Origin of the sequence: Bradyrhizobium prioriisuperbiae (assembly GCF_032397745.1) — a bacterium.
Taxonomy (GTDB): domain Bacteria; phylum Pseudomonadota; class Alphaproteobacteria; order Rhizobiales; family Xanthobacteraceae; genus Bradyrhizobium_A; species Bradyrhizobium_A prioriisuperbiae.
Window position 1 is genome coordinate 1376056 of the sequence record NZ_CP135921.1, and the last position, 56840, is coordinate 1432895.

A 56840-nucleotide genomic window follows, 5' to 3' on the forward strand; every position below is an offset into this window, starting at 1 on the left:
CGCTGATGATCGGCGATGCCCTGCTCGCCACAAAATATCCCTACGGCTACAGCGCCGCCTCGGTGCCGCTGAATGTCGCGCTGCCGCCAACCTCGCGTTTTCTAGGCGCCCTGCCCGAGCGCGGCGACGTGGTGGTGTTCCGCTGGCCCGGCGATCGGGCGCAGGTCTGGGTCAAGCGTGTGGTCGGATTGCCCGGCGATCGCATCCAGATGCAGAACGGCCAGCTCTTTATCAATGGCACCGCCGCGGCGTTGCGACCGGACGGCCTCGGCAAGGCCGAGACGGAAGACGGCTCCGAAGTGCCGGCGCCGCGCTACACGGAAACGCTTCCCGGCAATCACACCCATCCGATCTTCAAGCTGCGCGCGCACGGCTTCCTCGACAATACGCCTGAGGTCACGGTGCCGCCGGATCATCTGTTCGTGCTGGGCGACAACCGCGACAACTCGGCGGATAGCCGCGTGCCGGTCAATGACGGCGGCGTTGGATTGCTACCAACAGCAAATCTCGTGGGACGCGTCGAGACCGTGCTCGGATCCTGGGATATCGGCCTTAAAGATCGCCCGATCTCGACCTGGCTCTCGGGCCTGCGCACCTCGCGGTTTTTCACCAGCGTGAACTGATCCGCAGCGGGGATGGGCGATGACGTTTGACGACGTTCGTGCCTTTGCCCTCAGTTGGCCCGAAGTCGAGGACGGGACATCCTACGGCACGCCGGCGCTGAAGGTCCGCAAAAAGATGCTGGTGCGGCTGAGGGAAGACGGCGACAGCCTGGTGGTGCCCGGCATCGAGCCCGACGAGCGCGCCATGCTGATGGAGACCCGGCCGAAGATCTTCCACATCACCGATCATTATCGGGATTGGCCAAGCGTGCTGGTCCGGCTCTCTGCCTGCAGCCGCACCACGCTCGAACCGCTCATGCTGCGGCGCTGGAAAGAGCTCGCATCGAAAGCAGCGGTGAGGGCCTTCAAGATCTAGAGCTCTGCTCCGATAGAATCGGAACAGAGCTCTAGATTGTTAATTTTGACGCGTTTTCTTAACGCAAACCGGTGTCCACTTCGCTCGAAAACGCTCTAGCGCACGACACCCGATGCAAAACCTGGCTTGCGGCGCGGCGGCTTGATCTGGCTCTTCAGGAAGCAGCGCGCATCCTTGCCGACATAGCCGGGACGCGAATAGGTCCAGGCGCGGCATTTGTTGTCGCCTTCACAGGCCTGCCGGCAACCCTCGTCACCGTCGCTCGCCTTCAGCTCGAAACTGCGATAGTCGCCGCCGAACCGATCGGTCGACATCTCGACGGCGCCGGTGCGCTGTTCGACCACGCCCGCGCCACGCACACCTGACACGCAGCAATTGTTCTCGACGCGCTGCGGAACGTTGTTTTTCAGCCAGCAAACGGCCTCTGCCGCGGCATAGGTCGGATAGTTGAAGCTCCATGCGCGGCACCGCTTGTCGCGCTCGCATTGCAGGGCGCAATCCGCGGGATCTCCGGACAGAATTGGCGAACTGAGGTAATCGCCGCCGGGCCGGTCGAAATTGGCCTGCGCCTGCACCGGTTGCGGAGCCGCAACGACCAGAAGTGCAAGTGCGGCAAAAATCGCAAGGCAAGCTCGAAGGCGACAGGCTCGGACCATGCCAGACGACTTTCAATGAGAAACGCAAGATCATGCAATGAGAAACGCAAGATCATGCGAAACACGAGATACGGTCTCGCGCAACGGCTGCGCAGCGCGTGTCGCACGCAGACGCAGCGAAGGGCTGCTCATTAGAACGTCAGGTTTCTGTACGGAAGATGAACGATGCAGCCACTTCGCGCTGCAACGTCAAATCGCTGATTCAAAAAGCATATTGATCGTATGCGGGTTCGACCGAACCGCCCCACGCAGCATTAAATTTCTGCAACATATCTTCGGCCGGCGTCCGCCCCGATTCGATGATGCGGTCGAGCGGCTCCAGATAGCGCGATTCGTCGCGGCCGAGATGATCGATGCGTCCGCGGCGACGTAGCCCGGCATGCGCAAGCACCAGGCACTCCTTGGCAATTTCGAACAGATAACGGTTGCCGATCTTGGCCTTGAAGCCGAGCCGCGGCACGTCATCACGCAGGGCCTGACGCTCCGCCGCGGTCCAATGCCGCGCAATCTCCCACGCCGCAGCAAGGCTCTCCTCGTCATAGAGCAGGCCGACCCAGAATGCAGACAGCGCCGGCAGGCGCTCCCACGGCGCACCATCGGCGCCGCGCATTTCCAGATAACGCTTGAGCCGGACCTCCGGGAAGATCGTCGACAGATGATTGGCCCAGTCCGACAGCGTCGGACGTTCGTTGGGAAATTTGGCATTGCGGCCGTCAAAGAAGTCGCGGAACGACGAGCCTGATACGTCGATGTAGCGATCGCCGCGCTTGATGAAATACATCGGCACGTCGAGCGCGTAGTCGACCCAGCGCTCGAAACCCATGCCGTCCTCAAACGCCCAGGGAATCATGCCGGAGCGCGCATTGTCGGTGTCACGCCAGATTTCCGAGCGGAACGAGAGCAAGCCGTTGGGCTTGCCTTCCGTGAACGGCGAATTCGCGAACAAGGCCGTGGCCACCGGCTGCAGCGCCACCGAGGTGCGCAGCTTGATCACCATGTCGGCTTCCGACGAGAAGTCGAGATTGGTCTGCACCGTGCACGTGCGATACATCATGTCGAGGCCGTAGCTGCCGACCTTCGGCATGTAATTGGTCATGATCTTGTAACGGCCCTTCGGCATCACCGGGATCTGCTCGCGCGACCATGACGGGGTCATGCCCAGCCCGAGAAAGCCGATGCCGAGCGGCGTTGCGACTTCGCGCACTTGCGCCAGATGCGCCATCACTTCCGCGGCGGTCTGGTGCACCGTTTCCACCGGCGCACCGGACAATTCGAACTGGCCGCCGGGCTCCAGCGAAATCGCACCGCCACCGGTGACATCGAACAGGCCGATAATGTTCTCGTGCTCCATGATCGGGTCCCACCCGAGCAGGTGCTTCATGCCCTGAAGCAGCGCCTCGATGCCGCGCGGCCCCGCATAGGGCACCGGCTGGTGCCCGACCAGCGTGAACGGAGTCTTTTCGTGCTCGGTGCCGATCCGAAAATCATCCTTCGGCTTCGAGCCTGCTTCCAGCCACGCAACAAGCTCGTCGCGCGAGTGCAGCGGCGTCATATCGATCTGGTCACGCGCCATATGAATTCCGAGTCAGAGGTGCGGCGCTGGGACACGCGCACGGCCGGGAGCAATGCCCGCCACCTGCGGTAGCGGCAAAAGGTGAAGAGAGCGTCATCGCGCGGACGCGACGTCTTTGCCTGCGGCGAGCGAGGGCTCATCGCAGGTGCAACCTAACCGGTCAAGCAGACCGCAAAGTTTCGCCGCATCGACATCCGACAGTTTCGAGCCGATATGCCGTTCAATGGCGGCGGAATACGAATTCCACATTTTCTTCTGCAGCTCGCGGCCGGCTTCCGTAATCTCGACGAACTGGCCGCGCTTGTCGATCTCGCACTCACGGCGCGCCGCCAGGCCCTCGTCGACCAGCCGCTCGATCAGGCGCGACGTCGAGTACTGCGGAATCAGCATCTGCTTCTCGAGTTCGACCGGACGCAACTCGCCGCGCGGCGCGCGCGACAGTTCCAGCAGCGCATCATACCACGCCAGTGGCGGAAAACCCGCCTTCTTCAGATCGTGCTCGACCGCATCCAGCACCCGGCTCTGGACGCGCATCAAGCGGATCCAGGCAGCGGTGGCTTCGCTCGAGGGTTTGCGTTTCATGACGGCCGTCTTACCTTGCTGCCGGATTATACGCCAGTAAATGCAGCTGCATCAATATTGACATTTCCATGCATTCGCATGTAATCACACAAGTTACGGAAGCAGGCCATGCTTCCGAAGTCAAAGGGAGGCCGCCATGAAACTCTACTATACGCCGGGCGCATGCTCGCTTTCTCCCCATATCGCGCTGAAGGAATCAGGACTTCCGCACGAACTCGTGAAGGTCGATCTCAAGGCCAAGAAGCTCGCGACAGGCGAGGATTTCAACACCATCAACCCGAAGAGCCAGGTGCCGGCACTGGCGCTGGACAGCGGCGAGTTGATCACCGAAGGCCCCGTGATCGTGCAGATGATCGCCGACAAGGCCGCCGACAAGAAGCTTGCCCCCGCCCAGGGCACCGCAGAACGCTACCGGCTGCAGGAATGGCTGAATTACATCAGCGCGGAGATCCACAAGACCTTCAGCCCGCTGTTCAATCCCCTGATTTCCGATGACGCCAAGAAGGTGTTTCGCGACCGCGTTACCGGAAAATTCAGTTATCTCGACGGCAAGCTGGGTGGCCAGGATTACCTGATGGGCCAGCAGTTCACCGTTGCGGACGGCTATCTCTTCACCATGCTGAAGTGGGCCGACCGTGTCGGTCTTGATCTCTCCGGCATGAAGAACCTGATGGGGTTCAAGGATCGCGTCGGTGCACGTCCCGCGGTGCAGGCCGCGCTGCAGGCCGAAGGCTGACGCGGAATGACGGAGCTGTAGCCCGGATGAGCGCTTAGCGCGATATCCGGGGACGGCAGTTCATTTGATCCCCGGGGTCGCTTCGCTCGCCCGGGCTACGATTCAAAAACAGGCCGGATCATCATCGATCCAGCCCTTTTTGTTTGATGCGGTCAGCTTCAGGCGGCCACTTTCTTCGGCGGGAAGCGGCCGTAGAAGGTCTCGCCCTTCGCCGCCATCTCGACCAAGAGCTTCGGCGGGGTGAAGCGCGAGCCGTATTTCGCCTCCAGCTTGTAGCAGAGCTCGACGAATGTCTTGGTGCCCATGAAGTCGATGTAGGACAGCGTGCCGCCGGTGAACGGCGCGAAGCCGAAACCGAGGATCGAGCCAACGTCCGCTTCGCGCGGATCGGTAATGACGTGATCCTCCACCGTGCGCGCGGCTTCCACCGCCTGCACCACCAGGAAACGCTGCTTCAGCTCCTCGACATCGAGGGTGTCTGGATCGAGGTGTTTGGGCTGCAACGCGCCGATGCCGGCAAACAGCCGCTTCTGGCCCTTGCCCTTCTCCGGATAGTCATAGAAGCCCTTGCCATTCTTGCGGCCGAAGCGGCCCTGCTTCTCGACCAGTTCGACCAGCATCTTCTTCTGCGCCTGGTCGATGGCATTGGCACCGAGATCGGCCTCGGTCGCCTTCATGATCTTGAGCACGAGGTCGAGCGCGACCTCGTCGCTGAGCGACAGCGGCCCAACCGGCATGCCCGCCATCTTGGCGGTGTTCTCGATCATTGCCGGCGGCACGCCTTCCATCAGCATCTCGAGGCCTTCCGCGGTGAACCGCAGGACGCAGCGGTTGGCGAAGAAACCACGCGAGTCGTTGACCACGATCGGCGTCTTGCTGATCTGCCGCACATAATCCAGCGCGGTGGCGAGCGCGACATCGCCGGTGTTCTTGCCGACGATGATCTCGACCAGCATCATCTTCTCGACCGGCGAGAAAAAATGAATGCCGATGAACTTGGCCTGATCCTTGAATTCCTCCGCCAGCGAGTTGATCGGCAGGGTCGAGGTGTTGGAGGCGAAGATCGCGCCTTCCTTCAGCAGTGGCTGCGCCTTGGCGTAGGTCTCGGCCTTGACCTTGCGGTCTTCGAACACCGCCTCGATCACAAGGTCACAATCCCTCAGCGCGTTGAAGTCGGCCGTCGCGGTGATGCGGGACAGCAGCACATCGCGATCGGCCTCCTTGGCACGGCCCTTGGCGACCAGCGCGTCGATTGCCGCCTTCGCATGGCCCTTGCCCTTGTCGGCGCTTTCCTGATCGCGATCGATCAGCACGACCTCGATGCCGGCCTGCGCGGACACAAAGCCAACGCTCGCCCCCATGAAGCCGGCGCCGATGACGGCGAGCTTCTTCACCTTGGTGGCGGGGACGTTCGCGGGGCGGCGCGCACCCTTGTTCAGCTCCTGCATCGACACGAACAGGCTGCGGATCATCGCCGCCGCTTCCTTGGTGCGCAGGATGTTGGCGAAGTGCCGGGATTCGACGCGCAGCGCCGCATCGATCGGCAACTGCAGGCCTTCATAAACGCACTGCATGATGGCGCGGGCGGCCGGATAATTGTCGTAGGTCTCGCGACGGAAGATCGCGTTCGCCGGCGGGAACGTCATGGTGCCGGCCTTGGAATAGACCGGACCGCTCGGCAGCTTGAAGCCCTTCTCGTCCCATGGCGCCACCGCCTTGCCACCGCCCTTGATCCAGTCCTTTGCCGCCGTGATCAGGTCGGCCGCCGGCACCACCGCGTCGACCAGCTTCATGGCCTTGGCCTTGGCGAGGTTGACCGCCTCACCCTTCAACAGCATCTGCAGCGCATCCTGGGTCGGCAGCATGCGCGACAGCCGCTGGGTGCCGCCACCGCCGGGGAACAGGCCGACCTTGATCTCGGGCAGACCGAGCCGAGTCTTGGGGTTTTCCGAGGCCACGCGATAATGACAGGCGAGCGTCAGTTCGAACGCACCGCCGAGCGCGAGACCGTTGATCGCGGCCACCCACGGCTTGCCAGAAGATTCGATGGCGCGCAGCGTTTGCGACAGCTTGCGGCTTTCATCGAACAGCATTTGATTGGCCGCGGTCTCGCCCTTCTGCTTCAGGGTCTCGACATAACTGCGGTTCATGTTCTCGAGCATGGTCAGGTCGGCGCCGGCCGACAGCGCCTCCTTGCCCGAGGTCACCACCACGCCCTTCACCGCGGCGTCCGCCGTGGTCTGCTGCACGATTGCAGCCAGTTCCTCGATGGTGGTGGTGTCCAGCACGTTCATCGAACGGCCCGGGATGTCCCAGGTCACCAGCGCGATGCCGTCGGCGTCGGTTTCAACCTTGAAATTCTTGAATGCCATTGGAAGCTCCCTCAATCCCTAAACGCGCAGGCCCTATAGCCGCGGCGAAAGCTGCAATCCCTCGACGGTCACGCCGAGGGATCAGTTGCCAGGTCGAAAATCAGACGCGTTCGATGATGGTCGCGGTGCCCATGCCGCCACCGATGCACAGCGTCACCAGCGCGGTAGACAGGTTGCGCCGCTCCAGTTCGTCGAGCACGGTGCCGAGGATCATCGCGCCGGTGGCACCGAGCGGATGGCCCAGCGCAATGGCGCCACCATTGACGTTGATCTTGGCGTTGTCGATGTCGAAGGCCTGGATGTAGCGCAGCACCACCGAAGCGAACGCTTCGTTGAGCTCGAACAGGTCGATGTCCGACAGCTTCATGCCGGAACGCTCCAGCACCTTCTTGGTCACATCGACCGGGCCAGTGAGCATCATCGCCGGCTCCGAGCCGATATTGGCGAAGGCACGGATTTTCGCGCGCGGCTTCAGGCTATGCTTGACGCCCGCCTCCTTGCTGCCGAGCAGCACGGCGCCGGCGCCATCGACGATGCCGGACGAGTTGCCGGCGTGGTGGACGTAATTGACGCCTTCGATTTCCGGATGCGACTGCACGGCCACCGCATCGAAGCCGCCCATCTGCCCCATCTGCACGAACGAGGGCTGCAACTGCGCCAGCGACTGCATGGTGGTCGACGGACGCATGTGCTCGTCCTTGTCGAGAATGGTGAGGCCGTTGATATCCTTCACCGCCACCACGGAGTTCTTGAAGCGGCCTTCCTCCCACGATTTGCCGGCACGCTGCTGGCTCTGCACCGCATAGGCATCGACATCGTCGCGCGAGAAGCCGTACTTGGTGGCAATCAGATCGGCCGCGACGCCCTGCGGCATGAAGTAGGTGGGAACCGCCATTGACGGATCCATCGGCCAGGCCGCGCCTGATGACATGATGCCGACGCGGCTCATCGATTCTGCGCCGCCCCCGATGGTCAGGTCATGCTGGCCCGACATCACTTGCGCCGCGGCGAAGTTCACCGCATCGAGACCCGAGGCGCAGAAGCGGTTGATCTGGATGCCCGGCACCGAGGTGCTAAAGCCGGCATTCATGGCGGCGAAACGCGCGATGTCGCCGCCGGCTTCGCCGACCGGATCGACCACGCCGAGCACCACGTCGTCGATGCTGTCAGCAGCGAGATTGTTGCGCTCCTTGAGCGCTTTCAGCGGCACGGTCGCCAGCGCCAGCGCGGTGACTTCATGCAGCGAACCGTCGGACTTGCCCTTGCCGCGCGGGGTGCGGACGTGATCGTAGATAAATGCTTCAGGCATGATGCCCTCCCTGGATCTCATCTTGATTTGAAAAATGCCGCACCCGGATGGGTGCGGCATTTGTGATTGCGATCAGAACGCGTCCGCGGGCAGCTCCATCACGGTCGCCGACCCGCTTTGCAGGCGGGCGAGATGCGCGGAGGTCTCGGGCAGCATCCGTTCCATGAAGAACTTTCCGGTCACGAGCTTGGTCTTGAGATAGGGAGCCGCGTCACCGCCGGCAATCTTCTCGTTCGCGACCTTGACCATGCGCGCCCACATGTAGCCCATCACCACCAGACCGAAGAGATGCATGTAGTCGGTCGAGCCGGCGCCGGCATTGTCCGGTTTGCCCATGGCATTCTGCATCAGCCACATGGTGGCCTGCTGCAGATGCCCGAGCGACGCGGTGAGCGGGGCGAGATAGGGCTTCATCGCCTCGTCGGCGCCGTTCTCCTTGGCGAAGCCGGTGACTTCGGCGAAAAACGCCATCGCGGCGCGTCCACCATCCTTGGGCAGCTTGCGGCCGACCAGATCGAGCGCCTGAATGCCATTGGCGCCCTCATAGATCATGGCGATGCGCGCATCGCGCACAAACTGCTCCATGCCCCATTCGGCGATATAGCCGTGGCCGCCGAACACCTGCTGGGCCGCGACAGAGTTCGCGAAACCGACGTCGGTCAGCACGCCCTTCAGCACCGGGGTCAGCAGGCCCATATGATCGTCGGCCTCCTGGCGGTCCTTGGCATTGTCGGAGCGATGCGCGACGTCGCTCTTGAGCGTGGTCCACACCACCAAAGCGCGTGCGGCCTCGTTGAAGGCGCGGATGGTCAGCAATGCGCGGCGAATATCGGGATGCACGATGATGGGATCGGCCGGCTTGTCCGGCGCCTTCACGCCCGACAGCGAACGGCCCTGCAGGCGGTCCTTGGCGTAGGCGGCGGCGTTCTGGTAGGCGACTTCGGACTGTGCCAGGCCCTGAACGGCGACGCCGAGCCGCGCCTCGTTCATCATCACGAACATGGCGTTGAGGCCTTTGTTTTCCTCGCCAACCAGCCAGCCGGTGGCGCCGTCATAGTTCATGACGCAGGTCGAATTGCCGTGAATGCCCATCTTGTGTTCGATCGAGCCGCAGGACACGCCGTTGCGCGCCCCGAGCGAGCCGTCGGCATTGATCAGTTGCTTCGGCACCACAAACAGCGAGATTCCCTTCACGCCGGCCGGCGCGCCCTCGATCCGCGCGATCACCAGGTGCACGATGTTTTCGGTGAGATCCTGGTCGCCGCCTGAAATGAAGATCTTGGTGCCGCTGATCTTGTAGCTGCCGTCGGCCTGCTTCACCGCCTTGGTGCGCAACAGCCCCAGATCCGTGCCGCAATGCGGCTCGGTCAGGTTCATGGTTCCGGCCCACTCGCCGGACAGCATCTTGGGGATGAAAGTCTTCTTCTGCTCTTCGGTGCCATGGACGTTCAGCGCCGCAACGGCCCCGAGCGTCAGGCCGTAATACATCGAGAACGCCATGTTGGCCGAGATCATGAACTCGTTGATGCTCTGCGCCATCGTGGCGGGCAGGCCCTGGCCGCCATACTCCACCGGGGCGGCAAGTCCGACCCAGCCGCCTTCACCGAACTGCTTGTAGGCGTCCTTGAAGCCTTTCGGGGTGGTGACCCGGCCGTCGTCATGGCGCGTGCAACCCTCAAGATCGCCGCTGCGGTTGAGCGGCTGCAGGGCCTGTTCGCTGAACTTGGCCGCCTCCGACAGGATCGCCTCGCGCACGTCGGCGGAGGCATCGCTGAAGCCCGGCAGGTTGTTGTAACGGTCGATCTGAAACACGTCGTTCAGAAGGAAAGTCACGTCTTCGACAGGGGCCTTGTAGCTCGGCATGATCGTCTCTCTCCCGTGGTCCCAACCCAGGTATATGCACCCGGTGCAAAATCTTGGGCATCTCCATAAGGGAGTTTTTGCATTGCAGCAATGCCGTTTTGGAACCTTATGCTGAAATAGGGATGAAAGGCAGCGACTGCGACATCATGGCAGCTCTGTTCCGGGCTTGCTGAGGCGGAGTGGTCAGATGGCCTGATTCGGGAGTCGGTCAGCGGCCGAGTGGGCCCGTCGGCATAATATTACCCGGAGGGATTAACTTTTCAGCCCTGCGGGCCAGACCTTTAACCCGTTGTTTACCCTAACGCGAAAAAGTCGGGACGGAAGCAAGCGCGCTGCGTCGAAATTCGTTTGTATCTTCAAAGACGACGCAGCGAGGCTGAAGGCGCCGAGAGGGCGCCGGGGACACCGGACCAGAGGCCGGACTTGGGCATGACATCGCGCGTATCGTGGAGCGTTGAAGGGATCGAGCCGTCCGTCCGCGACCGGGCCGAGGCTGCGGCGCAGCGCGCCGGTATGTCATTGAACGACTGGCTCGATGTCACCCTGGGCGAACAGGCCCCGAAATCGCGCAACGTCGCCGATGTCGCCGAAATTCACGATCGTCTCGATTCGATCACCCGCCAGATCGAACGCATGTCGCAGACCGTCCCGCCGAAGCGCGAGGGCACCGGAGTCGCGCGCCAGCTCAATGACGCCATTTCACGGCTCGACGCGCGGCTGTCGCAGATCGCACAGCCCGCTCCCACTGCGACGCCTTTGCCGCCGCGACCGACTCCCGCGCCGCAGGCCGCGGCAGCACCGCCGCCACAGCGCCCCGCACCGCAGCCGGAACCTGCCCCGGTGTATCGCGAGACGCCGACCACAATCCCCGAACTGCTCGATTTCGACATCGCCGAGATCGTCGCCCGCCAGAACGAGCTCAACAGCGAGAGCCCGCGGCGGACGATGCAGTCGGCTCCGTCGATGGCCTCGCCGGCGCCGGCCGCTGCCGCGCCGGACCTCTCGGGCTTCGAAAAGCAGCTGCAGTATCTCACCAGCCAGATCGAGAGCCTGCGGCGGCCCGACGGCGTCGACCAGGCGATCGCGGCCTTCCGCAGCGAGCTTGCGGAGATGCGCCAGATCATCACCGAGGCGTTGCCGCGGCGCGCGCTCGAATCGCTGGAAAACGAGATCCGCGCGGTGGCGCAGCGGATCGACGAAAGCCGGCAGAGCGGTGTCGACGGCAATGCGCTGCAGAGCATCGAACAGGCGCTGCGCGATATCCACACCACTTTGTTCAAGCTGACGCCGGCCGAACATCTGGCGGGCTTCGATGAAGCCATCCGCAATCTCGGCGACAAGATCGACACGCTGATGCGCACCAACCCGGATACGGGCGCGATGCAGCAGCTTGAAGGCGCGATCGGCGCGTTGCGCACCATCGTCTCCAACGTCGCCTCCAATGAGGCGCTCGCGCGCCTGAGTGACGACGTCCAGATGCTGGCGTCCAAGGTCGACCAGGTGTCGCACACGGACGGTTTTTCCGGCTCGCTGGCGGCGCTGGAGCAGCGCATCGCGCAACTGACCAGCACACTGGAAAACCGCGAGCGGCCGGGCGACGATACCGGTCACCTGGAAGCGGCGGTGCGGATGCTGTCCGACCGCATCGACCATCTGCAGGTCGGCAGCGAACCCGCGGCGGCGTTCGCCCATGTCGAACAGCGCGTCGTGCAATTGCTCGAGCGGCTCGATGCGGTCGACGCACGCACCGCGAATTTCGGCCGCGTCGAGGACGGCCTGTCGGATATCCTGCGCCATCTCGAACACCAGCGCATCAACATCGCCGCCTTCAACGAGACCCGCGGCCCGCCATCAGGGATGGACCAGGACGCCGTCGGCGCGATCCGGCGCGAACTCTCCGATATCCGTCACAACCAGACCGAAACCGATCGCGCGACCCAGGACGCCTTGGAGAGCGTGCACAACACGCTGGGCCATGTCGTCGACCGGCTGGCGATGATCGAGGGCGATCTGCGCGACACCCGCACCACCAGGCCTGCGCCGCAAGACAGGCCGCAGCCGGCGCCCGTTGCGCCGTCGCTGGCGCCCGTGATCTCGTCGACGGCGATATCGGCGCCGATGCCGGCCCCGGCGCGCCCGTTCGCACCTTCGGCCGCGCCGCCGCGCCCCAATTTGCCCAATCCGGTCGCGGCGCAAGCCGCGACACCCCGGCCTGCCCCGAACGCGCCGCCGATCGCGATCCAGGAGATTCTCGCAGCCGCGTCAGCTCCGGACAGGACATCGGTTCCACCGATCCCGACCGCCGAACGCGGCCAGGGCGCCACGCGCTTGCCGATCGATCCCGACCTGCCGCCGGATACGCCGCTCGAACCCGGGACCCGCCCGCAGGATCGCATCACTGTGACGGCAACGCCGTCACAGCGCATCGCCGCGTCGGAAGAGGTCTTGAGCGAAATTCCGCAGGCGGCGCGCGAAGCCGCCAGCACATCGAGCTTCATCGCAGCCGCCCGCCGTGCCGCACAGGCGGCGGCGAATCCGGCCAAGGACCAGACCAAGAATTCAGCCAGGGAAAAGCCCGGGCGGGTGGCCGCGCTCGACAATGCGGCCCGCACCACTGCGCAAGCCACCAAGGGCGAATCCAAGATCGCATCCCGTATCAGGTCGCTGCTGGTCGGCGCCAGCGTCGTCGTCATCATGCTCAGCGGATTCCGCCTGGCCATGACGATGTTCGACAATGGCGATGCGCCGTCAGCCGCGATCGAGAAATCCGTCGAGAAGCCGGCGGAGAAATCCAGCGAAGCGTCACCGCTGGCGCTGCCGACCACCGGCCGCAGCGCGCAGGCCGCGCCGCCCGTGCTGACACTGCCATCGGTCACGTCACCAACGCCGATCGATCGCCAGGTCGCACCCGCGCCGGCCGCGTCCGCGATGTCGCCCGTTCCGGACAGCGGAGCGGCCGTGGCCGCCCCCACCGAGACCAGATCCACCGCGCCCGACATCACCGGCTCGATCCCCGGCCCGCAATCCAACGCGGCCAAGGCCTACGCTCCGGTCTCGCTGGTGCCGATCTCCGAACCATTGCCCGACGCGATCGGCGGACAGGTGCTGCGGGCGGCGGCGCTGAAGGGCGATCCGGCGGCCGCCTATGAAGTCGGCGTGCGTTACGCCGAAGGCAAGGGCGTGCCGGTCAACTACGACGAAGCCTCCAAATGGTACGACCGCGCCGCGGACGGCGGGATCGTGCCGGCGATGTTCCGGCTCGGTACGCTGTATGAAAAGGGCCTTGGCGGCAAAAAGGATGTCGATGCGGCGCGCCGCTATTACATCCGCGCGGCGGAGGGCGGCAACGCCAAGGCGATGCACAATCTCGCGGTGCTCGATGCCGACGGCGGCAACAAGGGTCCGAACTACAAGAGCGCGTCGCTCTGGTTCCGCAAGGCCGCCGATCATGGCGTCGCCGACAGCCAGTTCAATCTCGGCATCCTGTATGCCCGCGGCATCGGCGTCGAGCAGAACCTCGCGGAATCCTACAAGTGGTTCAGCCTGGCCGCCTCCCAGGGCGATGCCGACTCCAGCCGCAAGCGCGACGATGTCGCGCGGCGTCTCGACGCGCAGTCGCTGGCCGCAGCCAAGCTCGCGCTGCAGACCTTCACCCCCGAAAAGCAGCCGGACAGCGCCATCAACGTCATCGCGCCCGCCGGAGGCTGGGATGCCGCTGCCGCGCCCGCCGCACCCGCAGCCAAGCGCGCCATCAAGCCGGCCAACCGGCAGAACGTATCGGCGGCGCGTTAACCACCCGACCAGACGCTGTCAGACGGACTGCCGCGCACTTGCGGAATCTTTAATCGCGCCTGCTATCGATTTCGGTTAAGCAAAGCCGCACCGATTGCGACGTGCTCCTAAAGACGTGCTCCTCAAGACTTGCTCCTAAAAGACTTGCTCCTAAAAGACTTGCTCCTAAAAGACTTGCTCCTAAAAGACTTGCGCCAGACCCGAGCGACCCCGCGTGCAGATTTACCTTCCAATCGCCGACATCCCGGTGAACATGTTCCTCATCCTGGCGATGGGGATGGCGGTTGGGTTCGTCTCCGGCATGTTCGGCATCGGCGGCGGCTTCCTGATGACGCCGCTGCTGATTTTCGTCGGCATCTCGCCGGCGGTGGCGGTGGCGTCGGTCTCCAGCCACATCGCAGCCTCGTCGTTCTCCGGTGCGATCTCCTACTGGCGCCGGCGCGCCATCGATCCGGCATTGGCCGCAGTGTTGTTATGCGGCGGCGTGATCGGCACCGCGCTCGGGGTGTGGCTGTTCACCGTGATGCGCTCACTCGGCCAGCTCGATCTGATGATCGCACTGTCCTATGTCGTGCTGCTGTCGGGGGTCGGCGGACTGATGCTGTGGGAAGGCCTCGGCGCGATGCGGCGGGCGCGGCGCGGCGAGACCGTGACGCTGCGGCGTTCCGGCAGCCATGGCTGGATCCATGGACTGCCGCTGAAAATGCGCTTCAAACGGTCGAAGATCTATCTGTCGGTGCTTCCGATCGTCGCCGTTGGCCTCTTGATCGGCTTTGTCGGCGCCGTGATGGGCATCGGCGGCGCCTTCCTGCTGATCCCGATCATGATCTATTTGCTGCGGGTGCCCACCGGGACGGTGATCGGCACCGCCCAGGTGCTGACGCTGGCGACCATGGCGATCGCCACGCTGCTGCATGCCCTGACCAATCATCTGGTCGATGCCCTGCTGGCCCTGATCCTGATGGTCGGCGGCGTCACCGGCGCCCAGTTCGGTGCGCGAGCCGGGCAGCGCATCCGCGGCGAACACCTGCGGGTGCTGCTCGGCCTTCTGATCCTGTCGGTCGGCGTCCGCTTCGCCATCGAACTGGTGATCCGTCCGGAAGACCTGTTCACCATCCGCGATATCGGAACCAGCCCATGAGGGCGCGCGCACCATTCGCGTGGCTCGGGGCGGCGCTGGTGCTGGGGGCCAGCCTGCTGCCGGGAGTGGTGCGCGCCGAGCGGCTGATCGTCTCGGTCTCGAACCACCGCGTCACCGTGACGCCGAACTATTCCGGCGAGGAGCTGGTGCTGTTCGGCTCGGTCGAGCGCGACGCCAGCACGCCGCCGGACCGCACCAGCTATGACCTCGTGGTGACGGTCAGCGGCCCCCGGGTCGATCTCGTGACCCGGCGCAAGGAGCGCAAGTTCGGTATCTGGGTCAATGTCGACTCCCGGCAGTTCCTCAAGGTGCCATCCTATCTTGCTGTGTTCGCCAATCGTCCGTTCGACGCGATGGCGGCGCCGGACCTGCAGCGCCGCCTGCAGCTCGGCCTCAACTACGTGCTGCTGACCCAGCGCGTCGGACCGGACTATGCCGACGTGGTGGCGAGCGATCCGTTTCGCAGCGCCTTCGTGCGGCTGCGGTCCGAACACGGGCTCTATCGCGAGGAAACCAGCGCGGTGACCTTCCTCACCCCGACGCTGTTCCGCACCAGCATCCCGCTGCCCGCCGAAGTGCCGATCGGCAGCTACGATGTCGAAATCAAGCTCTTGGCAAACGGCGCGCTGGTGACCAAGACCGACACGGCGTTCGAAATCGTCAAAGTCGGCTTCGAACAGTTCGTCGCCAATTCGGCCCGGCAGGAGCCGCTGCTTTACGGCCTGGCGACTGTGATGATGGCACTGATGACGGGATGGCTGGCCTCGGTCGTGTTCCGCCGCGACTGAACCGGCATGCTTCAGAACAGCAGCGCGCCCGCGGCCATCGCGAGCACGCACAGCGCCATCGTCGCCGTCATGTCCACCTCGCGCTTCCCTGAACAACGCCGCGATATGGCAGCTGTTCCGTAAGGACGCGCGGTCGGCGGCTTCAGTCGGCGTGCTGCAGAGACATTTCCTGGCCGTTGCGATGCTGGAGCACGACATCCGGCAATGTCGACAGGCGATGACGCCAGCCTAGGCTGCTGGAAATGGCCGCGGCGGTCGCGGCGACCTCCGGCATCAGCGCCCGCATCCGCTCTTGCGGCAGGTACTGGACCGCGGAGGCGACGCTGATCGCGGCAATGATGCTGCGCCCCGCGTCACGGATCGGCGCGGCGATGCAATGGATTCCGATCTCGTTCTCTTCGATGTCCAGCGCAACGGACTGCGCCACATAGTCGTGCATCTCGCGGCGATAGACATCCCAGGGACGCGGCGTGCCGCGATTGGAGGTATGCGCAATGCCGGTCTCGTACATGGCCAGCCATTGCGGCTCGGTCATATCGAGCATCAGGGCCTTGCCCACGCCGGTCAGCGCCATCGGCATGCGATGGCCGATGCGCGAGCGCATTTCGAGGCCGCGCTGGCCCGGAATCTTTTCGACATAGAGGACTTCGACACCCTCGGCCACGCACAGGTGCACGGTGTCCTGGGTCCGGGCGGCCAAAAGCTCCAGGTGGGGACGGGCAAGTTTGGCGAGCGGCACCTGCTCGCGCGCCGTGAAACCCAGTTCGATCAGCTTGGCGCCGAGGGTGTAGCGATCATCGGCGCTGCGCAGATAACCGGCCTTCACCAGGGCGGCGGCCAGGCGCTGGGTGGTGCTGCGGCTGAAGCCGAGGGTTCGGCTCAAGGCGGGCAGATCCGGCACGCCGGACGCCACCGCTTCCACCACGGCGAGACCACGGAACAGCGTTTGTGTGCCAGCCGTACTCTCGATCATCACGATGGTCCTCCCTGTCGGTTTCGGCGGAGGATATGACCATCTTGGATCAAGTCAATATATAAGCTTTTATCCCATATAATGGGTTAATTGATGAGAGTAGGAACCCCGGGCGCGAGAATCCGCAGGCGATCGGCGAAACCGAGTGCCTTGAACGAGACGTCGAGATCGTTGCCGGTCTGCTTGAAATGCGCCCAGCTGTCGTAATGCACCGGCACGATGAGCGCGTCGGGAAAGGCCCGCGCGGTCTCGATCGCATCGTTGGTGTCCATGGTCAGATGGAACGGCCCGCGGGTTTGCGCCGCGCCCGCAAACGGCATCACCACGCCGGCCTGGAAACGCCGGGCCACGTCGGCGACGCCATCGTACCAGACCGTGTCGCCGGTGATGTAAATCGGCTTTTGGATCGGCTTGTGCGTCCCGTCATCGAACGACAGCACGAAGCCGATGACGTCGCCTGAGAGCGGCTCGATGCCTGCGGGCCCATGCCGGGCCGGCGTTGCGGTGACCCGCAGCCGGCGGCCGTCATGCCCAGTCAATTCCGTGCTGGCCCAGGGCGCGAAGCCTTCGGCCTTGCCGCCTAATCGCTTGGCGCCGGCAACGGTGGTCAGCACGCGCGACGCTTTGGCCAGGAAATCGCGGCCGGAGTGATCGAGATTGTCGCTGTGCTGGTCGTGGCTCAGCAGCACGGCATCGACCGGTCCCACCTGATCGGCGCTCAATGCCGGCCCTGCTGTCTTGGTCAGGGTCACGTGCGGCAGCTTGTAATCGCCGGGCTGATCGAAGGTCGGATCGGTGAGAAGACGAAAGCCACCGACTTCGATCAGCGCCGTCGGGCCGCCGATCAGGGTGATGCGCAGCTGGCTCATGTGTGGGCTCCTTCCGTCGTCGGGCTCTTCAGCGTGACGGTGGATTTGGCCGGGCGTGTGACGAGATAGACGCCAAGCGCCACCGGGATGATGCCCAGAAGATCGCGGGTCGCGACATGCTCGCCGAGAATCATCCAGCCGAACAGCATGCCCAGCGGCGGCATCACGAAATGCCAGGCGCTGGCGGCGGTCGCACCGAACACGGTGAGCATGTGAAACCAGAGCAGATAACCCAGGATCGAGCCCAGCAGGACAAGGAACGCCAGCGCCGCAAACAAACGCCCGCTCGGGACGATCTCGCTGACGTCGGCGAACAGATATGCGAACGGCACCAGCGCGAGGCCGCCGGAGAGGTTCTGCACGCCGTTGCCGATCCACAGGCTGCCCTTCGGAGCCAGCACCTTGAACAGGATGGTGCCGGCAACGATCGACACCAGTGCGCCGACCGAGAACGCGATTCCGATGCTGCTGTCCGACCCGACCGAAATCCGGTGCGCGACAATCACGGCGACACCGGCCACGCCCAGCAAAAGGCCGATCACCTTGCGCCAGCTCATCTGCTCGCCGAGGAACACGGCCGCCAGCACGGAGGTGAACACCGGATTGGCGCTGACGATCAGCGCACCGAGCCCGGCGGAGATGGTGTGCAGCCCGATATAACCAAGCCCGAGATAGAGCGCGTTGTTGGCAAGGCCGAGAACGGCGAACACCATCACATCGCGTCGTGACAGGTTCCAGCTGTCGCCGCGCAAGACCGCGATCCCCAGAATAAGAGTGCCCGCGATCAGGAAGCGCACGGCCAGAAAAATCAGCGGCGGACAGTCGGTGACCCCGATCTTGCCAGCAACAAAAGAGGCGCTCCAGATCAGGCAGAACAGCATGACATAGAACGGCAGCGGGTTGATCCGGCTGCGGGGAACGGCAAGCGACACGGCGGACATGGGGGTTTCTCCTTCCCCTCCGATGTAGACTTGCGCCTTCACATTTGGAAATTAAATGATAAAATCATAATCAGTGGAAAAACGAATAGGTTGACCCATGTTCGACTTGGACCTGTTGCGCAGCTTCGTTTCCGTCGTCGAGGCTGGGGGGTTCACCCGGGCCGGCGAGCGGGTGAACCGCACCCAATCCACGGTCAGCCAGCAGATCAAGCGCCTGGAGGACGATTTCGGCCGCCCGCTGCTCAACCGGATCGGCAAGCAGGTGACGCCGAATGAAGACGGCGAACGTCTGTTGTCCTACGCCCGGCGAATCCTGGCCTTGGCTGAAGAAGCCCGCGATGTCCTGGGGCGGCCGGAAACCGAGGGCGCGGTGCGCCTCGGCATTCCCGAAGACTTCGCCGCCTACCGGCTGACCAAATTGCTGGCCGGCTTTGCCCGCTCGCGCCCGGGCCTGCGGCTCGATGTGCGCGCCGACCAGAGTGTGTACCTGCGGCGTGACCTCGAACGCGGTGACCTCGATCTCGCGCTGCTCAAACGCGACGCCGGGGAAAAGGGCGGCATCGCGGTGTGGCCGGAACGCGTGCACTGGGTCACCAGCAAGGCCGACCCGATCGACGCGCAGGTCAAATCCGTGCCGCTGATCTTCTTCCCGTCCGGCTGCCTGTATCGCACCCGCGCCATCCATGCCATCGAGACCACCGGCCGCGCCTGGCACATGGCCTACACCAGTTCATCGCTGTCCGGCATCCAGGCCGCGGTCGCCGCGGGACTTGGGCTCAGCATCCTGCCCGAGATTGCGATCCAGCCGGAGCACCGCCTGTTGACGGAGAAAGACGGCTTCGCGCCGATCGACAAGACCGAGATTGCGCTGGTGGCGGCACCCAACGCCAATCCCGCCACGCTGCGACTGGCGGAGACGCTCGCCGAGTACTGCGACGACGTGCAGGCGAAAGCCGCGTAATCGATCACGTTATTCGGGGGCGGCACCGATGAGAAGCCCCTTGTTGGAAAGGATTGGAAAAGGCCGCATCAGAACGCGCGGCGCAATCCGACGGTTCGCTCGACAACAAAGACCACGACCAGGGCGAATACCACGCTGACTGTCGCGGCGGCGGCGGCGGTCGGATCGAAATCATATTTCAGGTAATCAAACAGCGCGAGCGGCAACGTATTGCCGCCGATCGGCTTGAGCAGGAACGACATCGTGAACATGTCGAAGGATACGATGAACGTGAACAGCGCACCGGTGAACAGGCCGGGTCGCAAAAGCGGCAGCACGACGCGCCAGAAGGTCTCGAGTGCGCCGGCGCCGAGACTGCTGGATGCTTCCTCGAGCGTGAGATCGACCTGTTGCAGCGCCGCCGTGACGGCAAGGAACGAGAACGGCAAGGTCACCACGATGTGGCTGACCTGCAGGCCGAACATGCTGCTGCCAAGACCAAGGTGATAGAGGAAGAACAGCAATCCGATCGCCGTGAGGATTTCAGGCAGCAGCATCGGAAGCAGGACCAGAATGCGAAACGGTCCGCGCCAGCGCGCCGACAGGCGACGATAGAACAGCGCCGATGTCACCGCGAGAACAGATACCACGAGCGCACTGACGAGTGCCAGGCGCAGCGACAGCAGCAAGGCCGAGATGAATGTCTCGTCGGAGAAGAACCGCGCATACCATTTCAGCGAGAAGCCTTCGGGCGGGAAACGCAGCACCTGCCCGCCGCTGACGGACGCCAGCACCACGACAATGAGAGGCAACAGCAAAAAGGTGTAGAGCAGCGCCAGCAGCACGCTCCAGAGACACCGCATGGCGCGCTCCATGCCGATCAGCTCCAGCGTGCGACGCGACGCAGCAGCGGCCGCATCGCCAGGGTCAGCACGCCGATTTCGATCAACATGGCGAGACTCAGGGCCATCGCCAGCGCCGCGCCGAACGGCCAGGCAAACGCGCCGATCAATTGTTGAATGACGATCGACGGCATCAGCACGACGTTCTGGCCGCCGAGCAGCGCCGGCGTCACGAAAGCGCTGATCGCAAGCGCGAAGACCAGGGTGACGCCCGCCAGCACGCCCGGCAGGCTCAGCGGCAGAGTCACGCGGCAGAACGTCTCCCACCGCGTCGCACCGAGCGAATGCGACGCCTCCTCCAGCGCCGGGTCGATGTTGCGCAGGGCGTTGGTGATCGGCAGCACCATGAACGGCACGAACACGTGCACCAGACCCAGCACGACGACGGGGAGATTGAACAGCAACCGCAGCGGCTGCTCGATCAGGCCAAGCGCCAGCAGGATCTGGTTCAGCGGCCCGCTGAACGACAGCACGATCATCCAGCCGAAATTGCGCACCAGCACACCGACCAGCAGCGGCGACACCACGCAGGCGTAGAACAGCAGGTACCATCGGTCGCCGACGCGCGCGAGGTGCAGCGCGATCGGATAGGACAGGATCAAAGTGAGCACCGCGATCAGCGTCCCCACCGCAAGCGTATAGCCGAGCACGCCGAGATAGAACGGATCACCGAGCGCCTTGAGATAGTGGGCGAACGTCCAGGCATTGCCATAGGGCGCGCTGGTCGCTGGCGTCCGGAAGCTCATCGCAACCATCTCGCCATAGGGCAGCACCAGAAACACGAACAGCAGCACCAGCACCGGTGCGCCAAGCAGCCACGTGCTCCAAAGCGGGGTCTTTCTCATGGGGCGCCCGCGGCCTTCATCAACCAGGCCTGATCGGGATCGATCGCCAGCGTCAGCGCATCGCCCGGGGCAAGCTGCCGGCGCACCGGCACCTGAAACACCAGCCGCTGGCCATCGGCCGTCAGAACCTCGCAACGCTGGAACGCGCCGACATAGACCAGCGCGTCGAGACGCACCGGCAGGCCAGCCGCATCGGAATCCGCCAGCGTCAGGCTTTCCGGCCGCACCAGCAGGCGACAGTGCGCGCCGACGGCCAGATCGGACGGGCCGCCGGCCAGCACCTCGCCGCCCGCGACCGCAACCCGATAGCGACCGCCCTCGCCCGCGGACATCACGCGCGCCGCAAGCGTGTTGCACTCGCCGGTGAACGCCGCGACGTAGTCATCGACCGGGCGCTGATAGATCTCGCGCGGCGTGCCGACCTGCGCGATCAGGCCCTGCCGCATCACGGCGATGCGGTCCGAGATCGCCATCGCTTCCGCATGGTCGTGCGTCACATAGATGGCGGTGGCGCCTTGCGCCTGCTGCACCTTGCGGATCAGCCAGCGCAGGTCCTGGCGCAGCTGCGCGTCGAGATTGGCGAGCGGCTCGTCAAGCAGCAGCAGCCGCGGCTGGATCACGATCGCCCGCGCAAGCGCGACCCGCTGCTGCTGCCCGCCGCTCAGCTCGCGCGGCAGCCGGTCCTTCAATCCCGACAGCTGCACCATGCCCAGCGCCTCGCCGACCCGGCGCGCCATCTCGTCGCGCGGCACGCGGCGCGACCGCAAGCCATAGCCGACGTTCTCGCTGACCGTCAGATGCGGAAACAGGGCGTAGTTCTGGAACACGACGCCAAAATCGCGCCGCGCCGGCGGCATGGCCAGCACGCTGGCACCGCCGACACTGATGTCGCCTGCATCCGGCGCGATGAAGCCCGCAACGCAGCGCAACGTCGTGGTCTTGCCGCAACCGCTCGGACCGAGCAGCGTGAAGAATTCGCCGGAGGCCACCGACAGGTCGACCCCGGCAATGACCTGCTGATATCCATAGGCCTTGCAAAGGCCGGCGATCTCAAGATGGGCCATCAACCGACCGCATGGCGCGTAGCCGACACTCAGATCTCCTTCGCCCAGCGGTCGAGCATCACCTCGCGATTCCTGGCGACGAACTGCCAGTCGAACGTGAGGATTTTCGAGACGTTGTCGCCGGACACCGGGATCGCAGCCTGCAACTCGTCCGGCACCTTGACCTTGCTGTTCACCGGCGCCGTGAAGAACTCCTTCGCCAGCAGGGTCTGCACCTCGGGACTGAGCATGAAATCGATGTACTTGCAGGAGGCGTCCTTGTCGGCCGCATTGGCGGCGACATTGAAGCTCTGGTCGAACATCAGCACGCCGTCCTGTGGCACCACGATCCCGATCGGCACGCCCTTCTGCTGCAAGGCGACCGCTTCGGCGAAATCGATCGGCGCGATCGCGACCTGGCCCTGGGTGAGCAAAGGCGCCATCGCGCCGCTGAAATCCACCTGCGGGAAGGGTTTCAGCTCGGCGAGCTTCTTGAACCCGGTGTCGAGATCAAGCTCGTCCTTGCCGAAAAGCTTGCCCGCCAGCATCAGGAACATCACGGCAAGCGAGTTGTTGACCGAATAGAACCCGAGCTGGCCCTTGTATTTCGCGTCCCACAGCTCACGCCACGTCGTTGGCGGCGCCTTGACGAGATCGGTCCGGTAGGCAATGCCGATCGGGGAGACGATGCCGGTGACGGCCGCGTCATTCTTGTAGCGCGCGAGCGGATAGACATCGGCGAGATTGGTGATTTTGGCGGCCGGCATCGGCGCGAGCAGGCCCTCGTCGCGCAGCATGACCGCATAGCGCTCATTCGTCATGAGCACGTCGAAGGGCGACTTGTCCTTTCCGGCGGCGCGGAAGGTGGACACCCAACCGTTGCCCAGGCCGATGTCCAGCTTGACGGGCCGCCCCAGCATCGGCTCGAGCTTCGGCAGCAGTTGCGCGCGCCAGAATTTCTCCCAGCGTCCGCCGTAGGTGTTCACCACATAAGGCGCCCCCTGGGCATGCGCGGCGCGATCGAAGCCGGTCGCGAGGCTGCCCATGGCGGCGGTGCCGGCCAGCCCTGCGAGCATGTGCCGGCGCGTCAACTGAAACATGTCTGGTCCCTCTCAATTCAGCTGGATGTCATGCCCGGCATTTCGGAAACGCCACACGCGAGCCCCGCTGCCGCGGGTCAGCTCGCCTGCTTGCGATAGTCGTAGTTGCGGTTCAGCCGGTCGAGCAGATAGTCGCCATAGCGCACCGCCGGATGGCGTGGTGGATTGTCCGGTCCGACGCAGCTCGGCAGCGCTGATATCATCGCGTCCATATCGGGATCGAAAAAATACGGGCAGGAATAGCGGTCGCCACCGGAGAGGTTGCGCACCAGATGCGGCGTCGACTGCCAGCGACCATTGGTCCAGCGCGCCAGCATGTCGGCGACATTGACCACGAAGCTGCCCGGGATCGGCGTCGCCTGCAGCCAGGTGCCATCCGTGTTGCGCACGGCAAGACCGCCGGACATGTCCTGCAGCAGGATGGTGATGAAGCCGTAGTCGGTGTGCGGCGCGGAGCCAAAGGCCTTGTCGTCGCCGACCGGCTGCGGCGGATAATGCAGCATCCGAAGGAACGTGGTGGGATTGCGGAAATAGCCGTCGAGCGCGTCCGGCGGCATGTCGAGCGCCAGTGCGATGATCCGCAGCAGTTCGGTGCAGAACGCGCGCAGCGCCGCGTCATAGGCCTGCACGTCCTCGCGGAAACCCGGCAGATCGTCCGGCCACTGGTTCGGGCCGTTCATCGGCGAGCCGTAGCGCGCCTCGCCCTCGGACACCTCATGCATCAGCATGAACGACTCGCTGTAGTTCGGCCGGGTGACCTTGGCGACCGATGACGTCTCGATCAGCGAGGTGTTCGGCGCCATGTAGCCGCGGTGGAAGCCGTTGATCTTGATCGCCGCCTTGCGCTCCGCGGACATCGCATGAAAACGCCTGGACGCCGCGAAGACACGGTCCATCAGCGCCTGCGGCACGCCGGTATTGACGAAATAACAGAAGCCGACGCTGCGAAAGGCGCCGTCGATCGCGCTTGCCAGCGAGGCGGCGCGAGACGGGTCGCCGGGTCCACCGCCGAAATCGATGATCGGGAGCTGCGCGGCAGGGGATGGAGCGTCCGTCATGAGCATCTCGCAGTTGCCGAATGCCATTTCCGTGGTGTATTTTGTCGATTGTATCCAAGATTTGAAAGCCGGCAAGCATCCGCACTGCTCAAATTGCGGGCGCGCTTAGGGAGTAGGCCTTGCTGAGATCCGAACGACTGCCGACCGAGTTCGCGACGCCGCTGCCGCTCGGACTGGAGATCGCCCAACGGCTTGAGGCAGAGATCATCCTGCTTCGGCGCGAACCGGGCAGCCGCATCGGCGAAGAAGAGATCAGTGCCCAGTATGGCGTCAGCCGCTCGCCCGTTCGGGAGGCACTCCGCGCCCTGGAGCTGGCTGGACTGGTGCTGCGATCGCCACGCCGCGGCGGGATCGTGGCGCCGCTGTCGATGGACAATCTGGACGCGATCTACGCCTGCCGTGTCCCGCTTGAAGGCCTCGCCGCGGCCGGGGTCGCATCAGCGGCCGACACGCGCACCATCGATGCGCTGCAGGATGCCGTCGACCGCATGGACACCGCGCATCAACGTCACGATGCCGAGGCAGCGTTCTGGGCCAATGCGGCCCTCACCGACCTGCTGCACGACATGTGCGGCAATCCGGTGCTGCGGCGCCTGCTCGACAGCGTGAACAAGCAGGCGCTGCGCTATCGCTATTACGCCTACCGCAACTCCGCGGATTTCGTCGCACTGGCCGTCGCCGACAACGCCGAAATGCTGGCTGCGATTCGTCGTGGGGATGCAGAGGCCGCCCGCACGGCGACCGAGCAGCTGGTGCGCAAGAGCTGGCAAATCGTCCGGAGCCAGCTTGCCGCAACGATCACGCCATTGAAGGGCGATGAAGCCACTTGACCGAGGCTCAATAGCAGCGCGACGCCGCGATCGCATGCAGCCGGGCATCGCCGAGCACATGCGCGGTGAATTCGAGCGAGCGGAAGATCGCGGCAAAGGCGCGGTCGCGGATGCTGAGCCCACCGGCATAGGCGCCGAACGCCGGCATCACCGCCCGCTCGCCATCGCTGGCAAAGCAGCGCCGTTCCACCGCACGGCCACGGGTCGGCACCCGTGCCTTGGGATGCAGGTGCCCCGCGATTTCGCCACGGGCGCCGGTCGGCTGATGGCGGAACACGATCGATCCCAGGCTCAGCTCATCGAGCACCGTGCCGCCGAGATCGGGCGGCAGCGCGGGGTCGTGATTGCCCGAGATCCAGATCCAGTCGCGACCGGCCTGCAGCGCATCGATCGCCTGGCGATCGCCGGCCACGAGGCGCGTATGCGCGTCGCGGTCGTGGAAACTGTCGCCGAGCGCCATCACCCGCCTGGGATTGTAGCGCGCGACTACGCTGGCGAGCCGGGCCAGCGTCGCCGCGGAATCATAGGGCGGCAGCAGCACGCCACGCGCGGCGAAACTCGAGCCCTTTTCCAGATGCAGGTCGGAGACCACCAGCAGGCGCTCCTCGTCCCAGTACAGCGCGCCGGAGACATCGGCGATCAGCGGCGTGCCCGCAACGGTGACAACCGTCGGGGTTTTCCATGTTGCCGCTGAAACTGCCGTGACCGTCACGTTGACCTATTCCATCGCTTCCCGGACGAGATCCTCGGCGGCCTCCGCCAGCAGCTCGTCGGAGGCCTCGCCGTAAACAGCCTCGCGGCCGATTTCCAGCATCACCGGCACCGCCAGGGGAGAGACCTTGTCGAGTTCCCGGTGGGTAATGTGACGCTGGATCCGCAACAACATATCACTGAGTCGGCGCAGATCGAGAAGCCCCGTGGCGGCATCCGCCCGCGCCGCACGCAGCAGCACGTGATCCGCCTGGTGCTTGCGCAGCACGTCATAGACCAGGTCGGTGGAGAACAGCACCTGCCGCCGGCTCTTCTCCTCGCCGGTGAAACGGCGCGGGATCAGCCCCGAAATGATCGCGCAACTGCGGAAGGTGCGCTTCATCAGTGCGGATTCCGCCAGCCACGCCTCGAGATCGTCGCCGAGCATATCCGGATCGAACAGCGTATTGAGATCGATCCGGCCCTGCCGGATCGCCGCCGACATGTCGCCGGCGCTCCAGATCGCCAGCGCATATTCATTGGCGACGAAGCCGAGCGGATGCGAGCGGGCGCGTTCCAGCCGCCGCGTCAGCAGCATGCCCAGTGTCTGGTGCGCCAGCCGGCCTTCGAACGGGTAACAAATCAGGTAATGCTTGCCGCCGCGCGGAAACGTTTCGACCACGAGTTCACGCGGCCCCGGCACCCGCGACAGTTTCGACTGCAGCGACAGCCATTCGCGCACCTGGTCGGGCAGACCGCGCCACGCCCGCGGATCGGCAAGCAGCGATCGCACCCGCTCCGCCAGATAGGTCGACAGCGGAAACTTGCCGCCCATGTAGGACGGCACCTTGGCGTCGGCATTGTTGGCGCGGGAGACGTAGACCTCGTCCTCCATCATCGCCTCGTAACGCACGATCTCGCCGCCGAACACGAAGGTGTCGCCGGGCACGAGACCCTCGATAAAATACTCCTCGATCTCGCCGAGCATGCGCCCGCCGCGCGCGATCGCGCCGGTCGAGCCGCTGCCGCGGTGGCGCGAGCGCATCAGCCGCACCTTCAGCATCTGCTCTTCGACGATGGTGCCGACATTCAGGCGATAACTCTGCCGCACCGCCGGATTGGCCACCCGCCAGCGGCCTTCCTTGTCCTGCCGGATGCGCGCGAAGCGCTCATAACTCTTCAGCGCATACCCGCCGGTGGCAACGAAATCGATGACATCGTCGAAATCCTTGCGCGCCAATTCGGCATAGGGCGCGGCTGCGCGCACTTCGTCGTAGAGCGCATCGGCGAAGAACGGCGCGCCGCAGGCGCAGCCCAGCACATGCTGCGCCAGCACGTCGAGCGCACCGGTGCGCAGCGGCGGCGTATCCTGGGCATTCTCCGCCACCGCATCGATGGCAACACGACACTCCAGCACCTCGAAACGATTGGCCGGCACCAGCACCGCCCGCGACGGCTCGTCGAGGCGGTGATTGGCGCGGCCGATCCGCTGCATCAGCCGCGACGCGCCTTTCGGCGCGCCGACATTGATGACCAGATCGATGTCGCCCCAGTCGATGCCGAGGTCGAGCGACGAGGTGCAGACCACCCCGCGCAATCGTCCCGCCGCCATCGCATCCTCGACCTTGCGGCGCTGCGCCACATCGAGCGAGCCGTGGTGCAGGGCGATCGCAAGATTGTCGTCGTTCATGCGCCAGAGTTCCTGGAACAGCATCTCCGCCTGGCTGCGGGTGTTGACGAACATCAGCGAGGTCTTGTTGCGCTTGATCAGGTCGTAGATCTCGGCCAGCGCATGGCGCGCCGAATGCCCCGCCCACGGCAGCCGCTCGCGGGTGTCCAGCATCTCCACCACCGGCGGCGCACCGCCGTCGGCGATCACAAGATCCGCCATCCGCAGTTCGCCGAACACCTGCGGCACCAAATAGCGGCGCAGCGAGTCCGGCTCCGCAACCGTGGCCGACAATCCCGTGCTCGCGATCTCAGGCGCGAGGCGAAACAGCCGCGCGAGCCCGAGCGAGAGGAGATCGCCGCGCTTCGATGTCACCAGCGCGTGCAACTCATCGAGCACGATTCGCTTCAGCGACGAGAACAGGAATGGCGCGTCGTCGGATGACAGCAGCAGCGCCAGTTGCTCCGGCGTGGTGAGCAGGATGTCGGGCGGATATTTGCGCTGGCGCTGGCGGCGCGACACCGGGGTGTCGCCGGTGCGCGTCTCGACCCGCACGGGCAGGTTCATCTCGGCGATCGGCGCCTCGAGGTTGCGCGCGATGTCGACGGCCAGCGCCTTCAGCGGCGAGATGTACAGTGTGTGCAGCCCTTCGCTGCGGGTGATGCCACGGCCGGTGGAGACGACTTTGCTTTTGTTCGCCGTTCCGCTCAGTTCCACCAGGGTCGGCAGGAAGCCGGCCAGCGTCTTGCCGGCGCCGGTCGGCGCGATCAGCAGGGACGAGCGGCCTTCCCGGGCCTTTTCAAGCAAAGCGAGCTGATGGACGCGCGGCGCCCAGCCGCGCGCGGCGAACCAGCGCGCAAACGTCTCGGGCAATGGCAGCGGGGCGGGTTGGTGATCGAAGAGGTCCACACGGCAAGAGGTAAGCCTTCCGGCGCCCATGGTCGAGAGGGCGAGCGGCTTGGCGGAAACACCACAACAGAAAAGGGCGCACCGCGAAATCTCGCAGCACGCCCTCTCCCTTCAGAAACTCGCTGGTCAAGGCGCTGAGAGACGCCCTTTTTGCCAAGCATTCAAGCTTTATGAGCTAAAGCAGTAAGCTTAGCAGGCGACCCCAGCGAGGTGACAGCGTTTCGGATGAGACACTGGATCACCTCCTTTCGTTGGTTGACGGAGAGCTCAATATAGAAGCTCCCTGCAATTTTCCAACCCCGATCTGCCACAGCGGCTGAGCGACCCGATCAACTTTTCTCCGCAACCACCACAAAGCCGGGAACCGGAACGCCGCCGTCGGTGCGGGTGGCCACGGCCGTCAGATCACGCAGCACAAGGCCAGCGGACGTGACCGCGCCGCGCAAATACCTCTCGCTATGCGCATAACGCAACCCGGCGCCAAGACAGAATCCATCGCCCTCGTGAGCCTCCACCGTGAAGGCCAGCACACCGTTCGGCAGCAGCACACGGGCCGCCTCGCCGAGCAAACCCGTGAGATCGCCGAGATAGACCATCGCATCCGCCGCCAGGATCAGGTCGGCGCTGGCCAAAGGCTCGTTCGACAGCGCCTGCACCATGTCGGCGACCTCGAGCCGCCCATACACCTGCGCGGCGCGCGCGCGCTCGATCATGCCGGACGACAGATCGAAGCCGTCGATGACATCCACGATGGACGCAAAAGCACGGCCGGCAAGGCCGGTGCCGCAGCCGAGATCGAGCGCATGCTTGAAATAACCCGGACGCTGCACGGCATGACGCGCGGCAAGCACGGCTTTGAGCAGGATTTCCGGGCCGCGATAATTGAGATCGCCACGCAGCGCCATATCGAATTTCGGCGCGTATTGATCGAACAGCGAACGCACATAGGCCGGCGACATTTCCGCCAGCGGCTCAGCGCCAAGACGCATCAGCCGCAGCTTCGCCCCATGGCGATCGTCGGTGTCAGCGGCGATGGCCCGGCGATAGGCTGCGATCGCATCGCCGTGCTGATTGAGTTCCTGGCGCAATTCGCCAAGCGCGAACCAGGCCGAGGCGAAATTCGGCGCCAGCTCCAGCGCCTGTTCCATCACGTCCGCAGCGGCGAACAGATCGCCGCGTAACTGCAGGTCACGGGCAAAATCGAAGCGGCGGTCGGCGATCAGATCGCCTGATGACAGAAACAGACGCGCAGGCATGGCAACGGCAGGCGGAACGGACTCGAATGAATGTGGCATAACCCTATATATCCAAAATGCGCCCGCAAGACATCCTGACGCCGCAGCCGGCCGGCCTGTTCTGCAAGCCCGGCGGCTTCCACATCGACCCGGTGCGGCCGGTTGAGCGCGCGCTGATCACCCATGGCCATTCCGATCATGCCCGCCCCGGCCACCGTGCTGTGCTGGCGACCCAGGAAACCCTGGACATGATGCGGCTGCGCTATGGCGACAACTTCGCCGGTTCGACGCAGGCCATCAGCTATGGCGAGACCATCACCCTCGACGGCGTCAAGGTCACATTCCATCCCGCCGGCCATGTGCTGGGATCGGCGCAGATCGCGGTGTCCTATGGCGGCACATGTATCGTGGCCTCCGGCGACTACAAGGACGCGCCGGACCCGACCTGCACGCCGCTCGAGATCGTGCCCTGCGACGTGTTCATCACCGAGGCGACGTTCGGGCTGCCGGTGTTCCGGCACGGCCCGGCGGATGGCGAAATCGCCAAGCTTCTGGCCTCGGTCCGGCTGTTTCCGGAGCGCGCGCACCTGGTCGGCGCCTATTCGCTGGGAAAGGCGCAGCGGGTGATCGCGCTGATCCGACAGGCTGGCTACGACGCGCCGATCTATCTGCACGGCGCCATGGAAAATATCACTCGCTATTACGAAAGCCGTGGTTTTGACCTTGGTGAACTCCGCCTGGTCAAGGGACAGAAGAAGGCCGATCTCGCCGGGACCATCACACTGGCGCCGCCCTCCGCCACGCAGGACGTGTGGACGCGACGCTTCCCCGACCCGGTCACCGCGTTCGCCTCGGGCTGGATGCGCGTGCGCGCGCGTGGACGGCAGAACGGCGTCGAGCTGCCGCTGGTGATATCGGACCACGCCGACTGGGACGGCCTCTGCGCCACCATCAGCGCCACCGGCGCCGGCGAGGTGTGGGTCACCCATGGCCAGGAAGATGCGCTGGTGCACTGGTGCACGACCAAAGGCCTGACCGCGCGGCCGCTGGCCATGGTCGGTTATGGCGAGGAAGGCGCGGAGAACGCCCTGCCGGAAAGCGCGACCGTGACCGGGGCTTCCTCTCCTGAAGATTTGGCGCCATGAACCGCTTCGCCCAGCTGCTGGATCGCCTCGCCTATGAGCCCGGCCGCAACAACAAGCTGCGGCTGATCACCAATTATTTTCGCGAGGTGCCCGATCCCGATCGCGGTTATGCGCTGGCCGCCATCACCGGCGCGTTGTCGTTCAAGCATGCCAAACCCGCGCTGATCCGCGACCTGATCACGACGCGCACCGATCCCACGCTGTTTGCGTTGTCCTACGATTATGTCGGCGACCTCTCGGAAACGGTGGCGCTGATGTGGCCGGTGAACCCACGCGCGACCAACTCACCACCGCCGCCGACACTCAGCGAGGTCGTCACCACCCTCGATACCCTGCCGAAGAAGGAACTGCCGGCGCAGCTTGCCCGCTGGCTCGATGAGCTCGACGAGACCGGACGTTGGGCGCTGCTGAAACTGGTCACCGGTGCGATGCGCATCGGCGTCTCGGCACGGCTGGCCAAGACCGCGGCCGCGGCTCTCGGCGACAAGGATCCACATGAGATCGAACTGTTGTGGCCGGGGCTCGCCCCGCCTTATCTCGATTTGTTCGCCTGGCTGGAAGATCGCGCCGAGAAACCGGAGAGCCGCGATCCCGCGCCATTCCGTCCGGTGATGCTGGCGCACGCCATCGAAGACGCGGACTTCGACAAACTCGACGCCGCCGATTTCAGCGCGGAATGGAAATGGGACGGCATCCGCGTGCAGGCCGTGACGGGCGCGGGCGAAGACGGCGCGCCGGCGACCCGGCTTTACTCGCGCTCGGGCGAAGACATCAGCGGCAGCTTTCCCGACCTGCTGTCGTCGCTGCACAGGCCCGGCGCCATCGACGGCGAACTGCTGGTGCTGCGCGAGGGACGGGTGCAGACCTTCAACGTGCTGCAGCAGCGGCTCAACCGCAAAACCGTGACGCCGAAGCTGACCAAGGAATTTCCGATCCACCTGCGTGCCTACGATCTGCTCGGTGAAGATAACGAGGACCTGCGCACCCTGCCGTTTCTGGAACGGCGCGCCCGCCTCGAACGCTTCATAGCCCGGCTGAACACGCCCCGTATCGACCTCTCGCCACTGGTGCCGTTCACCACCTGGGACGAGCTTGCTGCCGCGCGTGCCGATCCGGCGAGCGCCGGCGCGGGTGAAGACGCCGAGGCTGTGGAAGGCGTGATGCTGAAGCGGCGCGATGCGCCTTACGTGCCCGGCCGCCCGAAGGGGCAATGGTGGAAGTGGAAACGCGATCCGCACATCATCGACGCGGTGCTGATGTATGCCCAGCGCGGCCATGGCAAGCGCTCGTCCTATTATTCGGACTATACGTTCGGCGTGTGGACCGCCGGCGAGAACGGCGACGAACTGGTGCCGGTCGGCAAGGCCTATTTCGGCTTCACCGACGAGGAGCTGCTTCAGATCGACCGCTACGTCCGCCGCAACACCGTCGACCGCTTCGGCCCGGTGCGCGAGGTGACGCACGAGGCCGACCAGGGCCTGGTGTTCGAGGTGGCGTTCGAAGGGCTGCAACGCTCGACCCGGCACAAATCCGGCGTCGCCATGCGTTTCCCCCGCATCAGCCGTCTGCGCTGGGACAAGCCGCCACGTGAGGCGGACCGGCTGGAGACGCTGGAGCGGATGCTGAAGGAGGAAGCAGAGATGTCGACGCCAGCTAAAAACCGCAACCAGGCAGAAGTCTAGCAGGCTGTTGAAAAGAGAACAATGTTCCCAATCTGATTCCAATTTGTTCGCCGGACGATTCTGCGGTGTTCACGCCCGAAATAGCTTTTTCAACAGCCTGCCAGGCGAGAAACCCAGGATTCGTCGTTTCAGGAAATGCCCGAATGCTCAAGTATCCTTGTCATGACCCGTCGGGCAGATTCGATATCGTCCGCCGCGACTCCTGCCAGTTCACCCCGCTCGAACGTCGTCCAACGTTGAAAAATGATCTGGCGCCTTCGAACTCCATCATCCGTCAAATGAAGCGCGCCTGCTGCATCGCGTGAAAGATAACCCCGCTCGACCAGAGCTGAGATCGCGTCCTCGGCAACACCGCGCCGGAGAAACGACTTAGCCACCAGTTGCTCGGTCGAACATCCCGGGTTATCAAACACGTCGATCAGAACTCGTGTTTGGTCTGCGTTCAGCCCCTGCTCTTCCCGGTGCCGCTCGAACCGACGCGACATCCGATGCAGGGCAAGAAACATTAGCGTCCAAAACGAAGGATCTTCCTCGGTAAGGGGATCGTTCGGCTGACGGCCAAGCTCAAGAGGCATCTGCGGATGATCAATGGCCACCGCATATCGGCCCTGAAAGAACAAGAGCGCCTCACCCGGCGATTGTCGAAAATTGTCGACGTGTCCTATCAATATGATGTGGTCACCTCCGTCATGGCGCGCATAAACACGGCATTCGATCGTCGCGATATTTCCGCTAATGATTGGCGAGCCGGTTTTACCCACCGTCCAATCGATACCGGAAAACTTGTCAGTGCCGGAGCTGGAAAACGCTTGAGAGATCTGGATCTGCTCAGAAGACAGGATATTAACAGCGAAATGTTCCGCTGCCTGAAATACGTCGAAGCTACGCGAGGTGCGCTTGATCGACCATAAGACGAGCGGCGGGTCGAGCGATAGCGAACTAAACGAGTTCACGGTGACGCCGACCCGCTCGACACCGACCTGTGCCGTGATGACCGTCACGCCGGTACCGAACTGACCGAGGCACCGCCGCAGCGCGCGTGCATCAATGGAGACGGGCTCGCTCATCTTGGCTCTCGGATGAAAGAATGACGATCGAAAGTCTCGTACATGCCTGCATTGCGCCTGTCGTTAAAACGAATCGCCGAGACATGAAAGCACGTCCGCTTTTGATGGAATCGCGACCACGCTCCAATCTTGTGTCTCGACGCGCTGTTCACGCGAACCCAGCCTCCCACTTCGCTCGAACGCGCTTAACTCGCAATTCGATCGTCATTCTTTACAGCGCCCCGGTGTTGAGGCCTTGGCAATCCAAGATGCTCTCGCAACGTTCGACCGGTGTATTCAGTGCGGAACAGCCCACGGCGTTGAAGGATCGGGACAACCTCATTCGCGAAATCGTCAAATGCACCCGGGAACCACGGCGGCATCACATTGAATCCGTCGGCGGCACCAGCGACGAACCATTCTTCCAGCCCGTCCGCGATCTGCTCCGGTGTGCCGAACAGCAATCGATGGCCCATCGCAACCGACGTGAAGTCGCACAGTTCGCGCAGGGTCATCTGGCGTTCCTTCGCCAAGGCCGCCAGCGTCACTGCGTGGCCTTGCATAATGCCCGACTGAGGTAACACCGGGACTGGACCATCCAGCGGATAGGACGACAAGTCATGGCCAAGCCGTTCCGAGAGAACCTTCAACGCAGCGGCGGGATCGGTGAATGCGCCAAGACTTGCCAACTTGGCCTTGGCATCGGCCTCGGATGATCCGACCACAGGACACACGCCTGGCATAATCTTCATCTGTCTGGGGTCGCGTCCGTTCTTGGCGGCAAGCGCACGCAGATCGTCGGCGAATGCCTTGGCACTCTTGAGGTCCTGTTGAACCGCGAAAACGATCTCACCAATGCTCGATGCAAGTTCGCGGCCGGCTTCGGAAGCGCCCGCCTGGATGATGACCGGATGCCCCTGAGGTGGACGCGACATATTGAGAGGGCCCGTAACCGAAAAGAATTCTCCCTTATGGTTCAGGCTATGCATCTTCGACACGTCGGCGAACTGCCCACCCGCCTTGTCCATCACGATCGCGCCGTCTTCCCAGCTGTCCCAAAGTCCCTTGACAACCGAGACGAACTCGTTGGCGATCGCATAGCGCCTGTCATGAGACGGATGCGCCGCGTGGCCGAAGTTGCCGGCCGCTTCCGGGAAAGCACCGGTGACGACGTTCCAAGCTGCGCGCCCGCCGCTGATGTGATCGACCGAACCGAAGGCGCGAGCCAGATTGTAGGGGTCGCTGTATGTCGTGGATGCCGTCGCTGCCAGACCGATATGCGACGTCACCATTGCGAGCGCCGAAAGCAATGTGATCGGCTCCAGGCGAACCATCATTGACGGATGCATCTTTGGCCCGGTGTTCAGCGCATCGGCAAGGAACACCAGATCGAACTTTGCGCGCTCGGCCGTCTTTGCAATCTCAATCAGAAGCGACAGGTTCTCGGAGCCGGCTCGCGCGTCCTGAAGGCGCCAGCCGGCCACATGATGCCCGGCACCGAGCACGAAAATGCCCAAATGCATTTCAGACGCCACCATTTGAATACTCCTCGGTCATATCCTGGGTCAGCCGGAAACGGTTGCTTCATGCCCGGAACAGGTGGACGTCGCTGTCCTGCCAGGATGCCCAAACCGGCACCCCTGGGTCCAACGTGCTGCCCCGCCTATCGGTCAGTTCAATTGCTACAAGGGTGTCGCCGGTCTCGAGCGCGAGGACGTAGCGGGACGAATCGCCGTGATAGGTTACGATCTTGACAGCGCCGCTCAGCGCTCCTGCGCACGCGTCCGCTGGTCGTTCGGTCGTCATCACGATCTTCTCGGGCCGAACGGCAAGCTTGACCTTGTCCCCCGCATTGAAGCCCGTACGGCCCGGACCGACGAGAATCGCTCCTCCGATCTTCACCTGACTGCCATCGCCGGAGACCTTGACCAACTGACCATCAAGGAAGTTGGTGACGCCCATGAAGTCCGCAACAAATTGCGTCCGCGGCATCTTGTAGATCTCTTCCGGTGGGCCGAACTGCTCCACGGCGCCGTTATTCATGACCGCGATCATGTCGCTCAGCATCAACGCCTCCTCCTGATCATGCGTCACGAACAGGGCGGTGATTCCAAGCTCCCTCGTCAGTGCGTGAAGCTCCACCTGCATCGCCTCCCGCAGCTTGCGATCCAGCGCACCGAACGGCTCGTCCAGGATCAGAATGCTTGGGGTAATGGCCAGCGCGCGGGCAAGCGCCACGCGTTGTTGCTGCCCCCCCGACATCTGCGCGGGGTATCGACCGGCCAGATGATCCAGCCTGACGATCTCCAGCATGCGTCGAACGCATCTGGCGACGTCTGCCGGAGGCGTCTTTTTCATCTTGAGACCGAACGCCACATTCTCGGCAACCGTCATATGCGGAAAGAGGGCCAAGCTTTGAAATACCATGCCGATATTCCGCCTGGCGGCGGTCAGCCCCGTCACGTCGCGACCATCAAACAGCACCCGTCCTGAACTGGGCGTCAACAGACCGGCAATAATTCGCAACGTGCTACTCTTTCCGCAGCCACTCGGGCCGAGCAAAGTGACGAACTGGCCCGACTGGATTGTCAGGGAGACGTCATCAACCGCGAGGAACTCGCCGTAGCGACCACTGACGTTCTTGAGGTCAACCTGAGCCATCTCAATGTCCTGCAAAGAGTCGTTTGAGGCCGAACCATCGCTCGAGAATGACGGTCGCGGCGAAGGTAAGTGCGATCAGCATGGTGGAGATTGCTGCAACGGATGGGTCGAAGCTGTATTGCAAATAGGACATGATCGAGATCGGCAGCGTCACCGTTCGCGCGTCAACCAGAAACAGCGATACGTTCACATCGTCGAACGACAGGATGAAGCCGAATACCATCCCTGCCACAACGCCCGGCCTGATCAGGGGCAGAATGATGAGAAAGAACGCCTTCCACGAACTTGCGCCCAGTGTCTCGGCGGCCTCCTGGAGCGAAGGATCGAGTTGCGACAGACTCGCCATTGTGGTGCGGACCACATAGGGCATGACAATAAGCACGTGCCCGATCAACAGGCGGATCGTAGCCTCTCTTACATCAATGGCAGCGAGCGCAACCAGCAATGAAATGCCGGTGACGAGCCCAGGCACGATAATCGGCGAGATGAAGAAGGCTTCGAGAAACGGCTTGCCGCGCCACTGGCTTCTCCATAAGCCCATGGCAGCCATCACGCCAAGTGGCGTCGCCACCAGAGTCGCACACAACGCAAGAATCCCACTTGCCGTCGCGGCATTCACGAATGCCGCATTCTGAAGCGCGGAAGCATACCATCGGAATGACCAGGTAGTGGGCGGAAAGCTCTGAACCGGCTCGTAATTGAACGAAACAATGGCGATACAAACCAACGGCGCAAGCAGGAAGCCATATAGCGTCCAAGCCAGCGCATTGAAGACATGCCTCTGAACCGCAGCTACCATCGTCGTATTATCCATGTGCGCGTCCTGCGACCGAACTCATAGAACATCAGGCCCACCAAGGTCATCGAGGTTGCGAGCAGCATCGCCACCAGAACCGAGCCGAACTGCCAGTTGAACGTGACGACAAACTGCTGATAGATCAGGGTGGTGATCATCCCGGAATCCGGCCCCCCCATCAGGGCCGGCGTCACATAGGATGACATCGACAAGCTGAACACGATGGTGATGCCGGCGACGAGGCCCGGGCTTGCCAGTGGCAAGACAATGCGCAGTGCGATGGTCAGTTGACCCGCACCAAGAGTGCTGGCGGCCTGAGGCACCGAAGGGTCGATACGCTCAAGCGACGCAAGAACGGGAATGACCATCAGGGGGAGGAAGACGTGAAGCAGCCCCACGATCACCGCACCATCGTTAAACATCAGCGGATACGGTGATCGGATCAATCCAAGCCCCATCAGCAGCGAATTGATCAGCCCATTGTCGCCGAGCACAACCATCCAGCCGAATGTACGCGTGACAATGCTGACCAGCAGGGGGGACAGAACGATGATCAACAAGATGCCGCGACGGCTTGGCTTTGTGCGCCAAATGGAACACGCCAGGACGATCCCAAGAATCGCGCATAGCGCCGTGGTCACGGTCGAGAGATAAATTGTCTTTCCGACAACACGCCAATAGAACGGCGTCGTCAGAAAACGCAGGTAGTTTGCAACGGTCAGATTGTCGCTCAGCTCGACCGTACCCGGTCGTGGCGGGTTGAAACCGAGAGCCAGCACATAGCTCAACGGCACCACAAGACAAGCACCGACGACAACACAGGCCGGCACCAGCAGCAGCGCGTACCCACCGGGGAGCCATCGGCTTCGGGGCGCACCTCCGCCAACATCGGCAGTCAGGGGCATGGCGTCAGCACTGGACATCACGTTCCCTTTGCGGCCACCGCCGGCTCCACCCAAGCCGCAACGATATCCGACGACGGCCGTACCAGGCCGAAATAGAGCCCAAGAGATTCAAGGCTGGCATCGTGCAGATCCCTGAGATGATCCTTCACGGCGACGCAGTCGCTCGCCACAACAACGTGATAGTCTGACATCGCCGCATCGCGCGCCGTGCTCTCTACGCAGCAGTTTGTCGTGACGCCTGCGAGAATGACGCTGCGAATGCCGTTGGCGCGCAGCAGGGAATCGAGGCCCGTATCGATGAAGGCGCTGAATCTGTGCTTCGTCACGATCGCCTCGCCCGACCGCGGCTCGATGCCTGCGACGAACTCGCCTCCCCAACTTCCCGGCAGGCAAATTTCGGCTGGACCTTTCGGCACACGCGCACCGTGCGAGAGATCTGCTGCCGAAGCAGTCCAAACCGCGGGTTCGCGGCCGCCGGACAAGGGAAAGCGATACGGCGAGCCGACGCTACGAAACAACTCGCCGTATTCCGCACGAACATGAACAATGAAGAGTCCCGCCTCGCGTGCGGCAGCCAACAGAATCTTGATCCGGGCGACCGCGGCATCAATCATGACCATCGGTTGGCCCGAACGCCCCGTCGCCCCCTCGGGAGCACAGAAATCATTCTGCACATCAATCAGAACCAGCGCCGCGAGGCCCGGCGCCACTCGCTGGTCCAACGAGAGCAACGGCTCGGTCGCGTGGCTGCGCCCGCAAGCGGCAAGCTTTGCCACCCCGAACTCCAAGACTTGATAACCGTGACGCGCGGCGAACAGGCTGATGTTCCCGGCGAATGCCTCAGGCATCGAACCGGCGAACATCAAGCTTCGAACTCTGCTCGAGCGAAGCAGCAAGTCAGCGACGGCAACAAAATAGACCCCATCCCTGTCGCTGCGAATTCGTACATGTCGCGGCGTCTGACCGGCCCAGTGACCGCATCCTTGGACCGTCCCGGGAAGATTCTTTCCGCACCAAGGACCGGCATCATTATCGACATGCTCGACTTCTATGATCAGACAGCCCGCCGAACGGGCCGCCTCCGCGGCGGCATCATCTGCCGCGCTCGTCGGAAGAATGACAAGCGCCAACTCAGACCTTCCGGTTTCAAAGAGGGAGTCGACAGCCATTGAACCTCTTTGTTCAGGCATAGCAGTCAAGCGTACGGGGCCACCGATCTAGTGCCCCGCATCCGAAGTTCGTGATACATCGCAGCATTCTCCGACACGAACTTCGGATGCATCAGGGGCACTAGCAATCTATGATTTGAGTGCCGCTTTTCGAGCTGAAGTTCCTGGGTCGAGTTTGCGGCAAGTGGTGCAGGAACTTCAGATCGGCGGCACTAGAACGCGACCTCCTGGTTCCAGTGGTCGGCAAGTGCACTCATTTGCGGGATGATTTTGGCCCAGCTGAACAGCTGGAGATTTTCACGCGCTGGAATGCGTTGACTCGTGCGTTCATTCATCTTCGCATTGACGTTGGTGGGACCAGCGATCACGCCATTGCAAAATGCTTCCTGCGATGTCTTGCTCAGCGCAAAGTTGATGAACTTCTTGCAGAGCTCGGCATTTTTCGACGCCTTGGCGATGTGATAGGACACAAGACCGACCATGGCGCCTTCGGCGGGATAGATGAACTTCACCGGCTTGCCCGAATCGATCAGACCGTAGGCGGGAATGTTGGTCGTCATGGCGCAGACCCAAGCCTCGCCGGATCCAAGGAGATTGGTGATATCGACGCCGCTCCTGAAGAACTGTTTGATATTGGGTTTGAGCTGCCGCAAGGCATTGAACGCGGGCATCATGTTGTCTTCGCTTCCGCCATTTAGGCGCGCCGTGACAACCAGCATTTCCCACGAGCCCCACTGCCCGATTTCAGGAATAATCAGCTTGCCCTTGTACGCGGGATTCCAAATATCCCTCCAACCCTTAGGCGCAATCGGGACCAAGTCTTCCCGATATGCAATGCCATAACCGACATAGTCGAGACCGACACCCGTCTTCTCGAACTGGTCGTACCAGACAGGATCGACGTCCTTGATGTTCGGAATATCCGCAACGGTTAGCGGCAATCCCAAACCTTCGATCGTCGCCTTTACGTTGTCTGGATAGGGCAGCAGGAGAAGGTCAATTTCGGGGGAGCGACGGTTAACGACGGAATTGGTCAACCACTCGCCAGACAAACCAAGCTTGAGCAGAACCTTGATGCCGGTTTCTTTCTCAAACGGTTCGACGATATTCTTGCGGTATTCGCGTTCCCAAACGCCGCCGAACACGGTCGAGACAAAGCCGCCGCCTTGAGCAGTGGCACGGCCGCCAAGACCGAGCGTGATGGATAGTGTGCCCGCACCGGCAACGAAATCACGCCTGCTTACATTTGGACTGGCTGGCTTGCTCCGACCCACTTCAGTTGCTCCTCTACAGAATCATCGAAATGAGTGCCGCGCCGGTTCGGCATAACGTCTTTCTCAGCACCGCTGTTTTTTTATGAGCGATTTTTTAATGGTATTCAATAGAACGACTGCCGAAATCAGCGGCACAATCGGCCAAAAAACGGGCATTTATGTCTTTATTTTACGAGATTCGGCAACGCCGACCCGCTCCCTTCCCTCCCAGAAAAACTTTAACCAGACTAAAATTTCTCGTAGAGCGATATCCGTTGGCTTGAGCGCACCTGCACTGCACGGGCGCGTCGCCCTTGGCCGCGAATCTCGAAAGCCTCCACCACGCCGGAGCGGCACGACACGTTTTGCGATAACGGCTGACTGCGGGAACCAAGCAGTCAGACGCTCGCGAGGTCCCCTCGCGAGCAGGCTGCATATGCTCATCGATGACAGGGGGCATGCCTCTGCGACTAACCATGACAGCCGTGAAGCTCACAATAGTCGTGTCTGTGCAACGTTGCTGAGCGACCCGGGCTCGCTGACCACTGTGTTCGAAGCGCCGCTCGCGCTCGACCCGGCACAAATCCGGCGTCGCCCTGCGCTTCCCTCGCATCAACCGCCTGCGCAGGGACGAGTCGCCGCGCGACGCGGACCGGCTGGAGACGCTGGAGCGGATGCTGAAGAATGAAAGCACCGTGGACGATGTCAGCCCGGAAACCGTGACCGACGTTTAAAGCGCGATGAAGTTTGCTTGAATTGGTCCATCCTTGGCGGCGACATGCGGATTGCAGGTCCTGCGGCTTCGTTAACTTCTCTCTGGCATGTGGACTGTCAGCACGGCGCCCCTTTTACCAGGGCATCGCTCGCGTTTGACCATCGAAGACATGAGGCTTGATATGAGCGAGCGCATCGAAACCCTGAAAAAAGCGCGGGCGCGCATGATCGAAGATCGGGACGCGTTTGCAAAGGTGCTTGCCGCGCCGGTCAATCGCGACAACGCCGAACGCTCGCGAAACAAATTCCTTGAACTGCAGACCCTGATCGAAGCGATCGAGCGGGCCATCAAGGGCGAGACCGCCGAATAACCGACCTCGATTCACATCCCGTGACGGTCAACGACGACCGAAAGCGATGCTCGTCGACAACGGCTGATTTTGTTCGCCGACTGTGATTGACATCACATTGCTCTCGCTTGGACCAGCGTAGAGACTCCAGCATATTGGTTTTGCATATTTAGACATCGACGCCGGTCCCTCGGGACAGACCAGCGGTTTTACGCTCAAGTCGTGAGAGGCGATCATGGACACCACATTCGCGGCGGCAGCGCCGCCGAAGGCCACGAAGCCGTTGTGCGAGTCGTTGCGGCCCAACCCTCGAAAAGACTGTTGCATCGGCGTCCCCAAGGAGATCGTGCACGATCCCGATCCGTCGATCTACGACCAGAAATTGTCGTTCCTGTCGGGCGTTGCGCCCACCTTCAACAATCCCGACATCGACACCGTTCATCTGTGGCCGCTCTCGCCGATCGAAACACTCGCGGCAACGATTCGCAATCTGTCGGCTGAAGCTTCGGCCAACCAGACCCGCGTCGACATCAGTTGGTCCGCCTTCGGCATCGGTTTGCCGCGCAACCCGATTGCCACGTCGTTTGTCGATCTTGCCCGCAACGGTTTCTCCGGGAGCGCCCAAACGCTGTCATGGCCGCTGCCCCCTGCGCTCAAGGCGGCGCGGGTGTTCGGCTTCTTTGTCAGCGTGATTCATCCCTACGACAGCAATCCGAACAACAACCAGGGTGAACAGACGCTCGATGCGTTTCAGACCAGCACGGGACGCTCCAAGACATTTGTCGTGCCGGTTCGAAATCCGACCGGCAGCACACAGACTATCCATCTGACGGCAGGCCCCGCGCCGGTCGCGCCATGGGTTACGGTCGTTCCTGCCACGCTGACGCTGGGGCCCGGCGCGCAGCAGAACGTGATGGTCTCGATCGACGTGCCCGCTTCGGTTCCTGCCTCGCCGCCCGGCACGCTGATCAGCGCCAATGTGGACGTCCTTGCCACCATCGGCGGCGCCTATCTCGGCGGAATCACCATCGCCATCCTGTTCGACGCGTGAGGTCACCATGAGCACGAAACTCTGCTTCTGGTTCGGATTGATCGCCGGCGCCTTCGTCGGCCTGCTGCTGGGGATGCTGCATGGGGTGGTCTGCTGCTCGCCGCCGCAGCCGCCAAGCTGGGCACAACTGGCGCTCGACGGCATCATCGTGGCGCTGGTGGCGGATTTCATCGCGGCCGCCTTCGCCTGCCTGCTGGCACGACTGCCGATCGTGCCGGTGTTTTTCCTGGCGTTGCTGATCGCCGTGCTGATCGGACTCCTGCTCGGTCCGCTCGCCTACCATCTGCCTCACCCGCTGCTCGCCTTCCTTGTTTGTCTCGTGCTCGGTGCGCTGATCGGCTGGCTGGTCTGCCGCATCGTTTGCAGGGACGGACGCGTTCTCAACTTTGGAGGATCACGATGAGCCCCCCTCCCTGTGGCGCGCAACAACCCGGCTCGGTCCCGAGTCCCTTCAGCTGGCCTGGCTTCGCCGCAGTCGGCACGGGTGTCACCGGCGTTGGTGCCGGATATGCCGCCGGTGTCGCATTGTATGGCGCCTCCGCCGTGGCTGGCGCCTATGTCTTCACCGCGGGCGCGGCCGGCGCAGCCGCCATTCTCGCACTGGTGATCTATTTCGCCTTCCAGGCCGACGGCTGCATCATCTCGCCGACCAAGGGCCAGGCGATTTGCCTCTCCGGCATCGTGCAGGACTCCACCGACACAAGCGACACGGCGATCGCCGTGCTGGCGCCCTATGCCATGGGACCGGCGGGCCTGTTCAACGTGGTGGTGAAGACCATCTATCTGTCTTTCGTCAACACCAATGCTTTCTGGGTCTATTGCAACGGCCTGGGCGCGCCGATGCTGCCCTGCGTGATCAAGAGCAAGACCGCCTGCGGCGCCAAGATTGGATCACTGGTGGGCGTCACGGCCGGCGCGATCGCCGGCGCCTTCCTCGGCTACTTCGCGGCCGCAGCGCTCGGCGCCGCCATCGGCTGCGCGGCCTCGGGCCCATTCTATCTGCTCTGCCTGCTGGTCGTGCTGATCGTGGCGGCCATTGTCGCAGCCGTCGTGGCCATCGTCGGTGCGATGATCGGCGGATGGATCGGCGAGGGCATCGCGGCCGCGGCCAACGACGATCCCGTGGGCGACGCCTGGAAGTCGATCGCGCCCGGTACCATCGTCACGGTGCAGGGCAACTGGATCACCGATCCGGACATCGGCAATAACGAGCTGTTCTACACCACCAGCATCAATCGCACGGGACAATTCGCGACACCGCCCGGCTTCACCGCGGCGGACGCCGACAGTACCGCCGCGGATGATTGCCCGATCGCACCCGCACCGATCAAATGACGGCACGCGGCTGAACCAACGCCGCGTGGAGCCCCGATGCCGCTGCTCATCCGCACCGAAGCCGAACTGCTGGCGCTGATGCGCCCGGAGAGCCTGCGTCATCCGTTCCGCAAACCGCCGATCCTGCTGCGCCTCCCGCAACTGGCCGACGACGACAACGTCGCCTGGAGCCGCCACCTCGACGACCTCGCCGGGCAATGCGGCTGCACCGCCGCCCTGATCGGCCTCGGCGTCTTCACGTCCGTGACCGTGCTCTATGTGGTGATCACAGCGCTGCAGGTGCCACCCGGAAACGGGACCGACATCCGGACGCTGCTGTTGAACGGCGGGCTGTTTCTGGCCGGCCTGATTCTCAGCACGCTGATCGGCAAGCTGATCGGCCTGAGCATCGCCGCGCGGCACTTTCGCCGAAGCTGCAGGATTATCCAGGGCCGGCTCAAGGTCAGGCCGTAACCGATATCCACGCAATCCTTTGCGTCAGGACGGCACGACATCACCAAATCTGCGTTGCAGATCTCGCCTGAAAAAGTGACCAACGGCAAAGCCCACCGGGAGGGCGAGGATCATCGAGGCAAGAGCACGAACGAGCTCGTCCCCGACATTTTCAAACGCGGCCCCGCCGCCGAGCAGAAAGATCACGCGAACATAGAGCCCGAAAACCAGGCCGCACAGCGCGGCCTTGCCAAGCTGCCGCCTCATGGTCCCGCGGATCACGGAGGCCAGGATGTCGCGTCCCTGACCGATGCTCTGGGCGATCGTGAGACGCTCCGAATATCCCCAGATCAGTCCGAGAACCATCAGCGGCAAAAGCACGATAAGGCCGACGCGAAAGAATGCCGCGGTCAGGCCGCCTTCGGGGCCTTGGAAGCTGCCCAGCGCACTCGACAGCAGCAGCCAGGCCACGCCCAGAATCAATCCGCCGCCGGCCCAGCGCAGCGGCAACTGTTGCAGCCATCTCGCCGTTGAAGTCTCACCTGACATCAGACCCGCTCCCCGGGGGCTCATGACGCTGCGGCTGATCGGCCCCATGGTTCGAGACACGCGTTCCGCGATCCACACCATGAGGGTTGGCTTCACCATAGCCCGTGCGCCTTTCGCAACTCCTCCACCTGCTCCGCCGTCAGCGGCCGCGTTTTCTCGCCGCGCAGCAGCAGGAACAACTTCGCGGTTTCCTCCAGCTCCTCGGTCGCGTACATCGCATTGTCGAGGCTGGTGCCGGCAACGACGGGGCCGTGGTTGGACAGCAGCACGGCGTGATGATCGCCGGCGAGTTTTTCCACCGCAAGCGCCAGGCTCTCGTCGCCCGGCGGATAATACGGCACCAGCGGCAGGCGGCCGACGCGCATGACGTAGTAGGCGGTCAGCGGCGGCAGACAGTCGTGATGGTCGATGCCGTGCAGGCAGGACACCGCGACCGAATGGGTAGAGTGCAGGTGCACCACCGCATTGGCACCGTCGCGCTGGCCGTACATCACCCGGTGCAGGAAGGCTTCCTTGGTCGGTTTGTCGCCGCTGAGCAAGTTGCCCTTGGCATCGAGCCGCGACAGCTTCGCCGGATCGAGCTCGCCGAGCGAGGCATTGGTCGGCGTCATCAGGAAGCCGCCGTCCGGCAGCCGCACCGAGATGTTGCCGGTGGAGCCGAAGGTCAGGCCACGCCGGAACAGCGAGGCGCCGCACCGGCAGATCTGTTCGCGGATGGCACTGTCACTCACGCGAGTCGATCCCACGCCTTGAGGAAGAAATCGCTGGCGCCGAAGTTACCTGATTTGAGCGCCAGCGCCATGTCGACACCGGAGCGGCTGCGCGTCCAGGGCACGCCGGGATCGATTTCCGGGCCGATGGTCAGCACACCGGCGCCGAGCGCCTGCACCACCGCACCGGAAGTCTCGCCCCCGGCGACGATCATCCGGGTGAAGCCCCGCGCCGGCAGCGCCGCCGCGATGTGGCCCAGCAGATCTTCCACGATGGTGCCGGCCTGGGCGCGGCCCAGCCGCTCCTGCACCTGGCGCACGGCGTCGGGATCATCGCTGGAGTAGATCAGGAACGGCTTGTCCTTTGGCTGCCGGTCGACCCATTGCAGGATCTGGCCGGCGGTCTGAGTGCCGCTCGCGACCTCCAGCGGATCGATGCGCAGGTTCGGCAGCCCGGCTTCAATCGCGGTTTTCACCTGGCCGCGGGTCGCTGCCGAGCAGGAGCCGGCCAGGATGGCCTGGCGGCCCTGCGGCGCGGCCATCTGCTCCGGCGCCGGAGTCAGCCGATCGATCAGTCCTGCTTTCAGATACGCCGCCGGCAATCCCATCGCCACACCGGAGCCGCCGGTGATCAGCGGCAGGTGCGCCACCGCCGCACCGATGGAGCGCAGATGTCCGTCGGCAATCGCATCGACGATGAACATCTTGGCGGCGCCGCTTTCCAGCAGCTTGCGGATGGCCTCAGGACCGGCATCGACGGTCTCGAACGGGATCAAGCCCACTTTGCGCTGGGTTTGCCGCTGCAGTACGCGCACCAGATTGGCGTCGTGCATCGGCGTCAGCGGATGATCCTTCATCGGGCTTTCGTTCAGCGGCACGCCGTTGACGAACAGATAGCCGGCATAGATGGTGCGGCCGGCTTTCGGAAACGCCGGACAGGCGATGGTGACACCGCCCCCGGTGAGATCCAGCAGCGCATCGGCCACCGGGCCAATGTTACCCTCGTCGGTGGAATCGAAGGTCGAGCAATATTTGAAGAACAGCCGCAACGCGCCGAGTGTCTGCAGCGCGCGGGCCGCCTCCACCGACTGGCTGACCGCGTCAGCCACTGCGATGGTGCGGGACTTCAGCGCCACCACCACCGCATCGACCTCGGATACGTCGAGATCGGCCGGCGGCAGGCCGGTGGACTGCACCGTGCGCAATCCTTCGCGGGTCAGCATCAGCGCGAGGTCGGTCGCGCCGGTCAAGTCGTCGGCCACACATCCGAGCAGCATGGGTCAGCTCCTTGAACGAAACCAGCCGAGCCCATCGAGCGTCTTGCCGGCCGGGCGATATTCGCAACCGACAAAGCCGTTGTAGCCGAGACGGTCGAGTTCGGCGAAGACGCGCGCGTCGTCGAGTTCGCCGGTGCCGGGCTCGTTGCGCAGGGGGACCGACGCGGTCTGGATATGGCCAATGATCGGCATCATCGCTTCCAGCCCCTTGATGACGTCGCCATGAATGATCTGGCGGTGATAGATGTCGAACTGCAGTTTCACGTTCGGCCGCGCCAGCTTGCGGATCAGATTGGCGGCGACGTCGAAATTATTGAGGAAGTAGCCGGGCACGTCGCGCGGGTTGATCGGTTCCAGCACGATGTCGATGCCGGTGTCCTGCACGCGGTCGGACGCGAACAGGACGGCGCTTTCGAATGCGGCCTGGGCCGCGGGATCATCCGCTCGCGCGATGCCCGCCATCACATGCAGGCGGCCGACGCCGGTGGCCTTCACATAGATCAACGCCTTGTCGATGGAGGCTTCGAGCTCCGCACGCCGTTGCGGCAACGCCGCGAAGCCACGCTCGCCTTTCTCCCAATCGCCGGGCGGGCCGTTGAACAGCGCCGGGGTCAACTTGTGGCTGGCAAGCTTGTCGGCAATCACATCCGGCGGAAACTCGTAGGGAAACAGGAATTCGACCGCGTCGAAGCCGGCGTCGGCGGCAGCAGCAAACCGGTCGAGAAACGACCACTCGTTGAACATCATGGTGAGATTGGCGGCGAAACGCGGCATCGGGATTTCGGTCCTTCTTGTTACTTAAGTTGTTCTCAGGATTGCTCTCAAGTTTTTTTGGCGACCGGCAGCTCCAGGCCGGTGACCTGGGCATAGAGCCGCGCCACCGAAGCGTCATCGTCCTTGCCCATGCCGGAGGCCGCCGTCATCAGGAACATCTGCAGGGCGGCTGATGCCACCGGGGTCGGGAATTTCGCCGAGCGCGACATGTCGTTGATGATGCCGAGATCCTTGGTGAAGATCTCGACCGCGCTGCGCGGCGTATAGTCGCCGTCGAGCACATGCGGCACGCGATTTTCGAACATCCAGGAATTGCCGGCTGACGCGGTGATCACCTCATAGACCTTGCGCATGTCGAGCCCAAGCCGTTTCGCGAACACGATCGCCTCGGAGGCGGCGGCGATGTGCACACCGGCAAGCAGCTGGTTGACCATCTTGAACGAAGCGCCGATGCCGGGCTCGTCGCCGAGGCGGTAGATATTCGCCGCCATCGCCTGCAGCGCGGGCTCGGCTTTTGCCATCGCCGCCGGCGTTCCCGAGGCCAGCACCGTCAATGCGCCTTCGGCAGCGCGCTGCGCGCCGCCGCTGATCGGGGAATCGACGTAATCCAGTCCGTGTGTTGTAGCGGAGGCCGCGAACGCCCTGGCACGCTCCGGCGCCATGGTGGCGCAGGACATGATGACCGCCCCCTTGCGCATGGTCCTGGCGATGCCGTCCGGGCCGAACAGCACCGCCTCGGTCTGGTCGGCATTGACGACCACGACCACCACAATGTCGGCGTCTTTCGCCGCGTCACCCGCCGACGCTGCGGCCTGTCCACCGGACTCGCGCGCGAAACGCTCGGCGACCTCCGGGCGAACGTCGAAGCCCGCGACGGCAAATCCCTTGCGGCGCAGCGACAGCGCCATGCCGTAACCCATCGAGCCGAGCCCGAGCACTGCAATTTTCTTTTCCTGGTCAGACGCTTCCATTGGATCCCAGCTTGTTCTTGGCGTGACGGCATTGCCGCTTGAATGTGGACGCCGCAGTGTAAACCGGCCATGGCATGCAAGGCCAGACAGCAGGCAGTAGACCTGACGGCCTTCATGACGATAAATTCAGGAATCACAGTGAGCAGGTGACTTGACGCAGGTTCCTGCCCCACCCACTTGCCTCAACATGTGGGCTATCCTGTCCCGCATTCATGAGCCGGCCAACATGGGGCCGGCAGGAGACGAGACGATGTCGATGGACGACCGCAAGCCGATCGAGGCGAAGCCGCCCGTTGCAGACGGATTCTCGCGCTTTCTCGGCGGCTCGCCGGTGGCAGTCGCGCTCCGCCTGGTCCTGCTCTCGGTCCTGGTCGGCGTGGTGCTGGCCGCGATCGGCTTCGACCCCTGGAACATCTTGCGCAGCATTCGCCTGCTGTTCGAGCGGATCTGGGATCTCGGCTTCGATGCCGTGAACTGGCTGTGGCGCTATTTCCTGCTCGGCGCCGTGATCGTGATTCCGATCTGGCTGCTGTCGCGGATCTTCGGCTCGCGTCCGGCACGCTGATTTGACTCTACCGCGTTCGCGTTCCGTCACCACCGGGCGGGTGTTCGCCATCGCCGGTCCGGCGATGCTTGCGAACCTGACCACGCCGTTCCTCGGCGTTGTCGCGACCACGGCCATCGGGCGGCTGGGTGAGCCCACTCTGCTCGGCGGCGTCGCCATGGCGTCGGTGGTGTTCGACTGCATGTTCTGGCTGTTCGGCTTCCTGCGGATGGGCACGGTGGCCCTCACCGCACAGGCGCAGGGCGCCGGCGACCACCTGGAGATGCGCGCCGTTCTGGTGCGGGCGGTGCTGGTCGCCGCGCTTGTCGGCCTTCTCCTGCTGGTCGTGCAGCGGCCACTGTCGACGGCGATCTTCAACCTGCTCGGCGGCAGCGAGGCGGTGACCGGCGCGGCACAATCCTATTTCGCGATCCGGCTGTGGTCGGCGCCGTTCGTGCTCGCCAATTATGTGCTGCTGGGCTGGCTGGTGGGACAGGCCCGCACCGGCATCGCGCTTGCGCTGCAGATCATCATCAACGTGGCCAACATGGCGACCACCGCCTGGCTGGTGCTGGGCCTGCAGAGCGGGATTGCTGGTGCTGCGATCGCCGCCGTTGTCGCCGAGGGCCTGGGCTTCGCCGCCGGCGCGGTGGTGGCGTGGCGGATGCTGGGAGGCCGCCTCGACATCACCACCCACGCCCTGTTCGACCGCGCCAAGCTCATGCGCATGCTGGCGATCAACCGCGACATCATGATCCGCACCGCGGCCATGATCGCCGCATTCTTCTTTTTCACCGCGCAAGGCGCCCGAGCCGGCGATAACGCGCTCGCCGCCAACGCCGTGCTGAACAACTTCCTGCTGATCGGCTCGTTCTTTCTCGATGGCCTGGCCAACGCCGCCGAGCAGCTCTGCGGCCGCAGCATTGGCGCCCGTGACAAGACCGGTTTCATGCAGGCGGTGCGGCTGGTGGTGATCTGGGGATTCGCCTTCGGCGCCGCCACGACACTCTTGTTCGCTGTCGCCGGCGCGCCGCTGATCGATGTCATCACCACGAGCCCCGAGGTGCGCGAAACCGCTCGCGCCTTCCTGTGGCTGGCGGCGCTCGGACCGGTCTGCGGCGTGATGGCGTACTGCTTTGACGGCATCTATATCGGCGCCACCTGGTCGCGCGACATGCGCAACCTGATGATCGCCTCGCTGGCCATCTATTTCACAAGCTGGTGGCTGCTGCAGCCGTTCGGCAATACCGGACTGTGGGGCGCGTTCCTGATCTTCCTGCTGGCGCGCGGGTTGCTGCAAATGGCGCGTTACCGTGGGCTGGTGCGGGCAACGTTCGGGTAGGCGAAGCGCGTAGAGCTTACATATTCTGGAAGCTCAGATCACACCGGCCAGTCTTCCGCGGTGATGGTCGCCGCATCGGCGCCGACGATCTCATCGATCGACTCGCGGCCGGTCCGGCGCAGCACCGACACGAGATCGGTCTTGATATCGTCGACCAGGCCAAGCCCTTTGTAGACCAGCGACGAATAGAGCTGGATCAGGCTGGCACCGGCGCGGATCTTCATCAGCGCGGCGCCGCCGGAATCGATGCCGCCGACGCCGATCAAGGGAAACGCGCCTTCGACCCGCACATAGGTTTCCGCCACCATGCGGGTGGACAGCTTGAACAGCGGCCGGCCCGACAATCCACCCTGCTCCGTCGCGCGCGTGGCATTGCGCAGCGAGGGCGGGCGCGCCAGCGTGGTGTTGGACACGATCATGCCGTCGACGCGGCGCGAGCGCGCGATCTGCACCACATCGTCGAGCTCGTTGAGCGACAGATCCGGTGCGATCTTGAGCAGCACCGGCGCTTCGCCGGCGCGCGTGCGCACCCGCTCGCGCGCGTCAATCACCTTGCTCAGGAGATCGTCGAGCTGGGCCGCCTGCTGCAGGTTGCGCAAGCCGGGCGTGTTCGGCGACGACACATTAACGGTGAAATAACTCGCCACCGGCGCGAACTGCTCGATCAGCGCCACATAGTCGGCGGTGCGGTCGGCGGAATCCTTGTTGGCGCCGACATTGACGCCGACAATGCCGCCGCGGCTGGCCCGCGCCGCCATCCGCCGCAACACGACGTCACCGCCGTCATTGTTGAAGCCCAGGCGGTTGATGATGCCGCCATCGGCCTCAAGACGGAACAGCCTGGGACGCGGATTGCCGGTCTGCGGTTTCGGCGTGATCGAGCCGATCTCGACAAAACCGAACCCGAGCCGCAGCAATTCGTCGGGCACTTCCGCATTCTTGTCGAACCCGGCTGCCATGCCGATCGGATTCGGAAAGTTCAGTCCGAAGGCGCGAACCGCAAGCATCGGGCTGTCGATGCGCGCCCGCGGCGGCGGCAGCAGACGCAATCCCTGGATCGCGAGGCGATGCGCATCCTCCGGATCGAACCAGCGCAGCAGCGGCAGCGACAGGGCTTCGAACGCGCGAATCACGGCTTCAGCTCCGGAACATCGTGACCGCCATCGGAGCGCGCGCGCAGGTCGAGCACCGCCGTGGTCGCACCGAGATCGAGCTCGCCATAGAGGTGGGGAAACAACGCGCCGCCGCGCGAAGGTTCCCACCGCAGCGCATCCCCCAACTGGTCGGTATCGACGGCGATCAGGAACAGCCCGGTCTGGCCGAAAAAGTGCTTGCGGGCGGTCTCGGCCACCTGCTCAGCCGTCGAAAAATGGATGAAACCGTCGCGCAGGTCGTCGGCGCTGCCGAGATAGACACCGGCTCGCTCGGCTTCGCGCCAGGCGGAGGCTGGACAGATTTTATAGATCGTCGGCACGGGCTGGATTTTCTGCTGACTTATTGAGTTATTTCAGGATTTTGAACACAGCGGAGACCGTAGCGACGGCACCTGATACGTTCAAGAGCAGGTTTCGATAGCCGTTGGCAAGGGCCCCCGCACAATTGCGGGAAACGTCCGTTCAAGGTAATAATTCCTATTCAGGCCCGCCGACATGCTGGCCGCAACCTTCGGCCCCGCCATGCTGACGCATGAGCAGATCTGGACGGCGATCGACCGGCTCGCGACGCGCGCGGGGCTGTCGCCATCGGGCCTTGCCCGACGCTCCGGCCTCGACCCCACCACCTTCAACAAATCCAAGCGGGTGACCAGCGACGGACGGGCGCGCTGGCCCTCGACCGAATCGCTGGCCAAGGCGCTGGTCGCGACCGGCAGCAGCCTCGACGGTTTCGTGCAGCTGATCACCGACGGCACGCGCGCCGCACAGACGGTTCCCCTGCTGGGCTTCACCGAAGCCGGCGCACGCGGCCACCTCGACGAGGACGGCCGCCCAGCCGGCAAGGCCTGGCGCGAGATCGCGCTGCCCTCACCGGCCGCGGACGCGCACGCCTTCGCGCTGGAGATCTCCGGCGACGCGCTGAAACCGGTCTATCGCGACGGCGACGTCATCGTGGTGTCGCCCGCAGCACCGATCCGCCGCGGCGATCGTGTGGTGGTGAAAACCAGGCAGGGCGAGCTGACAGCAGCGACGTTGCGCCGCCGCACCACGAAGACCATCGAGTTGCAGCCGTTCGGTCCGGGCAAGGATCGCACGTTCGCCGCGGGCGATGTGGCGTGGATCGCGCGCATCGTCTGGGTGAGTCAGTAGATTTGGCAGGTAGCCCGGATGAGCGAAGCGACATCCGGGAGCCGCCTCGCGATGTTGCCCCGGATCTCGCTTCGCTCATCCGGGCTACGATTCACGATGCGCGTCGACTACCCCGCCGAGCGGGCCAGAGCGCCGTCGATCATGTTGATCGCATTCTGCACGCCGTAGACAGCAACGAACGAGCCGAAGCGCGGGCCCTTCTCCTGTCCCAGCAGCACCTGGTAGAGCATGTTGAACCAGTCCAGCGACACGCCGGGGCGGCCGTCCTTGCCCTTTTTCACGAGATCGAGGAACGGTTCGCGGCGGCCGATTTCGTAGACCACGTTCTGGATGTCTTCAGCAGTCGCATCCTTCGACAATTGCGACAGCGCATCGCGCAGGTCACTGAGCGCGGCGCGTTCGCCATCCGTCGGCTCGCGGAACTGTTTGGTCGGCGCCACGAAGTCGCGATAATAATTGATCGCATAGCCAACCATGGCGTCGAGCTTCGGATGGGTCTGCGGTGTCACGCCGGGGCGATAGCGGCCGATGAAGCCCCACAGCGTCTCGGCATTTTCCGCGTTCGACGACGACACCAGCGTCAGCAGCAGCTGGAAGGTCACCGGCATGTCCGCGACAGGCGGATTGCCGGAATGGATGTGCCACACCGGATTGGCGAGACGCTGCTTGGCATCCTGCCGGGCGTAGCCGTCCGAGAATTGCTGATAGTCGTCGACGTTGCGCGGGATGACGTCAAAATGCAGCCGCTTGGCCGCCTTCGGCTCACGGTACATGAACAGCGACAGCGATTCCGGCGAGGCGTAACGCAGCCACTCGTCGATGGTCAGGCCATTGCCCTTTGATTTGGAAATCTTCTGGCCCTTGTCGTCCAGGAACAGCTCGTAGTTGAAGCCCTCCGGTGGCGTGCCATCCAGCGCGCTGCAGATCTTGCCCGACAGCTTGACCGAATCGATCAGGTCCTTGCCCGCCATTTCGTAATCGACGCCGAGCGCGACCCAGCGCATCGCCCAATCGGGCTTCCACTGCAGCTTGCAATGGCCGCCAGTGACCGGCAACGTGACGCGCTCCTTCGTCTCCGGATCATCATAGGACACCGTGCCAGCCTTGACGTCGTGCGCCACGATCGGCACTTGCAGCACCACGCCGGTGCGCGGGCAGATCGGCAGGAACGGCGAATAGCTCGCCGCACGCTCCTCGCGCAGCGACGGCAGCATGATCGCCATGATGGCGTCGAACCGCTCCAGCATCTTCAGGAGCGTCGCGTCGAAGCGGCCGGACTTGTAATAATCGGTCGAACTCGCGAACTCGTAGTCGAAGCCGAATGTATCGAGAAAGGCACGCAGCCGCGCATTGTTATGCTCGCCGAAGCTCGGATGAGTACCGAACGGATCCGGCACCCGGGTCAGCGGCTTGCCGAGATGCGGGGTGATGATCTCCTTGTTCGGAATGTTGTCGGGCACCTTGCGCAGCCCGTCCATGTCGTCGGAGAACGCCAGCAGCTTGGTCTTGATCTTGTCCTCGGTGAGCACGCGAAAGGCATGGCGCACCATGGTGGTGCGCGCCACTTCGCCGAAGGTGCCGATGTGCGGCAGGCCCGACGGACCGTAACCGGTCTCGAACAGCACTTCGTCTTTCGGCTTTCTCTTCAACCGGGCGACAATCGCCTTTGCCTGCTCGAACGGCCATGCATTGGATTGTTCGGCCAGCTCCCGCAAATCGCTCGGGGTGCCGGGTATTTCGTTCGACATCATACCTTCTCCACAGCGCGCATTCCGCAAAAGTGGGCACCACTTTTGCGATCAGAATACGCGCAACCTTATATTTAGAGCATTTTCGGGCGGCGAACCGGTTTCCACTTCGCCGTAAAATGCTCTACTTTGCCGACAATCGTCCGATCAGGACGGCCAGCGCACCGAGACCAACACAAATCACCATGATCCCGCCCGCGTTCAGCAACGCGCGCGAATATCCCAGGGCACCGACATCGATGAAGGGATAGGGATAAAAGCCCGACATTTTCCCGCGGATGACCACAAAGGCCAAGTAAAACAGCGGATAGATCAGCCAGAGCAGCGGATCATACCATCGCAGCCCGGCTTTGCGCACCAGAAAAAGCCAGAACAGCAGATAGCCTGATGGCATGAGATAACGAAGCAGAAGATCGGCCCAAAATTGCACGCCTGACAGCGCCAGCAGCGCAGGCAATGCCGGGAGGTAAATCGCCAGGACCGCGGCGGCATAGACAGCGATCGCCGAACGCACGAACGGATGCACCAGCCACTCGTCGCGGCCCGCCTTGAATGCGAATGCCGTCAGCACCAGCGCGGCGAGGAAATTGACCTGGACGGCGAAGAACGAAACATAGCGGACCAGCACTTCAGGCGAAACGAGTTCCGGCGACACCACCGTCACCAGGATCAGATAGCGCAGCATCAGCGCGACCCAGCCGACCACCGCCAGCGCTGCGATCGCCAGCCTCTTGGTTTTTGCCGATCGGATCGTGTCGATCATGACGAACTTCGGTGGTGCGACAGATTAAAATGGACTCACGGAAAAGTAGCGCAGCCACAGGTCAGTATAGCGGCCTTTTTCCCAGATCCGGAACATGGCCCAGTTCAGCGCCTGGCGCATCACATCGTTGCCTTTGCGCACAGCAATACCAATTCCCTCGCCAAAATAGCGGCTCTCGACAAACGGCCCGCCGCTGAATGCGCAGCATTCGGCCGAGTCGGTGCCGTTGATCCAGAACGCCAGCGAAATCGCATCGCCGAAAATAAAATCGACTTCGCCGCGCCGAAGCGCCGACCGCAACGCGTCGTCGTTGGGAAAGCCGATGATCTGCGCATCGGTGAACTGGGATTTCAGGTAGGCCTCGTGCGAGGAGCCTGATATCGCGCCGACCTTTTTGCCCTCGAGATATTCCGGGCGAATTTCCGGCATCACCGCGTCCCGCCGCGACGCAAAGCGTGCTGGTGCGCGATAATAGGGATCGCTGAAATCCACCTTGGCGCGCAGCTGCGGCGTGACGGCAAGCGAGGCGATGATGGCGTCGCCGCGGTTGGTGGTGAGCGAATCCACCAGCGTCTCGAAACGGCGCATCTGGATGGTGCAGGTGACCTTGATCTCCTCGCAGATCAGACGGGCGTAATCGACATTGAAGCCGGCCGGATTGCCGTCGGGACCGGTGAAATTGAACGGCGGATAGTCGGTTTCCGTAAGAAACCTGATCACCGTGAGGCGGGACATATCAGGCCGATCCGGACGGCGGCGCGGATCCCAGAAGCCGGGTACCGCCTGGGGGGCGACCTGGGCCGCCTGGGGCCCCCCTTGAGTCCCTCCCTGAATCCCTTGGGCCGGCGTGGCCGGCTTGCCCGCAGGCGTCGCAGAATTGGCCGCAGGAGCCGCCTGGGCGTGCGCGGACACGGCACCGGCCAAAGCCGCGGGCAGGCTGACCGCGGCGACAAGCAGGATCGCGCGGAGCCCGGAAAACAGGACGTCAGGGAGCAGAATTGGCTGTGGTCGCATGGCTTTGCTGGGCTTTCACGTGAGGTCTTATAGACCATCGGACGCGAAAAAAGCGAACTTCGGCGCGGAGCGGCCAGACGGGCCCCTGCGAAAGGCCGATCAGAGATAACGTTTCAGATCGGCGGCGGCTTCTTCAGGCTTGCGCTTGATGTTGAAGGGGGAAACGAAGCGGCCGTTGCGGTCCATCAGATAGATCAGCGCGGTGTGATCCATGGTGTAGTCGCCATCCTTGAGCGGAACTTTCTTGGCGTACACCCGATAGGCCGAGATCGTCTTCGCGATGGCTTCCGGATTGCCTGTCAAACCCTTCAGGTGCGGATCGAAGCTGGACAAATAGTCCTTCATCGCTGTCGGCGTATCGCGCTCCGGATCGACCGAGACGAAGTAGGCGTTCACCTTGTCGGCGTCGGGGCCCATCGCCCGCAGCACCTCCGACATCTCGAACAGCGAGGTCGGGCACACGTCCGGACAGTGGGTGAAGCCGAAGAAGATCAGGGTCGGACGGCCCTGGA

General features: G+C 63.6%; 53 protein-coding genes (2 of these 53 only partly in view). 18 read left to right on the forward strand and 35 right to left on the reverse strand.

The window, feature by feature from the left end; translation table 11 throughout:
* Positions 1 to 623, forward strand: partial view of a signal peptidase I gene (gene lepB / locus RS897_RS06440; RefSeq protein ID WP_315835753.1) — the 3' portion only. 127 nt of this gene lie to the left of the window's left edge; only the last 623 of its 750 coding nucleotides appear in the window; its start codon lies off the left edge, out of view; the stop codon is at positions 621 to 623.
* Positions 624 to 642: 19 nt separating this feature from the next.
* A complete protein-coding gene (locus RS897_RS06445) occupies positions 643 to 978 on the forward strand; it encodes an MmcQ/YjbR family DNA-binding protein (RefSeq protein WP_315835754.1) in 336 nt (111 codons plus the stop codon).
* A gap of 95 nt (positions 979 to 1073) precedes the next feature.
* Here the strand turns inward: RS897_RS06445 and RS897_RS06450 are convergent, their stop codons facing one another.
* The 3 genes from RS897_RS06450 to RS897_RS06460 all read right to left on the reverse strand — a co-directional run bounded on the left by RS897_RS06450 (position 1074) and on the right by RS897_RS06460 (position 3789).
* Positions 1074 to 1634 (reverse strand): PAN domain-containing protein, encoded by a 561-nt coding sequence (locus RS897_RS06450; protein ID WP_315835755.1) that lies wholly within the window; start codon positions 1632 to 1634, stop codon positions 1074 to 1076.
* A 202-nt stretch (positions 1635 to 1836) separates the two neighbouring features.
* The gene (locus RS897_RS06455) at positions 1837 to 3207 is read right to left on the reverse strand and encodes a glutamate--cysteine ligase (RefSeq protein ID WP_315835756.1); all 1371 of its coding nucleotides are present in this window, start codon (positions 3205 to 3207) and stop codon (positions 1837 to 1839) included.
* A gap of 93 nt (positions 3208 to 3300) precedes the next feature.
* Positions 3301 to 3789 (reverse strand): MarR family winged helix-turn-helix transcriptional regulator, encoded by a 489-nt coding sequence (locus tag RS897_RS06460; protein ID WP_315835757.1) that lies wholly within the window; start codon positions 3787 to 3789, stop codon positions 3301 to 3303.
* Positions 3790 to 3925: 136 nt separating this feature from the next.
* Between RS897_RS06460 and gstA the strand changes: the two genes are divergently transcribed.
* Entirely contained in the window at positions 3926 to 4525 is a 600-nt protein-coding gene (gene gstA, locus RS897_RS06465) for a glutathione transferase GstA (protein WP_315835758.1), read from the forward strand.
* 158 nt (positions 4526 to 4683) lie between these two features.
* Here the strand turns inward: gstA and RS897_RS06470 are convergent, their stop codons facing one another.
* From RS897_RS06470 to RS897_RS06480, 3 genes are all read right to left on the reverse strand, one after another.
* Positions 4684 to 6897 carry a 3-hydroxyacyl-CoA dehydrogenase NAD-binding domain-containing protein gene (locus tag RS897_RS06470; protein ID WP_315835759.1) on the reverse strand — a complete coding sequence of 738 codons (2214 nt, stop codon included), beginning with the start codon at positions 6895 to 6897 and terminating at the stop codon, positions 4684 to 4686.
* A 100-nt stretch (positions 6898 to 6997) separates the two neighbouring features.
* The gene (locus tag RS897_RS06475; RefSeq protein WP_315835760.1) at positions 6998 to 8206 is read right to left on the reverse strand and encodes an acetyl-CoA C-acetyltransferase; all 1209 of its coding nucleotides are present in this window, start codon (positions 8204 to 8206) and stop codon (positions 6998 to 7000) included.
* Positions 8207 to 8278: 72 nt separating this feature from the next.
* Positions 8279 to 10069, reverse strand: coding sequence for an acyl-CoA dehydrogenase C-terminal domain-containing protein (locus RS897_RS06480; RefSeq protein WP_315835761.1), 1791 nt, complete (start codon positions 10067 to 10069; stop codon positions 8279 to 8281).
* 429 nt (positions 10070 to 10498) lie between these two features.
* Between RS897_RS06480 and RS897_RS06485 the strand changes: the two genes are divergently transcribed.
* The 3 genes from RS897_RS06485 (at position 10499) to RS897_RS06495 (ending at position 15790) form a co-directional block, all read left to right on the forward strand.
* Positions 10499 to 13861 carry a tetratricopeptide repeat protein gene (locus RS897_RS06485; protein ID WP_315835762.1) on the forward strand — a complete coding sequence of 1121 codons (3363 nt, stop codon included), beginning with the start codon at positions 10499 to 10501 and terminating at the stop codon, positions 13859 to 13861.
* Positions 13862 to 14075: 214 nt separating this feature from the next.
* Positions 14076 to 15002 (forward strand): sulfite exporter TauE/SafE family protein, encoded by a 927-nt coding sequence (locus RS897_RS06490; protein ID WP_315835763.1) that lies wholly within the window; start codon positions 14076 to 14078, stop codon positions 15000 to 15002.
* Complete coding sequence (locus tag RS897_RS06495) at positions 14999 to 15790, forward strand: TIGR02186 family protein (RefSeq protein ID WP_315835764.1); 792 nt, start codon at positions 14999 to 15001, stop codon at positions 15788 to 15790. The genes RS897_RS06490 and RS897_RS06495 overlap by 4 nt, the downstream gene beginning before the upstream one ends.
* Positions 15791 to 15932: 142 nt before the next feature.
* Here RS897_RS06495 and RS897_RS06500 read toward each other — a convergent pair whose 3' ends face one another.
* The 3 genes from RS897_RS06500 to RS897_RS06510 form a co-directional block, all read right to left on the reverse strand.
* The gene (locus RS897_RS06500) at positions 15933 to 16763 is read right to left on the reverse strand and encodes an IclR family transcriptional regulator (protein ID WP_315838541.1); all 831 of its coding nucleotides are present in this window, start codon (positions 16761 to 16763) and stop codon (positions 15933 to 15935) included.
* Positions 16764 to 16849: 86 nt separating this feature from the next.
* Complete coding sequence (locus RS897_RS06505) at positions 16850 to 17632, reverse strand: MBL fold metallo-hydrolase (RefSeq protein ID WP_315835765.1); 783 nt, start codon at positions 17630 to 17632, stop codon at positions 16850 to 16852.
* Positions 17629 to 18573: a DMT family transporter gene (locus RS897_RS06510; protein ID WP_315835766.1), complete on the reverse strand. Its 945-nt coding sequence runs from the start codon at positions 18571 to 18573 to the stop codon at positions 17629 to 17631. The genes RS897_RS06505 and RS897_RS06510 overlap by 4 nt, the downstream gene beginning before the upstream one ends.
* 97 nt (positions 18574 to 18670) lie before the next feature.
* Here RS897_RS06510 and RS897_RS06515 point away from each other — a divergent pair, with 97 nt between their 5' ends.
* A complete protein-coding gene (locus RS897_RS06515) occupies positions 18671 to 19534 on the forward strand; it encodes a LysR family transcriptional regulator (protein ID WP_315835767.1) in 864 nt (287 codons plus the stop codon).
* Positions 19535 to 19602: 68 nt separating this feature from the next.
* Here RS897_RS06515 and RS897_RS06520 read toward each other — a convergent pair whose 3' ends face one another.
* The 5 genes from RS897_RS06520 to RS897_RS06540 form a co-directional block, all read right to left on the reverse strand.
* On the reverse strand, positions 19603 to 20376 hold the full coding sequence (locus RS897_RS06520) for an ABC transporter permease (protein WP_315835768.1): 774 nt from the start codon (positions 20374 to 20376) through the stop codon (positions 19603 to 19605).
* Positions 20377 to 20393: 17 nt separating this feature from the next.
* On the reverse strand, positions 20394 to 21260 hold the full coding sequence (locus tag RS897_RS06525) for an ABC transporter permease (protein ID WP_315835769.1): 867 nt from the start codon (positions 21258 to 21260) through the stop codon (positions 20394 to 20396).
* Positions 21257 to 22324, reverse strand: coding sequence for an ABC transporter ATP-binding protein (locus RS897_RS06530; RefSeq protein WP_315835770.1), 1068 nt, complete (start codon positions 22322 to 22324; stop codon positions 21257 to 21259). The genes RS897_RS06525 and RS897_RS06530 overlap by 4 nt, the downstream gene beginning before the upstream one ends.
* 29 nt (positions 22325 to 22353) lie before the next feature.
* Positions 22354 to 23403, reverse strand: coding sequence for an ABC transporter substrate-binding protein (locus RS897_RS06535; RefSeq protein ID WP_315835771.1), 1050 nt, complete (start codon positions 23401 to 23403; stop codon positions 22354 to 22356).
* Between the two features lie 77 nt (positions 23404 to 23480).
* Complete coding sequence (locus RS897_RS06540; protein ID WP_315835772.1) at positions 23481 to 24461, reverse strand: isopenicillin N synthase family dioxygenase; 981 nt, start codon at positions 24459 to 24461, stop codon at positions 23481 to 23483.
* A gap of 119 nt (positions 24462 to 24580) precedes the next feature.
* Here RS897_RS06540 and RS897_RS06545 point away from each other — a divergent pair, with 119 nt between their 5' ends.
* Positions 24581 to 25291 (forward strand): GntR family transcriptional regulator, encoded by a 711-nt coding sequence (locus tag RS897_RS06545; RefSeq protein WP_315835773.1) that lies wholly within the window; start codon positions 24581 to 24583, stop codon positions 25289 to 25291.
* 7 nt (positions 25292 to 25298) lie between these two features.
* On the opposite strand, the gene pdeM is transcribed toward RS897_RS06545, so the two are convergent.
* The 3 genes from pdeM to RS897_RS06560 all read right to left on the reverse strand — a co-directional run bounded on the left by pdeM (position 25299) and on the right by RS897_RS06560 (position 29815).
* On the reverse strand, positions 25299 to 26003 hold the full coding sequence (pdeM, locus tag RS897_RS06550) for a ligase-associated DNA damage response endonuclease PdeM (protein WP_315835774.1): 705 nt from the start codon (positions 26001 to 26003) through the stop codon (positions 25299 to 25301).
* A 6-nt stretch (positions 26004 to 26009) separates the two neighbouring features.
* Positions 26010 to 28559, reverse strand: coding sequence for a ligase-associated DNA damage response DEXH box helicase (locus tag RS897_RS06555; RefSeq protein ID WP_315835775.1), 2550 nt, complete (start codon positions 28557 to 28559; stop codon positions 26010 to 26012).
* A 329-nt stretch (positions 28560 to 28888) separates the two neighbouring features.
* Complete coding sequence (locus tag RS897_RS06560; RefSeq protein WP_315835776.1) at positions 28889 to 29815, reverse strand: class I SAM-dependent DNA methyltransferase; 927 nt, start codon at positions 29813 to 29815, stop codon at positions 28889 to 28891.
* A gap of 56 nt (positions 29816 to 29871) precedes the next feature.
* On the opposite strand from RS897_RS06560, the gene RS897_RS06565 reads away from it, so the two are divergent.
* Both RS897_RS06565 and RS897_RS06570 read left to right on the forward strand, forming a co-directional pair.
* Positions 29872 to 30939: a ligase-associated DNA damage response exonuclease gene (locus RS897_RS06565; RefSeq protein WP_315835777.1), complete on the forward strand. Its 1068-nt coding sequence runs from the start codon at positions 29872 to 29874 to the stop codon at positions 30937 to 30939.
* A complete protein-coding gene (locus tag RS897_RS06570; RefSeq protein WP_315835778.1) occupies positions 30936 to 32621 on the forward strand; it encodes a cisplatin damage response ATP-dependent DNA ligase in 1686 nt (561 codons plus the stop codon). The genes RS897_RS06565 and RS897_RS06570 overlap by 4 nt, the downstream gene beginning before the upstream one ends.
* Positions 32622 to 32749: 128 nt before the next feature.
* Here RS897_RS06570 and RS897_RS06575 read toward each other — a convergent pair whose 3' ends face one another.
* From RS897_RS06575 to RS897_RS06605, 7 genes are all read right to left on the reverse strand, one after another.
* Entirely contained in the window at positions 32750 to 33688 is a 939-nt protein-coding gene (locus RS897_RS06575) for a flavin reductase (RefSeq protein ID WP_315835779.1), read from the reverse strand.
* 185 nt (positions 33689 to 33873) lie between these two features.
* Positions 33874 to 35205, reverse strand: a complete 1332-nt coding sequence (locus tag RS897_RS06580; RefSeq protein ID WP_315835780.1) for an LLM class flavin-dependent oxidoreductase — start codon at positions 35203 to 35205, stop codon at positions 33874 to 33876.
* Positions 35206 to 35251: 46 nt separating this feature from the next.
* A complete protein-coding gene (locus tag RS897_RS06585) occupies positions 35252 to 36328 on the reverse strand; it encodes an ABC transporter ATP-binding protein (RefSeq protein ID WP_315835781.1) in 1077 nt (358 codons plus the stop codon).
* A gap of 1 nt (position 36329) precedes the next feature.
* The gene (locus tag RS897_RS06590; protein ID WP_315835782.1) at positions 36330 to 37142 is read right to left on the reverse strand and encodes an ABC transporter permease; all 813 of its coding nucleotides are present in this window, start codon (positions 37140 to 37142) and stop codon (positions 36330 to 36332) included.
* The gene (locus RS897_RS06595) at positions 37121 to 38047 is read right to left on the reverse strand and encodes an ABC transporter permease (protein ID WP_315835783.1); all 927 of its coding nucleotides are present in this window, start codon (positions 38045 to 38047) and stop codon (positions 37121 to 37123) included. Before RS897_RS06595 ends, RS897_RS06590 begins: the two co-directional genes overlap by 22 nt.
* Positions 38047 to 39198 carry a cysteine hydrolase family protein gene (locus RS897_RS06600; protein WP_315835784.1) on the reverse strand — a complete coding sequence of 384 codons (1152 nt, stop codon included), beginning with the start codon at positions 39196 to 39198 and terminating at the stop codon, positions 38047 to 38049. Before RS897_RS06600 ends, RS897_RS06595 begins: the two co-directional genes overlap by 1 nt.
* 212 nt (positions 39199 to 39410) lie before the next feature.
* Positions 39411 to 40472: an ABC transporter substrate-binding protein gene (locus RS897_RS06605; protein ID WP_315835785.1), complete on the reverse strand. Its 1062-nt coding sequence runs from the start codon at positions 40470 to 40472 to the stop codon at positions 39411 to 39413.
* 875 nt (positions 40473 to 41347) lie between these two features.
* Between RS897_RS06605 and RS897_RS06610 the strand changes: the two genes are divergently transcribed.
* From RS897_RS06610 to RS897_RS06630, 5 genes are all read left to right on the forward strand, one after another.
* The gene (locus tag RS897_RS06610) at positions 41348 to 41536 is read left to right on the forward strand and encodes a hypothetical protein (RefSeq protein ID WP_315835786.1); all 189 of its coding nucleotides are present in this window, start codon (positions 41348 to 41350) and stop codon (positions 41534 to 41536) included.
* Between the two features lie 214 nt (positions 41537 to 41750).
* Positions 41751 to 42566 (forward strand): hypothetical protein, encoded by an 816-nt coding sequence (locus RS897_RS06615; protein WP_315835787.1) that lies wholly within the window; start codon positions 41751 to 41753, stop codon positions 42564 to 42566.
* 7 nt (positions 42567 to 42573) lie between these two features.
* Positions 42574 to 42969, forward strand: coding sequence for a hypothetical protein (locus tag RS897_RS06620; protein ID WP_315835788.1), 396 nt, complete (start codon positions 42574 to 42576; stop codon positions 42967 to 42969).
* Positions 42966 to 43901 (forward strand): hypothetical protein, encoded by a 936-nt coding sequence (locus RS897_RS06625; protein ID WP_315835789.1) that lies wholly within the window; start codon positions 42966 to 42968, stop codon positions 43899 to 43901. The genes RS897_RS06620 and RS897_RS06625 overlap by 4 nt, the downstream gene beginning before the upstream one ends.
* A gap of 36 nt (positions 43902 to 43937) precedes the next feature.
* Entirely contained in the window at positions 43938 to 44354 is a 417-nt protein-coding gene (locus tag RS897_RS06630) for a hypothetical protein (protein WP_315835790.1), read from the forward strand.
* Between the two features lie 24 nt (positions 44355 to 44378).
* On the opposite strand, the gene RS897_RS06635 is transcribed toward RS897_RS06630, so the two are convergent.
* The 5 genes from RS897_RS06635 to ltnD all read right to left on the reverse strand — a co-directional run bounded on the left by RS897_RS06635 (position 44379) and on the right by ltnD (position 48614).
* The gene (locus RS897_RS06635; RefSeq protein WP_315835791.1) at positions 44379 to 44804 is read right to left on the reverse strand and encodes a hypothetical protein; all 426 of its coding nucleotides are present in this window, start codon (positions 44802 to 44804) and stop codon (positions 44379 to 44381) included.
* 170 nt (positions 44805 to 44974) lie between these two features.
* Complete coding sequence (gene otnC, locus RS897_RS06640) at positions 44975 to 45613, reverse strand: 3-oxo-tetronate 4-phosphate decarboxylase (protein ID WP_315835792.1); 639 nt, start codon at positions 45611 to 45613, stop codon at positions 44975 to 44977.
* Entirely contained in the window at positions 45610 to 46869 is a 1260-nt protein-coding gene (gene otnK, locus RS897_RS06645) for a 3-oxo-tetronate kinase (RefSeq protein ID WP_315835793.1), read from the reverse strand. Before otnK ends, otnC begins: the two co-directional genes overlap by 4 nt.
* 3 nt (positions 46870 to 46872) lie before the next feature.
* Positions 46873 to 47643: a 2-oxo-tetronate isomerase gene (gene otnI, locus RS897_RS06650; protein ID WP_315835794.1), complete on the reverse strand. Its 771-nt coding sequence runs from the start codon at positions 47641 to 47643 to the stop codon at positions 46873 to 46875.
* A 47-nt stretch (positions 47644 to 47690) separates the two neighbouring features.
* Positions 47691 to 48614, reverse strand: a complete 924-nt coding sequence (ltnD, locus tag RS897_RS06655; RefSeq protein ID WP_315835795.1) for an L-threonate dehydrogenase — start codon at positions 48612 to 48614, stop codon at positions 47691 to 47693.
* A 250-nt stretch (positions 48615 to 48864) separates the two neighbouring features.
* Between ltnD and RS897_RS06660 the strand changes: the two genes are divergently transcribed.
* Together RS897_RS06660 and RS897_RS06665 are read left to right on the forward strand one after the other, a co-directional pair.
* Positions 48865 to 49179: a DUF6460 domain-containing protein gene (locus RS897_RS06660; RefSeq protein WP_315835796.1), complete on the forward strand. Its 315-nt coding sequence runs from the start codon at positions 48865 to 48867 to the stop codon at positions 49177 to 49179.
* 64 nt (positions 49180 to 49243) lie between these two features.
* Complete coding sequence (locus RS897_RS06665) at positions 49244 to 50500, forward strand: MATE family efflux transporter (protein ID WP_315838542.1); 1257 nt, start codon at positions 49244 to 49246, stop codon at positions 50498 to 50500.
* A 38-nt stretch (positions 50501 to 50538) separates the two neighbouring features.
* On the opposite strand, the gene RS897_RS06670 is transcribed toward RS897_RS06665, so the two are convergent.
* Both RS897_RS06670 and RS897_RS06675 read right to left on the reverse strand, forming a co-directional pair.
* Positions 50539 to 51633 carry a quinone-dependent dihydroorotate dehydrogenase gene (locus RS897_RS06670; protein WP_315835797.1) on the reverse strand — a complete coding sequence of 365 codons (1095 nt, stop codon included), beginning with the start codon at positions 51631 to 51633 and terminating at the stop codon, positions 50539 to 50541.
* Positions 51630 to 51974, reverse strand: coding sequence for a DUF952 domain-containing protein (locus RS897_RS06675; RefSeq protein ID WP_315835798.1), 345 nt, complete (start codon positions 51972 to 51974; stop codon positions 51630 to 51632). Before RS897_RS06675 ends, RS897_RS06670 begins: the two co-directional genes overlap by 4 nt.
* A 202-nt stretch (positions 51975 to 52176) precedes the next feature.
* Between RS897_RS06675 and RS897_RS06680 the strand changes: the two genes are divergently transcribed.
* Positions 52177 to 52803, forward strand: a complete 627-nt coding sequence (locus RS897_RS06680) for a S24 family peptidase (RefSeq protein WP_315838543.1) — start codon at positions 52177 to 52179, stop codon at positions 52801 to 52803.
* A gap of 107 nt (positions 52804 to 52910) precedes the next feature.
* Here RS897_RS06680 and RS897_RS06685 read toward each other — a convergent pair whose 3' ends face one another.
* The 4 genes from RS897_RS06685 to RS897_RS06700 form a co-directional block, all read right to left on the reverse strand.
* On the reverse strand, positions 52911 to 54551 hold the full coding sequence (locus RS897_RS06685; RefSeq protein WP_407654446.1) for a lysine--tRNA ligase: 1641 nt from the start codon (positions 54549 to 54551) through the stop codon (positions 52911 to 52913).
* A gap of 124 nt (positions 54552 to 54675) precedes the next feature.
* Complete coding sequence (locus RS897_RS06690) at positions 54676 to 55314, reverse strand: Pr6Pr family membrane protein (RefSeq protein WP_315835800.1); 639 nt, start codon at positions 55312 to 55314, stop codon at positions 54676 to 54678.
* Between the two features lie 24 nt (positions 55315 to 55338).
* The gene (locus RS897_RS06695; RefSeq protein ID WP_315835801.1) at positions 55339 to 56328 is read right to left on the reverse strand and encodes a transporter substrate-binding domain-containing protein; all 990 of its coding nucleotides are present in this window, start codon (positions 56326 to 56328) and stop codon (positions 55339 to 55341) included.
* A 99-nt stretch (positions 56329 to 56427) separates the two neighbouring features.
* Positions 56428 to 56840, reverse strand: the 3' portion of a protein-coding gene (locus tag RS897_RS06700) for an SCO family protein (RefSeq protein WP_315835802.1). Its footprint extends 178 nt past the window's final position; 413 of the gene's 591 nt are visible here — the last part of the coding sequence; its start codon lies beyond the right edge, outside the window — the gene reads right to left on this strand; its stop codon occupies positions 56428 to 56430.

What these genes read in the sequence shown, in the direction of transcription:
- RS897_RS06445 (WP_315835754.1), top strand. Translation starts at nt 643, where the DNA reads ATGACGTTTGACGACGTTCGTGCCTTTGCCCTCAGTTGGCCCGAAGTC.
- RS897_RS06480 (WP_315835761.1), bottom strand. Translation starts at nt 10,069, where the DNA reads ATGCCGAGCTACAAGGCCCCTGTCGAAGACGTGACTTTCCTTCTGAAC.
- RS897_RS06660 (WP_315835796.1), top strand. Translation starts at nt 48,865, where the DNA reads ATGTCGATGGACGACCGCAAGCCGATCGAGGCGAAGCCGCCCGTTGCA.
- RS897_RS06530 (WP_315835770.1), bottom strand. Translation starts at nt 22,324, where the DNA reads ATGGCCCATCTTGAGATCGCCGGCCTTTGCAAGGCCTATGGATATCAG.
- RS897_RS06500 (WP_315838541.1), bottom strand. Translation starts at nt 16,763, where the DNA reads ATGATCGAGAGTACGGCTGGCACACAAACGCTGTTCCGTGGTCTCGCC.
- RS897_RS06535 (WP_315835771.1), bottom strand. Translation starts at nt 23,403, where the DNA reads ATGTTTCAGTTGACGCGCCGGCACATGCTCGCAGGGCTGGCCGGCACC.
- RS897_RS06620 (WP_315835788.1), top strand. Translation starts at nt 42,574, where the DNA reads ATGAGCACGAAACTCTGCTTCTGGTTCGGATTGATCGCCGGCGCCTTC.
- RS897_RS06625 (WP_315835789.1), top strand. Translation starts at nt 42,966, where the DNA reads ATGAGCCCCCCTCCCTGTGGCGCGCAACAACCCGGCTCGGTCCCGAGT.
- RS897_RS06600 (WP_315835784.1), bottom strand. Translation starts at nt 39,198, where the DNA reads ATGGCTGTCGACTCCCTCTTTGAAACCGGAAGGTCTGAGTTGGCGCTT.
- RS897_RS06455 (WP_315835756.1), bottom strand. Translation starts at nt 3,207, where the DNA reads ATGGCGCGTGACCAGATCGATATGACGCCGCTGCACTCGCGCGACGAG.
- RS897_RS06510 (WP_315835766.1), bottom strand. Translation starts at nt 18,573, where the DNA reads ATGTCCGCCGTGTCGCTTGCCGTTCCCCGCAGCCGGATCAACCCGCTG.
- ltnD (WP_315835795.1), bottom strand. Translation starts at nt 48,614, where the DNA reads ATGGAAGCGTCTGACCAGGAAAAGAAAATTGCAGTGCTCGGGCTCGGC.
- RS897_RS06580 (WP_315835780.1), bottom strand. Translation starts at nt 35,205, where the DNA reads ATGGTGGCGTCTGAAATGCATTTGGGCATTTTCGTGCTCGGTGCCGGG.
- RS897_RS06685 (WP_407654446.1), bottom strand. Translation starts at nt 54,551, where the DNA reads ATGTCGAACGAAATACCCGGCACCCCGAGCGATTTGCGGGAGCTGGCC.
- RS897_RS06590 (WP_315835782.1), bottom strand. Translation starts at nt 37,142, where the DNA reads ATGGATAATACGACGATGGTAGCTGCGGTTCAGAGGCATGTCTTCAAT.
- RS897_RS06610 (WP_315835786.1), top strand. Translation starts at nt 41,348, where the DNA reads ATGAGCGAGCGCATCGAAACCCTGAAAAAAGCGCGGGCGCGCATGATC.
- RS897_RS06475 (WP_315835760.1), bottom strand. Translation starts at nt 8,206, where the DNA reads ATGCCTGAAGCATTTATCTACGATCACGTCCGCACCCCGCGCGGCAAG.
- RS897_RS06505 (WP_315835765.1), bottom strand. Translation starts at nt 17,632, where the DNA reads ATGAGCCAGCTGCGCATCACCCTGATCGGCGGCCCGACGGCGCTGATC.
- RS897_RS06540 (WP_315835772.1), bottom strand. Translation starts at nt 24,461, where the DNA reads ATGACGGACGCTCCATCCCCTGCCGCGCAGCTCCCGATCATCGATTTC.
- RS897_RS06570 (WP_315835778.1), top strand. Translation starts at nt 30,936, where the DNA reads ATGAACCGCTTCGCCCAGCTGCTGGATCGCCTCGCCTATGAGCCCGGC.
- RS897_RS06690 (WP_315835800.1), bottom strand. Translation starts at nt 55,314, where the DNA reads ATGATCGACACGATCCGATCGGCAAAAACCAAGAGGCTGGCGATCGCA.
- RS897_RS06560 (WP_315835776.1), bottom strand. Translation starts at nt 29,815, where the DNA reads ATGCCTGCGCGTCTGTTTCTGTCATCAGGCGATCTGATCGCCGACCGC.
- RS897_RS06630 (WP_315835790.1), top strand. Translation starts at nt 43,938, where the DNA reads ATGCCGCTGCTCATCCGCACCGAAGCCGAACTGCTGGCGCTGATGCGC.
- RS897_RS06495 (WP_315835764.1), top strand. Translation starts at nt 14,999, where the DNA reads ATGAGGGCGCGCGCACCATTCGCGTGGCTCGGGGCGGCGCTGGTGCTG.
- RS897_RS06595 (WP_315835783.1), bottom strand. Translation starts at nt 38,047, where the DNA reads ATGTCCAGTGCTGACGCCATGCCCCTGACTGCCGATGTTGGCGGAGGT.
- otnK (WP_315835793.1), bottom strand. Translation starts at nt 46,869, where the DNA reads ATGCTGCTCGGATGTGTGGCCGACGACTTGACCGGCGCGACCGACCTC.
- RS897_RS06680 (WP_315838543.1), top strand. Translation starts at nt 52,177, where the DNA reads ATGCTGACGCATGAGCAGATCTGGACGGCGATCGACCGGCTCGCGACG.
- RS897_RS06615 (WP_315835787.1), top strand. Translation starts at nt 41,751, where the DNA reads ATGGACACCACATTCGCGGCGGCAGCGCCGCCGAAGGCCACGAAGCCG.
- RS897_RS06565 (WP_315835777.1), top strand. Translation starts at nt 29,872, where the DNA reads ATGCGCCCGCAAGACATCCTGACGCCGCAGCCGGCCGGCCTGTTCTGC.
- RS897_RS06520 (WP_315835768.1), bottom strand. Translation starts at nt 20,376, where the DNA reads ATGCGGTGTCTCTGGAGCGTGCTGCTGGCGCTGCTCTACACCTTTTTG.
- RS897_RS06665 (WP_315838542.1), top strand. Translation starts at nt 49,244, where the DNA reads ATGCTTGCGAACCTGACCACGCCGTTCCTCGGCGTTGTCGCGACCACG.
- RS897_RS06585 (WP_315835781.1), bottom strand. Translation starts at nt 36,328, where the DNA reads ATGGCTCAGGTTGACCTCAAGAACGTCAGTGGTCGCTACGGCGAGTTC.
- otnI (WP_315835794.1), bottom strand. Translation starts at nt 47,643, where the DNA reads ATGCCGCGTTTCGCCGCCAATCTCACCATGATGTTCAACGAGTGGTCG.
- RS897_RS06470 (WP_315835759.1), bottom strand. Translation starts at nt 6,897, where the DNA reads ATGGCATTCAAGAATTTCAAGGTTGAAACCGACGCCGACGGCATCGCG.
- RS897_RS06460 (WP_315835757.1), bottom strand. Translation starts at nt 3,789, where the DNA reads ATGAAACGCAAACCCTCGAGCGAAGCCACCGCTGCCTGGATCCGCTTG.
- RS897_RS06450 (WP_315835755.1), bottom strand. Translation starts at nt 1,634, where the DNA reads ATGGTCCGAGCCTGTCGCCTTCGAGCTTGCCTTGCGATTTTTGCCGCA.
- RS897_RS06515 (WP_315835767.1), top strand. Translation starts at nt 18,671, where the DNA reads ATGTTCGACTTGGACCTGTTGCGCAGCTTCGTTTCCGTCGTCGAGGCT.
- RS897_RS06525 (WP_315835769.1), bottom strand. Translation starts at nt 21,260, where the DNA reads ATGAGAAAGACCCCGCTTTGGAGCACGTGGCTGCTTGGCGCACCGGTG.
- gstA (WP_315835758.1), top strand. Translation starts at nt 3,926, where the DNA reads ATGAAACTCTACTATACGCCGGGCGCATGCTCGCTTTCTCCCCATATC.
- RS897_RS06485 (WP_315835762.1), top strand. Translation starts at nt 10,499, where the DNA reads ATGACATCGCGCGTATCGTGGAGCGTTGAAGGGATCGAGCCGTCCGTC.
- RS897_RS06695 (WP_315835801.1), bottom strand. Translation starts at nt 56,328, where the DNA reads ATGCGACCACAGCCAATTCTGCTCCCTGACGTCCTGTTTTCCGGGCTC.
- RS897_RS06575 (WP_315835779.1), bottom strand. Translation starts at nt 33,688, where the DNA reads ATGAGCGAGCCCGTCTCCATTGATGCACGCGCGCTGCGGCGGTGCCTC.